The following is a 56,616-nucleotide window of genomic DNA, read 5'->3' as shown; positions in this document are numbered from 1 at the left end:
GCTGAGATGGGTCTGCATCAGGCACTCCGGGTATTCGGCCCAGAGTGCACCCATCGCGTCAAGTTGCTCCGGGGTCGATGTTGGCGAGAACCGGGGGGTGATGGCGTATGAAATGCGGTCAACCCCGTGCCAACGGTCCAGCAGCGCCTTGGATTGATCATAGGCACTCTTCGGGGTGTCTCGCAGCCCCTCGGGCGCGTTGCGGTCCATACAGGTCTTGCCTGCCACGACCCGTTGATTGCGCCGCTGCGCCTCGGCAAAGAACGCTTCCACACTTTCCGGGTGGATGGTTGCAAAGCTGCACATGGTCGTGGTGCCATGCGCGGTCGTCAGATCAAGATACCGCGCCGCGATCTCGGCGGCATAGGCGGCATCGGCAAACCGCATTTCCTCGGGGAACGTGTAGGTGTTGAGCCAATCGATCAACCGTTTGCCCCAGCTCGCAATCATCGCGGTTTGCGGGAAGTGCACATGCGCATCCACGAAACCCGCCATGATGACTTTCTCGCCGTGGTCGATCACCGTCGCCTCCGGCGCGTCGGCCTTGAGCCGGTCAAACGGGCCAACCGCGCTGATCCGACCGCTGCTCAGCGCCAGGGCATCATCAATGCGGGCGGAGTCGGTTGGTTCGCCTTCGAAAGGTGTACCGGAAAAGGATAACACCTGTCCCTTGAGGATTACGGTTCCGGCCATTGACAGCTCCCAATTCGCGACAGAATACGAGGATGCAGACTAGCGAGCGCAAATCTTTGCGTAAATCGCCGCATTGTCATTGTTTTCCAATAGCTGCTTCTTCTATTTTGACGCCAATTGCAGGGGGCTGAGAATGACAACCATCGATGATCAGACAGAGGCCGATTCCGGTCGCGAAGACGATGCCTATCTGCTGGATCGCAGGGCGGTCGCGGCGATTCTTGATGCCGTGGAAAAGGGTGATCAGGCGCAGCTGACCGAGTTGATGGAACCGCTGCACGCGGCGGATATTGCCGACCTTCTGGAACAGATCGGTCACGTGGACCGCGAGAGCCTGATTCGGCTCTACGACCACGAGTTTGACGGCGAGATCCTGTCCGAACTGGATGAGAGCATCCGCGAAGACGTGATCTCGATCCTTGCGCCGCAGGTTCTGGCGGACGCGGTGCGGGAACTCGAGAGCGATGATGTCGTCGACCTGATCGAGGATCTGGAGGAACCGCAGCAAGAGACCATTCTGGGCGCGCTTGCCGAAACCGACCGGCTCGCGGTCGAGCAGGCGATGTCCTATCCTGAAGGGTCGGCCGGTCGCCTGATGCAGCGGGAGGTGGTGATGGCGCCTGCGCATTGGAACGTCGGGCAGGCCATCGACTACATGCGCAGCAACGAACACATGCCGGACCAGTTCTATCATGTCATCCTGGTCGACCCGCGCATGCATCCGGTCGGGAACGTGACGCTGGGCAAGTTGATGGGCGCGCGACGCACGGTGCCGCTTCTCGATCTCACGGAAGAAATGTTTCACGTCATCCCGGCGACGCAGGACGAGGAAGACGTGGCCTATGCGTTCAACCAGTACCACCTGATCTCGACGCCGGTTGTCGATGACGAGGGGCGCCTGGCCGGGATGATCACCATCGACGATGCGATGGCGGTGCTGGACGAGGAACACGAAGAAGACATCATGCGTCTTGCCGGGGTCGGCGATGAAAGCTCGCTCTCTGACAGCGTTGCGGAAACGGTCAAGCGCCGGTTGCCGTGGTTGGCCGTGAACCTGCTGACCGCGATCCTGGCGTCGCTCGTGATCGCCTTGTTCGAGGATACGCTGTCCAGGTTCGTGGCGCTGGCGGTTCTCATGCCCATCGTCGCATCGATGGGCGGCAACGCCGGCACTCAATCGCTCACCGTCGCCGTACGGTCGCTGGCGACCCGCGACCTCACGGGGGCAAACGTTTGGCGTGTGATCCGACGCGAGGTGCTGGTCGGCCTGCTAAACGGGGTGGTCTTTGCCGTCACGATGGGCGTCGTGGGCGTGATCTGGTTCGGATCTCCGCAGATCGGGTATGTGATTGCCGTCGCGATGGTGATCAATCTCGCCGTGGCCGGGCTGGCCGGCACGGTTATCCCGGTGATGATGGACAAGATGGGCGTCGACCCGGCGCTGGCCTCGGGCACCTTCGTGACGACGGTTACCGATGTCGTAGGCTTTTTCGTGTTTCTCGGGCTGGCTGGAATGGTGCTGCTATGAGCGATCTGGCAGAGATCAAGGGCGCCGCCCGCAAGGCCGCGTTCGCGCGGCGCAAGGCGGCCCGTGATGCAGCTGGCGGGGCAGGGGCCGGGCTGTTGTCAGAGCTGCTTGCAGGGTACAGAGGCGTTCCGCTGGCAGGCTACCTGCCGATCCGCACCGAGATTGACCCACTCCCCGCGATGGCCGAGGCGGCGGCCCATGGCCCTGTCGGGCTTCCGGTCATCACGGGCGCTGGCCTGCCGCTGCGTTTCAGCAAATGGGAGCCTGACATGCCGCTGCGGGAGAGCACCTTTGGAACGCGGGTTCCGCAGCAGGATGATTTCTTCGAACCGGAAATGCTCATTGTTCCATTGGTCGCCTTCGACGCCACAGGGGGGCGGCTGGGATATGGCGGGGGGTTCTATGACCGAACCCTGGAACTGCTGCGCGCCCGGCGGGCCACGCTCGCCATCGGTTTCGCTTTTGATGCACAAGAAGCAGAAAGCCTGCCTTTGGAAGCGACCGATCAGCCGCTGGATTTCCTCGTGACCGAGAGCCGCGTGCTGTCATTTGCACGTTGATCCCCGAGATTCCGGGGTCAGATCAAATTTCTCACACAAATGGCGTGATACTTTGGCTGCATATCGCAGAGAGGAAAACGTCATGACGCTAACACAGACCGAACTGGATATGGTGTGCACCAGCCTGGAGCGCCTGCGCAGTGATTTCACCGATCATCCACAGTATTTCTACAAATCCCTGTTCGAACGCGCGCCCGAGTTGCGCGAGATGTTCCGCGAGGATCTGGAAGGACAGGGGATGAAATTCATGACCACGCTCGGGGTCATCGTTTCACGTCTGAACGATGACGCGAGCAGTGCGGAACAATACCTCGGATTGGGCAAACTGCACGCGTCGCTTGGCGTGGAAACCGCGCATTTCGCACCGATGGGGGATGCGTTGATGGATACATTGCGTGCGGGTCTCGGAGATGGTTTTACGCCGGAGCTCGAGACGGCGTGGCGCAGGGCATACAATCACGTGTCCGAGATGATGATCCGCAGGGGGGCCATTGGCGGATAATCCGGATCAATCAGGCTGATTGCCCAATGATACCTGCCGGCACCATATGGTGTGGACAAGAGCAATAGCGCGTGCGCATCGCTATTGCTCTTGTCCCCCGACCGCCCTAGGACAACGCCATGAGAATCTTGTTTCTGGGCGATGTAATGGGCCGGTCTGGCCGGGCGGCGGTCACGGCGCATCTGGCGCGGCTGCGCGATGAATGGCGGCTGGATTTTGTCGTCGTCAACGGTGAAAACTCCACCAATGGCATGGGGCTGTCGGGCGATCATGCCAAGCTGTTGCTGGACGCAGGGGCCGATTGTGTGACGCTGGGCGATCATGCGTTCGATCAAAAGGACATGCTGCAATTCATTGAGAGTGAGCCACGCATCATCCGCCCGTTGAATTTTGCAAAGAACGCACCGGGCAAGGGGTTTCGTGTTTTTTCGGCCCCCGGTGGACGCAAGGTGCTGGTGCTTCAGGTGCTTGGGCAGGTGTTCATGAAACGCCCGTTTGACGATCCGTTCTCGGCGGTCGAGCCGATTCTGAAATCGCACCCGCGCGGCGGCCTCGCCCATGCGGTCATCGTCGACATGCATTGCGAAGCGACCTCTGAAAAGATGGCGATGGGTCACTATTGCGACGGGCGGGCGAGCCTTGTCGTCGGAACCCACACCCACGTGCCGACCGCGGATGCACAGGTGCTGCCCGGCGGAACCGGATATCTGAGTGATGCCGGGATGTGTGGCGACTACAATTCGGTGATCGGCATGGACAAGGAAGAACCGCTGCGCCGGTTCATCACCGGCATGCCCAAGGCCCGGTTCAGCCCGGCAGCGGGCGAGGCGACGCTGTCCGGTGTGTTTGTCGAGACCGATGACCGGACCGGCGCCGCCAAATCCCTGCGCATGATCCGGGTCGGAGGCCGACTGGAAGAGGCCACCCCGTGACCCGACGCGAGCAGATCATCCTCTTTTTGTTTCTGGTGCTTCTGGGGGCTGGATGGGGGATCACCCAGCCGCTCTCCAAGATCGCGGTCAGCACCGGCCACGGACATTTCGGCCTGATCTTCTGGCAACTGGTGATTGGCGCGTTGCTGATGGGCATCGTGATGATCCTGCGACGGGATCGCCTTCCACGATCCGCGGCGACGTTTCGCGTCTTTGTCATCATTGCCCTCGTTGGCACGATCATCCCCAACTCGGCATCCTACAAGGCCATCGCCTACATTCCGGCCGGGGTCATGTCGGTGCTGCTGTCACTGGTGCCACTTGCTGCCTTTCCCATGGCGCTTGGGCTGGGGCTCGAACGCTTTTCGTTGCGCCGCTTTGGCGGATTGCTGCTGGGATTGGCGGGCGTCGCCCTGCTGGTTCTGCCCGAGACCAGCCTGCCGGACCCCGGCATGCTGAAATGGGTCGCCGTGGCGATGATTGCGTCCGCTTGCTACGCCTTCGAGGGTAACTACGTTGCCCGTTGGGGCATTGCGGGAATGAACCCGATCCAGGTCATGTTCGGCGCGTCCCTTGTGGGGGCGATGCTCTGCCTGCCGCTGGCGCTGGCGAGTGGCCAGTTCATCGATCCGTTGCTGCCATGGGACGTGGCGGAATGGGCGCTGGTCGCCTCGTCGCTCGTTCATGTCATGACCTATACCGGCTATGTCTGGCTGGTCGGGCGCGCAGGGGCGGTCTTTGCGGTTCAGGTCAGCTACCTTGTCACCGGATTCGGGGTGTTCTGGGCCATGCTGCTGTTGGGAGAGAGCTATTCGCCCTATTTCTGGGCTGCGGCGGCGCTCATGCTGGCCGGCGTGTTCGTCGTGCAGCCGCGCAGGCAAGAGCCTCTTGCGCCCGACGCGGCAATGAAGGAAACTGTGCGCTAGCACAAATTGCAGTGTCGGGTCCCAACGCAAGCCATGCAGCTTTTCCAGCTTTCTGACACCGGCAGTGCCGTCCTGACTCTTGTCATCGTGGCGGCGATGTTTGTCCTGTTCCTGCGCGAAGCGTTTCCAACCGAGGTGGTCGCCATTGCCGGCGTCGCAACGATGCTTGTGACGGGTGTTCTGCCCTATCAGGCGGCACTTCCCGTGCTGGCAAACCCGGCACCCTGGACGATTGCCGCGATGTTCATCATCATGGGGGCGCTGGTGCGGACCGGAGCACTTGATGCGTTTACATCGGTCGCGCAACGTCAGGCCAGCGTGAATCCGCGCTTTGCCATCGGGTTGCTGATGGCGTTCGTGGTGCTGGCCTCGGCATTTGTCTCCAACACACCCGTGGTCGTTGTGATGATCCCGGTGTTTATCCAGCTCGCCCGAACGCTTGACCTTGCGGCCAGCAAATTGTTGATACCGCTCAGCTATGCGGCGGTCATGGGCGGTACGCTTACGCTGATCGGAACCTCGACGAACCTGCTGGTTGACGGTGTCGCGCGGGCACAGGGGCTTGAGCCGTTTACCATCTTCGAGGTCACGCCCCTTGGTCTGGCCGTCGTCGCGTGGGGCATGATCTATCTGCGCTTTGTCGGGGCCAAACTGCTGCCGGTGCGCGATAGCATGGCGATGATGCTGTCTGACCGGTCGCGGATGAAGTTCTTTACCGAAGCGGTAATTCCGCCCGACAGCAACCTCATCGGACGCGAGGTCACGGGCGTGCAATTGTTCAAGCGCGAGGGCGTGCGGCTGGTTGATGTCGTTCGTGGCGATGTCTCGCTGCGGCGCAATCTGAAAGGGGTCGAGTTGCAGGTCGGCGACCGCGTGGTGCTGCGGACCCAGATGACCGAACTCCTCAGCCTGCAAAACAACAAGGAGTTGAAACGGGTCGATCAGGTGTCGGCGGTGGAAACGTCGACGGTTGAAGTTCTGATTACCCCAGGCTGCAAGATGGTCGGGCGCACGCTCGGCACGCTGCGACTGCGCCGGCGTTACGGCGTTTATGTGCTGGCGGTCCACAGGAGAAATCAGAATATCGGCCGGCAACTGGATGATCTGATCGTTCGGGTGGGCGATACGCTTTTGCTCGAAGGTTCCCCCGGGGATATCCAGAGGCTGGCTTTGGACATGGAGATGGTCGACGTCTCGCAACCCTCGGCCCGCGCCTTTCGCCGCAACCACGCCCCGATTGTCATCATCTCGCTCTTGGGCATCGTATTGCTGGCGGCCCTTGGCGTGGCCCCGATCCTCTACCTGTCCATTGTCGCCGTCGCGATCGTTCTGATCACCGGCTGTATCGATGCGGATGAGGCATTTTCTTTCATTGACGGCCGATTGCTGGCCCTGATCTTTTCCATGCTCGCCATCGGTGCGGCGCTTGAGAATTCGGGCGCCGTGAGCTTGATCGTGAACGCAATTGCGCCAACGTTGAAAACGCTGCCGCCGTTCCTGGTGATCTGGGCGATCTACCTGCTGACCTCGGTGCTGACTGAGCTTGTGTCAAACAACGCTGTCGCGGTGGTGGTGACTCCGATTGCCATCGGACTGGCGAGCGCCATGGGCCTTGACCCAAGACCCCTGGTCGTGGCCGTGATGATCGCGGCCTCGGCCTCGTTTGCGACCCCGATCGGATATCAGACCAACATGCTGGTTTACGGTCCGGGCGGCTACAAGTTCACCGATTTCATGAAGGTCGGCATCCCGCTGAACCTGTCGATCGGAGTGTTGTCCTCGGCCTTGATCCCGCTGATCTGGCCGCTTTAGGTGATCCGGCGGCATGTGCCCCACGCCTCATGAATGCATCAGGCGACTGAGTTTGACCGCCCGGCATTGCGTCCGGAATAGATGCACCCCCCCAGGAACGTCCCTTCCAGCGCATTGTAGCCATGATAGCCGCCGCCGCCAAAGCCCGCGACTTCTCCGGCAGCAAAGAGGCCGGGCACGACCGTGCCATCGGCGCCAACAACGCGACTGTCCAGATCGGTTTGCAGGCCACCCAGCGTCTTGCGGGTGAGAACATGCAGGCGAACCGCGATCAGTGGCCCATTGGCCGGGTCGAGAAACCTGTGCGGCTTTGCCGTGCGGATCAGGCGGTCACCCCGGTAATTGCGCGCGGCATGGATCGCCATCAACTGGGCGTCCTTGCAAAAGGGATTGTCGACCTGCAAATCCCGCGCCGCAATCTGTGCGTGCAGCGCGGTCTCGTCAATCAGCGCAGACCCCGTGACGCGGTTCATCCCTGCCACCAGATCGGCCAGCGTATCGGCGACAACAAAGTCTTCACCATGCGTCTTGAACGCCTCTACCGGGCCGGTCGCCCTGGACCCGGCCAGAATCCGCTGGCGGATCACCTCGGACCATTTCCCCGAGGTGAAATCGGGGTTTTGCTCTGACCCCGAAAGCGCGAATTCCTTCTTGATCACCTTTTGCGTCAGAACGAACCAGCTATAGTCATATCCGGTCTTCAGAATCTCGCGCAGCGTGGCCAAGGTGTCAAAGCCCGGCAGGCACGGGACGGGAAGCCGGTTGCCGCAGGCATCAAACCACATCGACGATGGTCCCGGAAGGATACGAATGCCATGATCGGGCCAGATCGGATCCCAGTTCCTGACGCCCTCGGTATAGTGCCACATGCGGTCGCCATTGATGACATGGCCACCGGCGGCCTCGGTAATTGCGATCATTCGGCCATCAACATGGGCCGGCACGCCCTTGATCATGGTTTCGGGTGGCTCGCCCAGCCGATCACGTGGCCAGGCCTTGCGCACCAAATCAAAGTTACCACCGATCCCGCCGGATGTGACGATCACCGATGGCGCATGCAGTTCAAAATCGCCCGCCACATCGCGATTGGTTTTCTTGCCCCGATCCGCGCTGTCATCTGCGAGTATCTCGCCAGTGACGCCCTTTGCGGCACCGTTTTCCATGAGGATGCGGCTGACCTGATGTCGGAACTTCATCTCGATGAGGCCATTTGCAACATGCGCGCGAACGCGCCGCTCGAATTGTGCCATTACGCCGGGGCCAGTGCCCCAGGTGATGTGAAAACGCGGAACGGAATTGCCGTGACCGGTGGCAAACCCGCCGCCGCGTTCGGCCCAGCCAACGACGGGAAACCATCTGAGACCCATGTCATGCAACCACGGTCGCATTTCTCCGGCGGCGAAATCGACATAGGCCTCTGCCCATTTGCGCGGCCATGCATCTTCAACGCGGTCAAACCCGGCGCTGCCCATCCAGTCGCCGAGGGCGAGCTCGCGGCTGTCCCTGATCCCCATGCGGCGTTGTTCCGGTGTGTCGATCATGAACAGTCCGCCAAGAGACCAGAACGCCTGACCGCCCAGAAAGCGCTCCGGTTCCTGATCCAGAAGGATCACGGTCCTGCCGCGATCTCCCAATTCAGCGGCAGCCGCCAAACCGGCCAGCCCGCCCCCGACGATGATTGCATCCGCCATGCCGGACCTCTCCCTTTTCTGAACAGCCTAGGGGCGCATAAGGGGGCACGCAATGGTGGGCTCAACCGTATCGTTTGGCAAATCTGCGCAGGATCTCACCGGGAACCGTCACCTGCGCGGCATGGCAGGTGTTGACCAGTTCTTCGGCCTGTTCTGGCGGAAAATACCCGTGATTTCGATAGATATGGATGCGGCGTTCAAAGTCCTGCGCGTCGGCTTCGGGATGAAACTGCGTGGCATAGACGTTGGTGCCATAGCGGATCATCTGGATCGGGCAGGGGGCCGATTGAATCAGGTGGGTACAACCCGGAGGCAGTGTCTGTACCGCTTCCTTGTGGCCGACAAGGGCCTGGAACTGGTCCGGCAGGCCAGTTGTCAGCGGATCGTCCGCCGCCTCTGCCGTCAGGCTGCAGTCAGATGGGCCGACGGGTTCGCCATACCGGGCCTTGCTCACGACCCCGCCCAGATGATGTGTCAGAATGCCAAGGCCGTAGCAGCAGCCCATGAACGGGTGATCACGCTCGGTGATCTGTGGCATCAGGGCCATGATCTGTGCCTCGATCTGCGCATCCATTTCGGATTTCACCTCCGGTGCATCGCTGACACATCCCGGTCCGCCACCGACAATGATCCCGGCATAGTCGGTCACGTCCAGATCGGAGGGCAGCGGCTGACAGTCCAGCCGGACCCGATGCGCGCGATCCGGTGTCAGGTTGCACTTGTCCAGGATGGCGGCAAACTCGTCATCGGCGGCGTCGGTTTCCGGACGCAGTTGCAGGATCAGAAAACGTTTCATCACAGCCGCCTAGATCGCAAGTGGCCAGAAGACAAGGATCGCAGGGATGGAGACCGCGATGATGATGATCTCCAATGGTAACCCCATGCGCCAATAGTCGCCAAACTGATAGCCACCGGGGCCAAGGATCAGCGTGTTGTTCTTGTGCCCGATCGGGGTCAGAAACGCCGCCGAGGCCGCCACGGCGACCGCCATCAGGAACGGGTCAGGCGACACGCCGAGGGTCTGCGCCATCTGGATGCCCACCGGAGCCGCGACAATGGTTGTGGCGGTGTTGTTCAGCACGTCCGACAAGGTCATCGTCACGACCATCAACACCGTCAGCACCATCCAGGTTGGCAGGCCCGCGGTGAGATCGGTCAGCGTTCCGGCGATGAGTTCTGTTCCGCCCGAGGTTTCCAGTGCGGAGCCAAGCGGGATCATGGATCCCAGCAACACCACCACAGGCCATTCAATATGGTCATAGATCTCGCGGATCGGCAAGATGCGGGTCAGAACATAGGAAATGACGACAAGGCCAAGGGCGATCGGCAGATAGAGCAGTCCGAAACTGGCCGCGGCAACCGCGGCGGCGAACAATCCGATTGCCAACCAGACCTTTTCGTTCGCCGTCACGTTCAGCCCCCGCGTCGCGAGGGGAAGACAGCCCAGCCATTCCGTCACGTCAGCACCGCGGTCCCGTGGGCAAAGCAGCAACAGGATGTCGCCAGGCAGAATCTCGGTCTGGCGCACGTGTTTGGTGAGCCGCGATCCCTGACGCGAAACGCCCATCAGGATCGTGCTCTGCCGCCAGGAGAGGCCGATTCCCTGCGCTGTCTTGCCGGTGATCCGGGCGCTTTCCGGCACCACGACTTCGATGACCTCCAGACCTTCACCATCGGCGGTGAGGAGCTCTTGCCGCTTGCTGTCGGAGAAATCGAGTTTCAAGGCCGAGCGAAACTCATCAATTGCTTCCGGTCGTGCCTCCAGCACCAAGGTGTCTTCTGCCGCAATCAGGGCATTGGCGGCGCGGCCATAGCGCCTCTTGCCGTCGCGGATCAGCCCGATGATGGCCACATCCGACTTTTCCGCTGTCTCGTAGAGCTCCGCCAGGCGTTTGCCGATTTGTTCAGATTCCTGCGGAACGGTGAGCTCTGCGACGTAATCCGCCAGGTTTTCGGCACCACCGGTATCACTGTCCCGGTTCGGGATAAGACGCCAGCCAAATAGCGCGACAAAGGCAAGGCCCGCAATCGCGGCGACACCGCCAACGGGGGCAAAATCGAACATCCGGAACGGCTCACCAAGCGATTCCTGCCGGATCGCCGCGATGATGATGTTAGGCGGCGTGCCGATCAGGGTGACCATCCCACCCAGGATGGTGGCAAAGGCCAGCGGCATCAACGACAGGCCCGGATTGCGCCCGGCCTTGCGCGCGGTCTGGATATCGACCGGCATCAACAGGGCGAGGGCGGCGACATTGTTCATGAAGGCCGACAGGACCGCACCGATCCCCCCCATCAAGGCGATATGCCCGCCAAGCGCGCGGCTGCTGTCAACCAGCGTCCTGGTGATCAGGAACACCGCACCGGACCGCACCAAACCCGCCGACACGATGAGAACAAGCGCCACGACAAGCGTGGCAGGATGGCCGAAGCCGGAGAACGCATCTTCGGTCGGGACAACACCCAACACCACGCCCACCATGAGGGCGCTGAACGCGACGAGATCATAGCGAAATCTGCCCCAAAGCAGGAGTCCGAAGACGGCGGCGAAGAGACAGAAGAGGATAATTTGATCGGTTGTCATGAGGTGACACTAGTTGCTTTTTGAACGGGTTTCGATTCAGAAAACGTCGGCCTGCCTGATCGGAGAGTCCGCGATGCGTAGGGTGCTATCGACCAGAACGGCCCCGGCCGAGTGATCGTCGGGGATTGAACCCCGGCCATGCCTTCGCCTATAGAGCCTGAAACTGGGAACATCGTCAGGAGGCACCCGATGGCCGGCCATTCCAAATGGGCAAATATTCAGCATCGCAAGGGGCGTCAGGACGCCGCGCGGTCCAAGCTGTTTTCCAAGCTCAGCAAGGAAATCACCGTCGCGGCCAAGATGGGTGATCCCGATCCCGACAAGAACCCGAGACTGAGGCTTGCCGTAAAGGAGGCCAAGACGAGCTCGGTCCCCAAGGATGTGATCGACCGCGCGATCAAGAAATCGCAGGCGGGCGACGGCGATGACTATGAAGAGATTCGCTACGAAGGCTATGGCCCCAACGGGGTCGCGGTGATTGTCGAGGCAATGACCGACAACCGCAATCGCACCGCGTCCACTGTCCGCTCGACGTTTTCCAAGAATGGCGGAAACCTGGGCGAGACCGGCAGCGTCGGTTTCATGTTCGACCGCAAGGGCGAGGTGACCTATCCCGCCGAGGTTGGCGATGCCGATACGGTGATGATGGCCGCGATTGAGGCGGGTGCCGAAGATGTCGAGAGTTCGGAGGACGGGCATGTCATCTGGTGCGCGGATACCGATCTGAACGACGTGTCAGGCGCGCTCGAAGCCGAACTGGGCGAATCCGAGAGCACCAAGCTGGTCTGGCGTCCGACGACCACGACCGAAATGGATCTGGAGGGGATGCAGAAGCTGATGAAGCTGATTGATGCCCTTGAAGATGACGATGACGTCCAGCGCGTCACCAGCAATTTCGAGGCCAGCGACGAGGTGATGGATCAACTCTGAAAGAGTCGATTCTCAACCGCTGACATAGGGCGCCTTTTTGACTTTGGCGGGGCGATAGAAGATCTTCTGGTTGTGCAGCCGCCCCAACAGGTCATGGATGGCGGAGAGCTCCGCGTTGATCTGCTCGGTGCGCTCGGTGTCAGAGGCGGCGCTGGAGGTTTCCAGCAATTCCAGACGTTCAAGCGAGACGGACCGCTTTTGGAGTCTCAGGGCGGACTCGATGCGCTCGATGTCGTCCACGGTCAGTTCGAAGTTCTTGTTGTATCCGGCCATTTTTGATCCTTTCGCTTGGCGAAGTGACACACTCTGCAAGCGGCGTATAGAGCGCGTTTTGCGACATGACTAGCGTTGAATTGCATGTGCGCGAAAGAATACTTTCGCATACCGGACATTTGCGACATTTTGTTGCGCCTGCCTTGAGTTGATCCTGATGGCTGCGCGTGTTGCGCGGACACCGGGAATCGCTTGCAAGAACCACAGGGTTTTGACCCGGCCGATGCATCCGCGCTCAGGTTTGAACGAGACCTTCGGTCGCGGCGGCGCGAATGGCTCGGACCAGCGGTGCAAGCGTTGGCGCCATGATCCGACTCGCCTGTAGGGAGAGCGGCACATCAAGTGGCGCGTCGGCGATCAGAGGCACCAGTGTTCCATCCACCAAATGGCCGGTGACAAGCTGTTCAGGGTTCATGCCCCATCCCAATCCAAGACGCGCAGCATCGACAAACGCATGGGTGGAAGGCAGGTAATGCGCGGGCGGGGACAGTTTTGCGCCGAACATCTGATCGATCCACCGGCGTTGCAGCATGTCCCTCGCGTCGAAAGTCAGGCAGGGCGCGCGGAGAAGAGTTTCCGCGTCGACACTGTCGTGAAACCACCGGTCCACAAACAGAGGGCTGGCCGTCGGAATGTAGCGGAGCGCGCCCAATGACCAGGCGTCGCATCCCGCAGCGGGTTTTTCCAGGGCTGTGATGGCCATACTCACCTCGCCGCGCCGAAGCCATTGGGCGCTGTGATCCTGATCGTCGATGACAAGGTCAAACAGCACGTCCTGCGCGTTTGGCAGCGCATGGATGAGCCAGGTGGCAAGGCTGTCCGCGTTGACGGCGATCTTGATCCGGGCCGGACCAGTCGTGTTTTCCAGCGCCAGTTCCCGGCTCAACTGCGCCTCAAGCAGGGTCACATCCTCGGCATGTTTGGCCAGCCGCGTTCCGGCAGGGGTGCCGGTACAGGGCGCCCCGCGCAAGACAAGGGCGCCGCCGATCCGGTCCTCCAGCGCTCTGATCCTCTGCGAAACCGCCGACGGGGTGACACCCAGATCGGAGGCCGCGGCTTCAAAGCTGCCGTTGCGCAAAACCGCTGTGAGGGCGGCAAGTTGATGGGGATCGAACTGCATTAGAGTTTCTTAATTTGCGACATATTCTTTAACTGGATAAAGGGCGCACCCCGCTTTAGTCAAATCCGGTCACGTCTCAGGAGGCCATATGACCCCCACTTTCCTCGAAGGTTTTGCATTGGGCTTCAGCCTGATCCTCGCGATTGGCGCGCAGAACGCCTTTGTCTTGCGCCAGGGTATTCGGCGCGAGCATGTATTCTGGATCTGTCTGACATGCGCCGTGTCAGATGCGCTCCTCATCACCGCAGGCGTTGCGGGGTTTGGGTCGCTGGCCACGTATCTGCCGTGGTTCGAGCCGGTGATGCGGTATGGCGGGGCCGCCTTCCTGATCGCCTACGGCGCGATGAGCCTGCGCAACGCATGGCGTGGTGGTTCTGCGCTTGTCACCTCAAATGGATCATCGAGCAGCCTCGGGGCAAGCGTGCTGACGGTGCTGGCCTTTACCTGGCTCAATCCGCATGTCTATCTCGACACGGTCGTGCTGATCGGATCGATTTCGGCGCAATATCCCGACCAAATGCAATTCGGCCTCGGCGCCGTCGCGTCGAGCTTTGTCTTCTTTTTCTCGCTCGGCTATGGCGCACGCCTGCTCGCCCCGCTGTTTGCCCGCGCAAGGGCCTGGCAGGTGCTGGATGTCCTGATCGCCTTCGTCATGTGGGCCATCGCAGTCAAGTTGCTTATCATGTGAAGGGTTGTGCCTGAGGCGGATCGGGTGTTGAACGTCAGGTATGGACAACGGACAGACAACGCGCCCTCTGGTTGGTATCTTGTGGATGCTGGTGACGGGGCTGTGTTTCGTCGCCGTTACGGCCATCGTCAAGTATCTCGGTCCCCGAATTCCACCAGAGGAACAGGCGTTCCTGCGCTATTTCCTGGGGCTGGTATTCCTGATTCCGATGCTGCCCGCCCTGTTGAGCACGCGGCTGAACGGCAAGCTGGTCCTGCAGTTCGGTGCGCGCGGGGCGTTGCACGCGGTTGGTGTGATGTTGTGGTTCTATGCCATGACGCGAATCCCGCTGGCCGAGGTGACGGCGATCAACTATCTGGCGCCGGTCTATGTGACGCTTGGGGCGGCATTGTTCCTGGGTGAAACGCTTGCCATGCGCCGCATTGCGGCCGTGATCACCGCCCTGATCGGTGCGATCATCATCCTGCGCCCCGGCTTTCGGGAAGTCGAATCCGGTCATATGGCGATGCTGCTGGCGGCGGTGCTGTTCGGTGGCTCCTACCTGCTCGCCAAGGTTACAGTGGCCAAAGTTCCCGCCGCCGTTGTTGTCGGGATGCTGTCGATCGTCGTGACGATGGCGCTCGCCCCGTTTGCCTATGCGGTGTGGGTAACACCGACCTGGGCCGAAATCGGTATCCTGTTCGGGGTCGCCTGTTTTGCCACGGCGGGCCATTATACGATGACGCTGGCGTTCGCGGCGGCGCCGGTTGCCGTGACGCAACCGGTGACTTTTCTTCAACTGGTCTGGGCGACAGCTCTCGGCGCGCTTGCGTTCGGTGAACCGGTCGATTTCTGGGTTGTGCTGGGTGGAGCGATTGTTCTGGCCTCTGTCACTTTCATCACCTGGCGCGAAACCATGCTGAACCGTCGCCAGATCACGCCGGCGACGCCCGCCACCAAGGTTTGAAGCCGTTTGTCGGCGTGCGGCTAACGGGAATGTTTGTGCAAAGCAGGTGATCAAGAGTTGATCTGTCCTGCCAACTCCGAAATACCCTTGGTTCCAGTGCAAGGAGAACGATCATGATCAGATCGACACCCACATCATTGTTCCTGGCGATGGCGCTCGGGGGACCGACGGCTGCATTCGCAGGGCTGGAGGTGTGCAATGATACCGGCGTGCTTCAGGCGGTCGCGATCGGATACCAGCGCGGCGATGACAGCGTGTCAGAAGGGTGGTGGACGATTGAGCCGGATACCTGCCAAACGCCGCTCGCACGGGATCTCGCGGGCGGGCCGATCTACCTGCACGCCAAGTCACCCGACCCCTTGCCTGCGCGCACGGGGGCAGAGTTCTGTACAAGCGATTCGCGGTTCACGATCGTGAACAGCAATGACTGTATCGCCATGGGGCATCAAATCGCGCTCTTCCATGCGATCCCGATTGAAGAGGGCGAAACACATGTCAGCGTCCAATTGTCCCGGCTGAGCGAATCCGAAGCCGAGGCGGAGCTCATTCGCAATGACGCGGTGTTTCAGTCCTGTCAGCCCACCGAAGACGGCGAAGCCCTCACTTGCGCATTCCATGCCGGCGGTATCAGATATGAGGTCGGAGAAGACACGCCGGCATCGGTTCTCAGCTTTCTGGGTGACCTTGCACCGACTGCGCCCCTGGCCGTCAGGGGACACATCGTTGCAGAGGACGACCTGATTGCAACCGTGAGGCTGAGCAGTGCGCAAACCCGCCCTGAAACGCCAAGCGACAATATGCTCCTGCTCTTGCAGGGGGAATGGGTGTCATCGGATGATCCAAACGAACGACTGACGATCGTGGGGTCTGAAAGAACGGGGCACTATGAAGGGGCAGACACCGGGACCGACTACCTGTCGATCCAGGACAGCTGTAGCGAGGAAGCCGGCGCCGGTCCTTACCTGCAGGCCACAGACAGTGCTCACGGCGATGTATACTGCTACGCGATCGAGTCGCTCGAAAAAACCGATCTGTCCTTGTTCTACTTGCCGCGAGGCAATCTGCTTGAATACCACCGGCCGGAGTAAGGGCCGTTCGGCTTTTATTGATTGACGAGTCAATAAACTGTTTCTAGCGTCATCCGAACACCAGTTCGGAGCAGAACCATGCCCAAAATCGGAATGGAGCCAATCCGCCGCGAAGCTCTGGTCAAGGCCACTATCGCCGAGATCGGTTTGGCCGGGTCGCTCGACGTGACCGTGAGCCAGATCGCACGGCGCGCGGGTATGTCCAGCGCGTTGGCGCATCATTACTTTGGCGGCAAGGATCAAATCTATCTCGCCGCGATGCGCCGCATACTCGCTGACTTTGGCGCAGAAGTGCGTAACGAGCTTGGTTGCACACGGCCGGATGGCCGCGCCGAGGCCGTGATCAGAGCCTGTTTCGCCCCCTCCTGTTTCACACCGCAGACGATCAGCGCCTGGATGACGTTCTATGTGCTGGCGCAAACCAATGTGCAGGCATTGCGCCTCTGGCGGATCTACCAGGGTCGCATGCGCTCAAATCTCACTCACGCAATGAGGCCGCTGAGCAGGAACCCGAAATTTGCGGCAAAGACGCTGACCGCATTGATCGACGGTCTCTATATCCGCGCCGCCCTGAATGACCCGGACACGCCGGAGATGGCGACTGCCCACGCGCTTTCGGTGCTGGAGAGTCTAAAGGAACCCCGTCTATGACCCAGCCAAACATTCTGATCCTCATGGTTGATCAGCTGAACGGAACCTTGTTTCCCGACGGGCCGGCAGACTGGTTGCATACCCCCAATCTCAAACGTCTGGCCGAACGTTCCGCGCGCTTTGCGAATGCCTATACCGCCAGCCCGCTCTGTGCGCCGGGGCGGGCGAGTTTCATGTCGGGGCAATTGCCGCAGCGGACAGGTGTCTATGACAATGCCGCCGAGTTTCGCAGCGACATCCCGACCTATGCGCACCATTTGCGCCGCGCGCGATATTACACCTGCCTTTCGGGCAAGATGCATTTTGTCGGCCCTGATCAACTGCACGGGTTCGAGGAGCGGTTGACCACGGATATCTACCCGGCGGATTTCGGATGGACACCGGATTATCGCAAGCCGGGAGGGCGCATCGACTGGTGGTATCACAACATGGGGTCGGTCACGGGCGCCGGCGTTGCCGAGATCAGCAACCAGATGGAATATGATGACGAGGTGGCACACCATGCACGCGCCAAGCTGTATGATCTCGCGCGGGGCAAGGATGAACGCCCCTGGGCGCTGACCGTCAGCTTCACGCATCCGCATGATCCCTACGTTGCGCGGCGGAAATACTGGGATCTTTACGAGGATTGCGAACATCTGCTGCCCGAGATCCCGGCGCTGGACTATGAAGACCACGACGACCATTCCAGGCGGATCTTTGACGCCAACGATTGGCGCAGCTTTGACATCACCGACGATCACATCAAGCGCGCACGCCGTGCCTATTTCGCCAACATTTCCTATCTGGACGACAAGATTGGCGAGATCCTGCAGGTGCTGGAGGATACCCGGCAAGAGGCGATCGTGATCTTTGTCTCTGACCACGGTGACATGCTGGGCGAACGCGGGCTGTGGTTCAAGATGTCGTTCTTTGAAGGCTCGTCGCGCGTTCCGTTGATGATCTCGGCAGCCGGATTGCCTGCCGGGCGGATCGACGCCCCGGTGTCCACGCTCGACGTCACTCCGACGCTGGGCGCACTGGCGGGCATAGACATGGCTGAAATTGCGCCCTGGACCGACGGAGAGGACCTGACGCCGCTGACTAGCGGGGCAGAGCGCAGCAGCCCGGTCGCCATCGAATACGCCGCCGAGGCCAGCGATGCGCCGCTGGTGTCCCTGCGCTATGGCAAGTGGAAGTACAACCGGTGCGCACTGGACCCGGATCAGCTCTTCGATCTTGCGTCCGACCCGCAGGAGTTGATCAACCTGGCCGATGACCCGGCGCATCAGGGCACGCTGGCCAGCCTGCGGGCCAAGTCGCGCGCCCGGTGGGATCTCGACGCCTATGATGCCGCCGTACGCGCCAGCCAGGCGCGGCGATGGGTGGTGTACGAGGCGTTGCGGCAGGGGGGGTATTATCCCTGGGATTACCAGCCGCTGCAAAAGGCGTCCGAGCGCTACATGCGCAATCACATGGACCTGAACACTCTGGAGGAAAGCCAGCGGTTTCCGAGGGGGGAATGAGGCAATGCTGACGGTCTATGGTCGCGCCACGTCGTCCAATGTGCAGATTGTCATGTGGGTGCTCGCGGAACTTGGGCTCGCTCATAAACGGCTTGACTACGGTCACGCCCACGGAGGGCTGGATACTCCTGAATTTGGCGAGATGAACCCGCACCGGCTGGTGCCGACACTGCGCGACGACGATCTGGTGATCTGGGAAAGCTGTGCAATCCTGCGATATCTGGCCGCGCGCTATGGCGATGGCGGCGCATTCTGGCCCGTCGACCCCGCGGCCCGCGCCCGCGTCGACATGTGGGCAGAGTGGGGCAAGAACGAATTGGCGCAATCCTTTACCGTGCCCATCTTCTGGTCCCGCGTCCGCACCGCCGCAGCCAGGCGGGACGAAGCAGCGTTGACGGCGGCAGTGACCCGGTTCAATGGTCTGCTTGCCCGGCTCGCACCGCAGCTGGCAGGCAAGCGTTATGTCTGTGGCGACACACTGAGTGCTGCGGATATCACCATCGGCCACCTGCTGTTTCGCTGGTTCACCATTGATGTCACGCGTGATGCGAACCCGCGTGTCGAGGACTATTATGATCGACTGACCCGACTGGAAACCTACCGCGAGCATGTCATGGTCGACTATTCGGTCCTGCGGGATCCGGAGGCATGATGGAGGCGGATTTCGTCATCGTCGGAGCCGGGAGCGCAGGATGCGCCATGGCCTATCGGCTCTCCGAGTCCGGGGCATCGGTCATCGTGATCGAATTCGGCGGCACGGATGCCGGCCCGTTCATCCAGATGCCCGCTGCGCTCAGCTATCCCATGAACATGTCGCGCTATGATTGGGGGTATCAATCCGAACCGGAGCCGCATCTGAACAACCGGCGCCTGGCCTGTCCGCGTGGCAAGGTGATCGGCGGCTCGTCCAGCATCAACGGCATGGTCTATGTGCGTGGCCATGCGATGGACTTCGATCACTGGTCCGAGGCGGGCGCCGATGGCTGGAGCTTTGCCGATGTGTTGCCCTATTTCAAACGCATGGAATCCTGGCACGATGGCGGCCACGGCGGCGACCCTGCGTGGCGTGGCACAGATGGCCCGCTGCATGTCACTCGGGGGCCGCGCGACAACCCGTTGCATGCTGCGTTCGTGACGGCCGGCGAACAAGCCGGGTATCAGCTGACCGATGACTATAACGGGCGCAAGCAGGAGGGGTTCGGCCCGATGGAGCAGACCGTCTGGAACGGTCGACGCTGGTCTGCGGCCAATGCCTATCTGCGCCCGGCCTTGAGGCGGGACAACTGCACGCTGGTGCGGGCCCTGGCCTGCAAGGTGGTGATCGAAGATGGCCGCGCCAGAGGTGTCGAAGTCGACCGGGGTGGCCAAAAAGAGTTGATCCGGGCGCGGCGGGACGTGGTTCTGGCGGCCTCGGCGATCAACTCGCCAAAGCTGTTGATGCTGTCCGGCATCGGCCCTGCCGACCATCTGGCTGAACACGGGATCACGCCCATTGTCGACCGGCCCGGTGTCGGTGGGAACCTTCAGGACCATCTGGAGATGTATATCCAGATGGCCGCCAGCCAGCCGATCACGCTCTTCAAGCACTGGAACCTTGTCAGCAAGGCGATGATCGGTGCGCAATGGCTGTTTTCCAAGACCGGGCTGGGCGCGTCGAACCAGTTCGAGAGCGCGGCCTTCATTCGAAGCCGGGCAGGGGTCCCCTATCCGGATATCCAGTATCACTTCCTGCCGATGGCCGTGCGCTATGATGGCAAGGCGGCGGCAGAAGGGCATGGCTTTCAGGCCCATGTCGGCCCGATGCGCTCGACCAGCCGGGGCGCGGTGACCCTGCGCAGCGACGATCCCGCCGATGCACCGGTGATCCGGTTCAACTACATGTCCACCGATCAGGATTGGGGGGAGTTCCGGACCTGCATCCGCCTGACCCGCGAGATCTTTGCCCAGCCGGCCTTTTCGGAGTTTGTCCGCCATGAAATCCAGCCGGGTGAACATCTAAAGAGCGACGAAGAACTTGACGCGGCCATCGCCGAACATGCCGAAAGCGCCTATCATCCGTGCGGAACCTGCCGCATGGGCCGTGCCGATGACCCGAACGCGGTTGTGGACCCAACCGGGCAGGTGATCGGGGTTGACGGGCTGCGCGTCGCCGACAGCAGTATCTTTCCGCGCATCACCAATGGCAATCTGAACGCGCCCTCGATCATGGTGGGCGAAAAGATGTCCGATCACCTCTTGGGCCAGCCGCCGCTGGCCCCGTCCAATGACGAGCCCTGGCAGAATCCCACCTGGGAGGTCGCGCAACGCTGACTGGGTCGAAACGGTCGATTTCCGGATTGTAGCGGCGCGCGCGCGCCCCTATGAAAACCGGATGTTAAGAATTTGTGCCATGTTTGTTCTGTGTTTGCTCCCCCAACTCGTGGGGGCGGACCCCAATGGGCGCATTCGCGTGATTGACGGCGATACCTGGGACGTCGGCGGCGACCGGGTGCGGCTCTTTGGTATTGATGCCCCCGAGGCGGATCAGACCTGCAAGCGCCCGAACGGCGATGCCTGGCCCTGTGGTCAGTGGGTCTCGCAACAGATCGCGGCACGGTTCGCGGGCAAGGTTGCGCGCTGCACAGCCATGGACACGGATCGCTATGGCCGAATCGTGGCGCGTTGCCATGTCGGTTCCCGGGATGCGGGGCGGATGATGGTGTCCGAAGGGCTGGCCTTTGCCTATCGAAAATACTCCATGGACTACGATCTGGATGAAAAGGCTGCGGCGGTGAACGGGCGTGGCCTGCATGCCAATCAGGTCCAGAGACCGGCGCAGTTTCGCGCCGCCAAGCGCAGTGTTGCGCAGCCGTCGCGACAGGATTGTCCGATCAAGGGCAACATATCGTCCAAGGGCACGCGAATTTATCACATGCCGGGGCAGGAGCACTACGATAAAACACGGATCAACACCGCCAAGGGCGAGCGCTGGTTCTGTGCGGAAGCCGAAGCGAAACAGGCGGGATGGCGGCGCGCACGCCGATAATTTTGGACGATATCGCACAATTGCCGTGACGCTTGATCCGCATCAAAGTGGCCCCGCATCAACCCGCGATAGCCTGTGGTGGAACAGAAGGAAACGGAGCGAGTACATGTCTCATACCCCACACGAACTGCACGAAGAATTCCCGGACAAGGTCGACCGGATGCAGGAGCTGAAGCAGTCAGATGCACATTTTTCCCGGCTGGCGGATGAATATCACGAGGTGAACCGCGCCGTTCACCGCGCGGAAACCAATGTCGAGCCGATCGAAGAACTGGCCGAGGTCGAGCTGCGCAAGCAGCGCGCGTTGCTCAAGGATCAGATTTGGGGGTTGCTGTCAGCCTGACGGTGATGTTGGGGCGTCAACTGACCTGATAGGGGAGGACGCCCCGTTCATTCTCGTTGATTGTCAGCTGCCGTTCCAGTGGCGGAACGGACCGCTGATGACAATTCTTGCGCTCGCAGATGCGGCAAGAGATGCCGATGGGCTCAAAGCTGCCGGAATCCGATACATCCAGACCGTCCGCATAGACCAGCGATCCGGCGTGCCGGACCTCGCATCCAAGTGCGATTGCGTACCGCCGGATCGGGGCGCCGAAGGACCCGCCCGGTTTCGACACGTCCCGCGCGAGCAGGATGTATCCGACGCCGTCGGGCGTTTTGGCCAGTTGTCTCAGGAACCGACCGGGCGTCTCAAAGGCCTGATGCACGTTCCACAAGGGGCACGCGCCGCCGAAACGCGCAAATTGCAGCCGCGTGGCGCTGTGACGCTTGGTGATCGTGCCGGCCTGATCGACACGCACGAAGAAGAACGGCAGCCCTTTGGTACCGGGGCGCTGCAAGGTTGATAGCCGGTGCGCCACCTGTTCTATGGACGCGCCGAATTGCAGGCTGAGCCGCTCCAGATCGTGACGACAGTCCTGCGCCGCCGCCAGAAACGTGCGATAGGGCATCAATGCCGCACCGGCAAAATAGTTCGCCAGACCGATCTTGGCGATGGACCGGGCCGCGTCGGTGTGAAACCGCGCAAGGTCCAGCGTCGCCTCAAGGAGCTTGTCCTGCGTCAGCAACGCAAGCTGCAGCAGCATCTGGAACACCTGTGTCTGCGGTGTCACGCGTGACGACAGGCGCAGGATCTTGCGGTTGGTGTCGAACTCGCGCAGCAGTTCCATGTCGACAAAGGCGACAACGACGCCGCGGGCCGTCAACTGGGCGGTGGCCGCCGACCGGATATCTTGTGGTGCAGCCACCGTGCCGGCGAAGTGCTCGGCGGTCCGATCGACGGCATCAATGTAGTTGTCGCAGTAGTGAAAGAAGTCGCGCACCTCGTCCCAGGGGCTGGTCTGGGTCAGCGCGTCCTGGCGGCCAAGGGCCTCGTCAAGCGAGGCGAGGCGTTCGTGTGTCTGCCGATAGCTGCGGTGAAGATCGATGAACGCACGGGCAAGGGCAGGGGCGTTGGAGGCCGCCAGCCGCAGGTCCGCCATCGGCGGCATTGCGTCGGCGAACACCGGGTCTGCGAGCGCTTCGCGCATGTCGCTGACCAGCCGTTCGCTGTCACCGGTGGACAATTCGGTCACATCCATTCCGAATTCCTGCGCGAGCGCGAGAACGACGGTGGTGCTGACCGGCCGGTTGTTGTTTTCCATCTGGTTCAGGTACGGCAGCGAGACGCCGAGCTTTGCGGCAAAGTCCTTTTGCGTCAGGCCAAGACGGGTGCGCATTTCGCGCAGCTTGGCCCCGGCGTAGAGTTTTTGGGTCGCCATGTCATGCCTTTGCAAAGTTCGAACAGACGCATGCTAACTTTGCAAATTGCAGGGTGCAAGGCTCAGAGGCCGAGTTGCCTTTGCCGCAGGATCACCAGGATGATCGAGAGGATGCTGAGAATCGCCGTGATCAGCATCATCCAGAGCAGGGGGAAAGCCCCTGTTTGCGGGGTCAGCAAGGCGCCGGCCAGCGCGCTGAGGGCCGCACCACCGCCCAGCATGATGGAGCCCCCAAGGCCCGACGCGGTTCCGGCCAGATGCGGTCGTACAGAGAGCATCCCGGCAGTGGCGTTGGGCATCGAAAGCCCGTTGCCGAGGCCGACAAAGGTCATCAGACCGAAAAACGTGAAATGGGAGTCGGCACCGGCGTAGGTGATGGCGAGGGACGCCGCAATGCCAACAAGGCACAGGATACACCCCCAGAGGATCATGATGTTGATGCCCAGTCGGGTGGAAAACCTGCCCGTCAGGAAATTGCCGAGAAAGTACCCCAGGGCCGGTGCGCCGAAATAGAAGCCCAACGCGGAGGGCTCCAGTCCATAGAGGTCGGTGCCGATGAAAGGGGCCCCACCAAGATAGGCAAAAAACGCACCCGACGACAGCGCCATTGCCAGCGAGTAGCCCCAGAACCGGGGGCTGCGCAGAAGTTCGGGATACTCGCCGAACTGTTGTGCCAGGGTCAGCCCGCTCTTGCCGCCAGTCTCGCCCATATCGAAATGGATCAAAAATAACATCATCGCTCCGAGTGCAAACAGCAGCCAGAAATTGGCCTGCCAGCCCAAGATCTCGTCCACGACTCCACCGATCACCGGGCCAATCATCGGCACGACGGCCATGCCCATGGTGACATAACCGATCATGCTGGCGGCTTTGTCCTGTGGGAACATATCCCGGACCACGGCGCGACCCAGCACCATGCATACCGCGATGACCGCCTGGCACATTCTGAAGATCAGAAAGATCTCGGCAGTCGGCGCAAGAATACAGCCAAGCGTGGCCAGCAGAAACAGGACTATCCCATAGAGCGTGACCGGGCGCCGGCCCAGCTTGTCCGCCAAGGGGCCGATGAAGAGCTGCAACACCGCGCTGGCGCCCAGATACAGCGCCACCGAGAGTTGAAGCACCCGGTAGTCCGCCTGGAAATAGACAGTCATGTTTGGCAAGCTGGGCAGAAAGATGTTCATCGCCAGCGCCGAAAGCCCGGTCATCAGGATCAGCGTACCGATATGCGGCGGTGTACGCCGGTCCAGAAATCGTATGTTGGGTGTGTCGGGCATGGTGAGACTCTGTCCTATACGCCCAAGATCGGGCATCGGCCACAACTTCAAGTGTTAATTACCAATTTTGCATTTTGCAATCATGACTCGGTAAATGGTTTGCAAATATTCCGAAAAACACTTTGGCTGCGCCCCGCAATTCTGTAGGGTCCGGCAAAATCTTCAAAAGGACATGCCATGAAAGACATCCTTTCCGAGTTGGAGGACCGCCGCAAGGACGCCAGTCTGGGTGGTGGCCAAAAGCGGATTGACGCTCAACATGCGCGTGGCAAGCTGACGGCCCGTGAGCGGATCGACTTGCTGCTGGATGAAGGCAGCTTCGAAGAGTTCGACACCTTTGTGGCGCATCGGTGTACTGATTTCGGAATGGAGAAACAACGCCCTGCCGGCGACGGTGTGGTAACAGGCTGGGGCACGATCAACGGCCGAATGGTTTACGTGTTCTCGCAGGATTTCACGGTGTTTGGCGGCTCGCTGTCTGAAACGCACGCCCAGAAAATCTGCAAGATCATGGATATGGCAATGCAGAACGGGGCGCCGGTCATTGGCATCAACGATTCCGGCGGCGCGCGTATCCAGGAAGGCGTGGCGAGCCTTGCCGGCTATGCAGAGGTCTTTCAACGCAACATCATGGCCAGCGGCGTCGTGCCCCAGATCAGCGTGATCATGGGCCCCTGCGCGGGTGGTGCGGTGTATTCGCCGGCGATGACCGATTTCATCTTCATGGTGAAAGACACCTCCTACATGTTCGTGACCGGGCCTGACGTGGTGAAGACAGTCACCAACGAAGTCGTCACAGCCGAAGAACTGGGCGGCGCAGGCACGCATACCCGCAAATCCAGCGTCGCGGATGGTGCGTTCGAGAACGATGTCGAGGCCATGGCCGAAGTGCGCCGGCTGGTCGATTTCCTGCCCCTGAATAACCGCGACAAGGCGCCGGTACGTCCGTTCTTTGATGAACCGGGCCGGGTAGAGATGAGCCTGGATACGCTGATCCCCGAAAACGCCAACACGCCGTATGACATGAAAGAGTTGATCCTGAAGGTTGCGGACGAGTCCGATTTCTATGAAATCCAGGAAGAGTTTGCCAAGAACATCATTGCCGGGTTCATCCGGCTCGAAGGCAGCCCGGTCGGCGTGGTCGCCAACCAGCCGATGGTGCTGGCCGGATGCCTGGATATCGACAGTTCACGCAAGGCAGCGCGGTTCGTCCGGTTCTGTGACGCGTTCGAAATTCCGATCCTGACCTTTGTCGATGTGCCGGGGTTCCTGCCGGGGACATCGCAGGAATATGGCGGCGTGATCAAGCATGGGGCAAAGCTGCTCTTTGCCTATGGCGAAGCGACGGTGCCCAAGGTCACGGTGATCACCCGCAAGGCGTACGGCGGTGCCTATGACGTGATGGCATCCAAGCACCTGCGCGGCGATGTCAACTATGCCTGGCCGACCGCCGAAATCGCCGTGATGGGCGCCAAGGGCGCAACAGAGATCATTCACCGCGCCGACCTGGGCGACGCCGACAAGATCGCGGCGCACACCAAGGATTATGAGGATCGGTTCGCAAACCCCTTTGCTGCTGCCGAAAAAGGCTTTGTGGACGAGGTGATCATGCCGCATTCCACCCGGATGCGAGTCAGCAGAGCATTTGCATCCTTGCGGAACAAGTCGCTGCAGAACCCGTGGAAAAAGCACGACAATATTCCGCTCTGAGCAATTGCGCAAACCAGTCCCATTTGACCTGCAAGGAGGTCACGTTGATCCAGCTTTGCAAAAACCAGGCGTTGAAGATCGCACATGCTGCAGATGTCACTTGCGTGAGTCAGGCCCTGCGCGCTTTGGCCAGGTATCGTGAACACGTTGGCCGGAAAAGAGATACGTGCCCGCAAGATACCGCGCCAGCAGCTTTGGGGGAAGGAGCCCGGTATCTGTGCCGCCGAGGCTGTGGACTCACGCTCGCGTTGTCGCTGTTGGCGACGACTGCGGTAGCGCAGCAGGCGGTTTCGGTCCCTTCGGGCCAGGATGTCTCGCTCAACGAGGTGCTCGTTGATGATGCAACCGGCCAGACCTGGGTACGGTTTCGGTTTGTCGCGCCAGCCATCGCACGAGATGGCGGGTCGGTTGCATATGACGTTGCCGCGGAGGACATGGCGCACCTGTGTCGCGATCTGGTGATTCCCTACATGTCCGAATTTGCGCTGGCGTCCACGCATATTGTGATCTCGATGTCGGATCGCGATGTTCCGTTCGGAGAGGCGAATCCGCAGGCGACCCAGTATTTCGAGGCCTATCGGCTTGAAGATGCCGACTGTATCTGGGAGGCGTATTGATGCGGACCCAAGATGTTGCGGCTTTCTATGCGATCCGGGGCGAGCACTTAGGCGCGGCCCCTTTCGCCGGTTCGTCAACAAACCAACGATTCCAATCTGACTGTTTCTACGCTACCTGTTCCGCAGATCGCACCAAAGCGATTTTTGCCTCCAACGAGGGGCGGACCGGGGTCGCTGATCCCGGCAAAGCGAAGAGAGCAGTCAGGAGACAATCATGTCTACCAGCATCAGACTTGTTGCGGCGATCGGTCTGGTCGTCGCTGTCGCAGCCTGTGATACCTCACCAAGGGAAGAGTTCGTTGTGGCAGAACCGCAAGCTGTCAGCATCGAACCGACCTACACGGGAAAATACAACTAATCAGGATGCAGGAATGGCCAAAGGGCTGGTCCTGCACCCTATCGTTCCTGCGCCGCATGCGGAGGGAACCCCATGCTGAAGCATCGCGGCTTTCCCGGACGCTTGGCCGGAACGGATTTCCAGTTCACGATTCGCCGCCCCAATCCAAAAGGGGTGACCCCGCTCAAGCCGCGCGAACGCTTTGCGGATCGCAGACCCGCTGACCGGCGCGCGGATGCAGGGTTCATCGCGGCGATTTGGGAGCATTTCGGGGATCAGCCGTTCGAACGCGGCAACCTTGATGCGGGCCGGTTGAATTGGCTCTTTGGGCGCGAAGTCGTTGCGGCAGAAGATCCTTTTGATCCAGAGAGCTACGAGGCACTCCTGAAGCTGGATGTCGCGGTTGCCCGGGCCAGTTTCCCTGACGTGTTTCGCGGACGCTCGGCATGATCACGCAATCAAGCACTTCGGATCGGCGAGAAACGGCTCAAATCGGCGATTCAAAAAACTCCCTCTTGGCGAACGAAAATAAATGTACCACCGTAGAAGTTGTAAGCGGCGTATGTATTCCCGCGCTGTTTACTGACTACCTATTCCGTACCCCTTCCCTGAGCGGGCAGGCTTTCGTCGATGACGTTTGCCTGCCCGTTTCTTTTTGTGCGTCTCGCGGCGCGGTGGTTCGGCATCGATCTGCCGATTCCCGCACTGAATTTGCTTTCGTGTTGCATCGGAAAGACGCGAGTGGCCAATTTGGCGCACAAGTCACCAGACCGGCAGAAGGAGGGGCGAGATGCGAGCAACAAACCTATGGATTGCGCTGTCGATATGCGCGGGCCTTGCCGCCTGCGGCGATACGATGGGCGAACAGGCATTGTACGGAGCCGGTGCGGGCGCTGTCGGAGCGGCTGTTCTGGACGGTAACGTCCTTGGCGGCGCAGCCGTCGGCGCGGCGGGCAATGTCCTGTACTGCCAGCAAAAGCCGGGCGCCTGTAGCTAGGCAGCTTCGCCTCTGTCCGGACAGACATGTCCGCAGATCCCAGCAGACATTAACTTCGGCTGCAACCGCGCCTTATTCGTGCATGCAAGGGCGGACGTGCCCTTTTGCGGCGAGCAGCACAGCTTGCAAACCCCGAAAACACGATGGCGGATTGCGCCCGCTTTTCCGGTATCAAGTGCCTGACGAGACACGTTTGTTGCACGGCTCACCGCAGCGATACGCCGATTGCGGGCCCTGCAAACCTGCCAAATTCACACAGTCAAAGGACAACCCATGCTCAACAAGATCCTGATTGCCAATCGGGGCGAAATCGCTTGCCGGGTCATCAAGTCCGCGCGCAAGATGGGGATATCCACAGTCGCGATCTATTCCGACGTGGACAAGGATGCATTGCATGTTCAGATGGCCGACGAGGCAGTGTACATTGGCCCGTCACCGGCAAACCAGTCTTACATCGTGATCGACAAGGTGATGGAAGCGATCCGGAAAACCGGCGCGCAGGCGGTGCATCCGGGATATGGGTTTCTCTCTGAAAACAGCAAGTTCGCTGAGGCCCTTAAAGCGGAAGGCGTGACCTTTGTCGGCCCTCCGGTCGGCGCGATCAAGGCCATGGGCGACAAGATCACCTCCAAAAAGATCGCGCAGGAGGCCGGGGTTTCAACCGTACCCGGATATATGGGGATCATTGCCGACGCGGACGAAGCCGTGAAAATTTCGGGCGAGGTTGGCTATCCGGTGATGATCAAGGCCTCTGCCGGCGGCGGTGGCAAGGGAATGCGGATCGCGTGGAACGATGAAGAGACCCGCGAGGGCTTTCAGAGTTCCAAGAACGAGGCGGCCAGTTCGTTTGGCGACGATCGGATCTTTATCGAGAAATTCGTCACGCAGCCGCGTCATATCGAGATCCAAGTGCTTTGCGACAGCCATGGGAACGGCGTGTACCTGGGCGAACGGGAATGTTCGATCCAGCGGCGCAACCAGAAGGTCGTGGAAGAGGCCCCCAGCCCGTTTCTGGACGAAGCGACGCGCCAGGCCATGGGCGAACAGGCTGTCGCGCTGGCGCAGGCGGTCGGCTACACCAGTGCGGGTACCGTCGAGTTCATCGTCGATGGCGACAAGAACTTCTATTTCCTCGAAATGAACACCCGTTTGCAGGTCGAGCACCCGGTGACAGAGCTGATTACCGGCGTTGATCTGGTGGAGCAGATGATCCGCGTCGCCAACGGGGAAAAGCTGCCTTTTGCGCAGGGTGACATCAAACTGACCGGGTGGGCGATCGAAAACCGGTTGTATGCCGAAGATCCGTATCGCGGGTTTTTGCCATCCATCGGCCGTCTGACCCGCTATCGACCGCCTGCCGAAGTTGCCGAAGCCAGCCATGCCGTGCGCAATGATACCGGCGTTTACGAAGGCGGCGAAATCAGCATGTTTTATGACCCGATGATCGCAAAGCTCTGCACCTGGGCGCCGACGCGGCACGAGGCGATTGAACGGATGCGCGTGGCCCTCGACAGTTTCGAGGTCGAAGGGATCGGTCACAATCTGCCATTCCTGTCAGCCGTGATGGATCATCCGAAATTCATCTCTGGTGACATGACCACGGCGTTTATCGCCGAAGAGTATCCGGATGGGTTTGAAGGCGTCAGCCTCCCCGAGGCCGATCTGAAGCGTATCGCCGCGGCCTGCGCCGCGATGCACCGCGTCGCAGAGATACGTCGCACCCGCGTGTCGGGGCGGATGGACAACCATGAACGCAAGGTGGGCACAGACTGGGTGGTCAGCCTGCAGGATCATCGATTCGACACCACGGTAGACGCGGATCCCGAGGGATCGACCGTGAAGTTCTCCGATGGTTGCAAGATGCGGGTGAGCAGTGACTGGACGCCCGGAGACCACCTTGCAATGGTCAGGGTTGATGGGGCGCAACTAGTCCTGAAGGTGGGCAAGATCAGCGGTGGCTTCCGCATCCGCTCGCGCGGGGCCGATCTGCGGGTGCATGTCAGAACGCCCAGGCAGGCGGAACTGGCAGCACTGATGCCTGAAAAGGTGGCGCCCGATACGTCCAAGCTGCTGCTTTGCCCGATGCCCGGACTGGTCGTGAAGATCGACGTCGAGGTCGGGGACGAGGTTCAGGAAGGCCAGGCGTTGTGTTCGATCGAAGCGATGAAGATGGAGAACATCCTGCGCGCCGAGAAAAAGGGCGTGGTGTCCAGGATCAACGCCGGCGCAGGCGACAGCCTCGCGGTCGACGAAGTGATCATGGAGTTTGAATGATTCGGTGCTGCTGACAGCCGCATATCAAGCGATCCGGCGTTGCGGGGGTCAAAGCCCGCGCTTCTGGTCCACTTCGCGTTGCCGTTCGGGCGTCTTGTCGATGGACCGGGTGATTTCCCGCACCGTCCAGGGCAAAGGCTTGCGCAGCTTGACACCGCCATCCTTGCCGACCAGCACCAGCATGAACCCGCGCGGTCGCAGTTTCTGGCGCAACGGTGAGGCAGCGGCCGGATCGGTGTCGGTCAGAACGACGACATCGCGATCGATCAGCATGCCCATGCCTTCGCTCAGGCGTTCAATCTGTTCGGCATATCGCGGATCCGCAGGAGAGTCGGCAAACACCACCACCGGGCGCTTGGTCCAGAGAAAATCACTCAGATCACTTTCACCCGCAGGCTGTATCATCGCCGTATCCGGCGTTTCGGAACCCTCCTGCGCCCAAACTGGCGCGACCAATAACGTTGCGAAAACAAGTGCTAAGCTGAGTTTCATTTTTTCTCCCGTTACTGAACATATAAGCACGCCAGCGACAAATGCGATGCTAGTTTTTTGCGCCGTGGCACAAAAAGTTGGCCGCCGGGCCAGGTCCCGCACCGGTCGGCGCCACGACGACGTTCGGCGCATCAGAGCAGCTTGCCGTACGATTGCAACACCCAGCCTAGAAAACTTGGCGGGCAGAGCCCCGCCTCGGACAGAGATGACAAGAGGACGATCAAATGGATTCTGAGAAAACCACCTGGAAGGCCCTGGCCGAGCAGGAATTGCGCGGTCGCCCGCTCGATGATCTGAACTGGAAAACCATCGAAGGGATCGAGGTTCAGCCCTTGTACACGCCGGAAGACCTGGCGGATGTGGATCATCTGGGCACGACACCGGGAACGGCGCCCTTCACGCGCGGCGTCAAGGCGACGATGTATGCCGGGCGCCCATGGACGATCCGCCAATACGCCGGGTTTTCGACAGCCGAGGAATCCAACGCTTTTTATCGTCGCGGGCTGGCGGCTGGGCAACAAGGCGTCAGCGTCGCCTTTGATCTCGCGACGCACCGGGGCTATGACAGCGACCACCCGCGCGTGGTTGGCGATGTCGGCAAGGCGGGCGTGGCAATCGATTCCGTCGAGGACATGAAGATCCTGTTCGATGGCATCCCGCTCGACAAGGTCAGCGTGTCGATGACGATGAACGGGGCGGTGATCCCGATCCTGGCCAACTTCATCGTCACCGGCGAAGAACAGGGCCACGACAAATCGGTTCTGGCGGGCACCATCCAGAACGACATTCTGAAGGAATTCATGGTGCGCAACACCTATGTCTATCCGCCGGAACCGTCGATGCGGATCATCGCGGATATCATCGAATACACCTCGTCCGAAATGCCGAAATTCAACTCGATCTCGATCTCGGGCTACCACATGCAGGAAGCAGGCGCGAACCTCGTGCAGGAACTGGCCTATACGCTGGCCGACGGGCGCGAATATGTGCGCACCGCGATTGCGCGCGGCATGGATGTCGACGCGTTCGCCGGTCGGCTGTCGTTCTTCTTTGCGATCGGCATGAATTTTTTCATGGAAGCGGCCAAGCTGCGCGCGGCGCGGCTGTTGTGGCACCGCATAATGAGCGAATTTGAACCCAGGAATCCCAAGTCCATGATGCTGCGGACCCATTGCCAGACCTCTGGTGTCAGCCTTCAGGAACAGGATCCCTATAACAACGTGATCCGGACCGCCTACGAAGCGATGAGCGCGGTTCTTGGCGGAACGCAGTCGTTGCATACCAACGCGCTTGACGAGGCGATTGCGCTGCCCACTGACTTCAGCGCGCGGATCGCGCGGAATACCCAGTTGATCCTGCAGGAAGAAACCGGGGTGACCAATGTGGTCGATCCGCTTGCAGGGTCCTACTATGTGGAAAAGCTGACCCATGATCTGGCGGCCGAGGCGTGGAAGCTGATCGAGGAAGTCGAAGAGATGGGCGGCATGACCAAGGCGGTTGCCAGTGGGCTGCCCAAACTGCGGATCGAGGAATCGGCGGCCACCCGTCAGGCGCTGATCGACCGGGGCGACGAGGTGATCGTCGGCGTCAACAAGTACCGCAAGGACAAGGAAGACCCGATCGACATTCTTCAGATCGACAATGAAAAGGTCCGCGAGAGCCAGATCGTGCGATTGAACAAGATGCGTGCCGAACGGGACGAGGATATGTGCACGGCAGCGCTGGACAATCTGACACGCTGTGCAGGGGAGAGCGGCAACCTGTTGCAGGCGGCTGTCGAGGCCGCCCGGGCCCGGGCAACTGTTGGAGAAATCAGCATGGCGATGGAAAAGGAGTTCGGTCGTCACCGCGCCGAGGTCAAGACGCTTGCCGGGGTGTATGGCGCCGCCTACGAAGGTGACGCGGAATTTGCCGCAATCCAGAAAACCGTCGAGGACTTTGCCGAGGTCGAGGGGCGCCGACCGCGTATGCTGGTGGTCAAGATGGGCCAGGATGGTCACGACAGGGGGGCCAAGGTGATTGCCACCGCCTTTGCCGATATCGGGTTTGACGTCGATGTGGGGCCATTGTTCCAGACGCCCGAAGAGGCCGCGCAGGATGCCGTGGACAACGATGTGCACATCGTCGGGATCTCCAGCCAGGCGGCCGGGCACAAGACTTTGGCGCCGCAATTGGTGCAGGCGCTGAAGGATGCCGGTGCGGATGACGTCATCGTGATCTGCGGTGGTGTGATCCCTCAGCAGGATTACCAGTTTTTGTATGACAAAGGGGTCAAGGCGATCTTTGGGCCGGGGACCAACATCCCGAACGCGGCCAAGGATATCCTGCGTCTCGTGCGCGGCGACCGCACCTGATGAATAAGCGCCCCACAATCGTGATCGGCATGATCGCCGGCGCGCTGTGGTCGCTGGCGGTTGTCTGGGCACCTCAAATGCCCGGATTGCCGTTCCTGCCGCCGCAACTGGCCTTGCCCGGCGCCTTGTTCGCGCCGGGGCTGGTGATGATCGCCATGATCGGCAGGTTGGCACAGCGCCGGTTCTTTGATGACACGATCATTGACGGCGAGGATTTCGAACCGCAAAGCCGGGCATGGATCGATCAGCGGGTTCTGTCCAATACGACAGAACAGCTGATCCTGGCGTTGGTGATCTGGCCCTTCGTGGCACTGACGCTGGGCGGCGTGGTGGTCGTGGTCATGGGGTTTGCATTTGCCATTGCGCGCCTGGCGTTCTGGATCGGCTATCATGTATCGGCCCCGCTGCGCGGGTTCGGATTTGCGGCCACGTTCTATCCGACGGTTCTCGCCGCGGTCTGGTCGCTCGTGGTGTGGCTGTTCTGACACCCGAGGGCCGGCAGTTTTCTCCAGAGCCGCGGCTTTTGTCCTTTTTCGTACGCCGGTGACGCGCCAATATGGCCGGATGATGCGACTCGATCATATTGCGGTATCCGGTGCCACGCTGACAGAGGCGAGCGCCGAAGTTGACGACGTGCTCGGCCTGCGCGTTCTGCAATGATCGTGCGTCAGGCGAAGGAAGAGGACGCCGCGGCGATCTGCAATATCCTCAATCCGATCATTCGCCATTCGTCCATCACGTTCACCACCGTTGAACGCACGCTGGAATCGGTTTCGCAAAACATCCGCACGCGCGGGCCGGCATTTCAGGTGATGGAAGCGCATGACGAGGTCGCCGGCTTTGCCACCTACGGTCCATTTCGGCCCGGGCCGGGATACGCGCGGACCGCTGAGCACTCAATCCATCTGGCGCCGGATAGGCAGGGCGTCGGACTGGGGCGAATGCTGATGGAGCGGTTGGAGCAGGTGGCGGCTGCGGAGGGCGTTCATGTCCTGATTGCTGCGATCAGCAGTAGCAACCCGGCTGCCGTCGCTTTTCACGAGGCCATCGGGTTTCACGCCGTCGGGCGTCTTCCCGAGGTCGGGTTCAAGGCCGGGGCCTATCTCGATCTGGTTCTGATGCAAAAAATCCTGACGCCGAGACCAGATAGCGCACCTGACACTTCCCTGCAGCCGGGCTAAGCTGGTCTTATGTCGATCTGGACCCGAATAACCGACGCGCTGGCTGCGCTGACAAGTGGCGAAAGCCTGTCAGCCGTGTTTGACCGTCTGCGCACGAGACCCGAGCGCAGCGTTGCCTTTGCCATCGCGGTGATGGCACTGGGCGCCAAGATGGCCAAGGCGGATGGTCATGTCACGCGCGACGAAGTAACCGCGTTTCGCGAGGTCTTTCAGATCGGGGAGGAAGACGAGGCCGGGGCCGCGCGGGTGTTCAACCTGGCGCGCACCGATGTTGCGGGATACCAGGAATACGCGCAGCGGATTGGGCGCATGTTTTCCGACGATCCCGAAACCCTGAGCGACCTGATGGAAGGGCTCTTTCATATCGCGATGGCCGACGGGTTCTATCACCCCGGCGAGAACGAGTTTCTTGAGGACGTCGCCGGGATCTTCAATGTCCCCGACGCCCAGTTCAAAGCGATGCGCGCGCGCTTCGTTCCGGACGCAGAGGCCGATGCATACACTGTGCTGGGGGTCACGCCCGATATGCCGATGACAGAGATCCGAAAGGCGTGGCGGCAGTTGATACGCGAGAATCATCCCGACCGGATGGTGGCGCGCGGGGTGCCGGAAGAGGCGATCAAACTTGCGGAAAAGCGGATGATCGACATCAATCGCGCCTGGGAAGATATCAAGGGCGCAGCCGCCTGATGCGTCTGGCAACCTATAATGTCGAATGGTTCGCCAATCTGTTCGACAGCCACGATCAACTGATTGTCGATGATGACTGGTCGGGCCGTCGTGATGTGACACGCGCACAGCAGGCCGAAGCGCTTGGCAATGTGTTTTCGGCGGTTGATGCGGATGCGGTGATGATTATCGAGGCCCCCAATACCGGGCGGACTCAAAGCACTGTGCGGGCCTTGGAAAATTTTGCCGCCGCTTTCGATCTGAGAACCAGTACCGCCGTCTTGGGGTTCGCGAATGACACCCATCAGGAAATCGCTCTGCTCTATGATCCCGAGGTATTGACCGCACGGCATGATCCGGTTGGCCACAGCATCGGAGATCCCCGGGCGCCACGGTTTGACAGCAGCTTTCGCATCGATCTGGATATCGACGCAACCGAGGACCTGGTGCGATTCTCGAAACCGCCCCTGGAACTGGAGGTCCAAACCAAACAGGGCAATGTGCTGCGCATGATCGGGGCGCATCTGAAATCCAAGGCACCGCACGGCGCGCGAAACCGGGATGCCGCGATGCGCCTGTCGATCGCGAACCGGCGCAAGCAACTTGCGCAGGCCATCTGGCTGCGGCGGCGGATCGATCAGCATATCGTGGATGGGGCCGCAGTGGTTCTGATGGGGGATCTGAATGATGGTCCCGGTCTGGACGAATACGAGCACTTGTTTGGCAGATCATCGGTCGAAATCCTGCTGGGCGAAGACCTGTACGACCCGCACGCACGCCGGGCACTGGAGCGTCGTCTTGGCGCGCACCCGACAACCGCACGTTTCAAGATGCACAAGGGGGATCGCTACCTTCAGGCGTTGCTGGATTACATCATGGTTTCACCCGATCTCATGTCGCACCGACCGGCCTGGCGCATTTGGCATCCGTTTGATGATGCGCATTGCTGGGAAGTGACAGAACTGCGTCAGGCGCTTCTGCTTGCCTCCGATCATTTCCCGGTCACTCTGGAAATTGACATCTGACCTTTGAACGCGCGTGGGCGCAGTCTATATTGATCCTATGAAACATCTTATCTCGCTTGCTTTTGCCGGTGCCCTGTCCGCCACGTCTCTTGCCGCACAGACTGAGGAAGAAGAGGGCAAAGACCTGATGGAACGCGGCATGGAACTGCTGTTTGAAGGGCTGCGAGAGGAAATGTCTCCGGCACTGAAGCAGATGCGCGAGATGGCGGAAGAATATGGTCCGGCTCTCTTCAGCTTTGTGGATGAGATGGGTCCGGCATTCGGCGAGATGCTGAACGATGTAAAGGATTGGGCCGCCTACCATCCGCCGGAAGTTCTGCCGAATGGCGATATTATCATTCGAAAGAAAATCAGGCCGGAACCGGAACCCGAGGCCACGCCAGTACCGGTTCCCGAGATAAGAATGCCTCCGCAGGGACAGACTGATCTCTGAACCCCGAGTGTCAGGAAATGCCGATGATCTTCAACTCGGCCGAAAGCGATGCGACCAGTGATTGCAGGCGTGCGTCTGCGACCTCGCCGAACAGATCGCGGGTATCGTTGGACAGGCGAAACTCCAGAACACGCCGTTTGGGATACCACTTCAGGCTGCTCATCGACTCGCCCTCTTGCATCAAGAGCATCGCGCCAAAGCGCATGGCCTTGCCCAGAATCTCTGCCTGAAGCTGTGCACTTTCGTCCAAGAGGCCGAACAGGTCCTCAAACCGTGTGCCTTCGCGTTTGTTGCGATAGCGGTGCATCAGGGCGAGACCCAGAAACACCCGCTCGGAATGCTTGAGACCGCCGAGATTGGCACGGGTTGCGTTGTCAAAACAGATTTCAGCACGGTAATCCGGATGCGCGCGCCAACTGACATCGTGCAAGAGACAGGCCGCCTTGACGAGACGCTTGCGTGAGGTGGTTGCCGATTTGAACAGCGGCATGATGAAATTGAACAGGGTATCGCCAAAGCCCGGAAACCGTGCATCCTTGGCTTCGGCAAAATGGCAGGCCTCAATCAGCGGATCCCGGTCGCGCAGGCGTTGTGGCATCTGCTCATAGAGCAGGCCCTCGCGAATGCCATAGCTCGAGACCGCGATGTCCTTGGGTTTGAATTTGTTCACCAGCCGTGCCAGCACATCCGCCGCCATGGGCACAAGCGCCATCCGGGTCGCGGACACGTTGGCGTTGCTCCGCAGCCAGTCCGGATCGTTCTTTTCAATGAACTTGACGGTGGCGCGCACGTCCTTTGGCCGCATCCGGTATTCATGGAGAACACGGAGGGGATAGTCGCGGCGCAGCATGTCGATCCGGGCGATGGCACGCCAGCTGCCGCCAACCAGGAACAGCCGATCAGGTTGTGGCCCCATCTTTTCGGTGAGCTGCGCCATGACCTCCTTGATGTGGGCCTTGCGCCCGGATCGCCCGCCCGGGACGCTCGCAAGCTTGAGTGGACCAAGAGCAGATGTGACCCGCTTTCCCACGCGTCCGCCAGCGATTTCGGCAAGCTCCATGCTGGAGCCACCGATGTCACAGACCAGCCCGTATGATCCGGGCCACCCCAAAAGCACGCCCTGCGCGGACAGGCGCGCTTCTTCTTCGCCATCGATCACCCATATCTTCAGGCCGGTATCACGCAGCACCTGGTCACAGAATTCGGGTCCGTCGTCCGCGTCGCGCACGGCGGCGGTCGCGACGGCGGTGAGAGGCGGAAGGTTCATGCCTCGCGCAAGATGCTGAAACCGCTGTATGGCGTCCAGGGCGCGTGCGCGGCCCTCCGGGTTCAGGCGCCCCGATTGCGAAAGGCCCGCGCCCAGGCCGCACATGATCTTTTCATTATAGAAATAGGCCGGGCTGCGGGCGGCACCGTCAAACACCACGAGGCGCACAGAATTCGATCCGACATCGACAACGCCCACCCGCGACAAGGCCCGCGCACTGGGGCTGTCAAACAATGGGCGGCCGAAGGGGTCCCATTCGGGGCTGACTGCAGCGCTTTCGGTGTTCATGCGTCCCCCGGCTGATCCGCGGTCAGGATGGGGGAACCGATGAGGGGCGTCAATTCCCCGTTGGTTCATCTGTATGCGTCAATTTGGGCACATCGGAAGCGCCGGCAGAGCCTCGCCCGGACAGTGACGGGTTTTCCATGAAGAACCGGTGGCAATTAAAGGCAAACTCACCCTCGGTGAGCGTGGCCCGGGTCGATCCGCCATCCGGACCCATGATCCAGGATTGTGCCACATCCGCGAGGTTGGCTGCCATGACCTGGCTGACGATCTGGGCCTTCACCGTCGGATTCAGGATCTCGATGAGCGTTTCAACCCGACGGTTGAGATTGCGCCCCATCCAGTCGGCGGACGAGATGAAAACCCGGGCCTTCTTGCTGGGCAACCCGTGGCCATTCCCGAAACAGACGATGCGCGAATGTTCCAGAAAACGGCCGATGATCGATTTTACCCGAATGTTCTCCGACAGCCCCTTGATGCCGGGGCGCACGCCGCAGATACCGCGGATGACAAGGCTGATCTTCACCCCCGCCTGGCTGGCACGATACAGGGCATCGATGACTTCGCTGTCGATGAGCGAGTTCATCTTGGCCCATATCTCTGCTGGCCGTCCGGCGGCGGCATGTTCGATTTCGGCCGCGATCATTTCGAGAAGGCGCTGTTTCAGCGAGAGTGGTGAAATCGCGAGGTTTTCGAGCTGATCGGGCGGGGCGTAGCCGGACAGAAAATTGAAGACCTTGGTCGCGTCCCGTCCCAGGGCCGTGTCACAGGTGAATAGCGACAGGTCGGTGTAGATGCGCGCGGTGATCGGATGATAGTTGCCGGTGCCATAATGCGTGTAGGTGACGAGGTTGTCGCCTTCGCGGCGCACCACCGTGCTGATCTTGGCATGGGTCTTGAGATCCAGAAATCCGTACACCACATGGGCGCCCGCCCGTTCCAGACGCCGAGATTGGCGAATATTGGCCGCCTCGTCGAACCGCGCCTTGAGTTCGACCAGAGCCGTAACCGACTTCCCGTCTTCGGCAGCCTCGCACAGGGCTTCGACAATCGGCGAGTTCTTTGACGTGCGATACAGCGTCTGCTTGATGGCGACCACGTCAGGATCGCGCGCCGCCTGCACCAGGAACCGCACCACCATGTCGAATGTTTCGTAGGGATGCTGAAGCAGCATGTCCTTTTGCCGGATTGCCGCGAACATGTCACCTTCGTGGTCCGTGACCCGCTCGGGAACCCGTGGATTGAAGGAGGGCCAGAGCAGGTCGGGCCGGCTGTCAAGGACGAGCTTGTCCAGATCCGAGATGCCGATCATACCGTCGATTTCAACAACTTCGGCCGTTTCAACGCCAAGCTCACTCATGACTGTTGATTTGAGTTGCTCGGGCGCGCCGGCCGAATGGGTCATCCGCACGACCTCACCCCGGCGGCGCCGTTTCAGAGCGACCTCGAATTCGCGCACGAGGTCTTCGGCCTCTTCCTCGACTTCGAGATCGCTGTCCCGCAGCACCCGGAACTCGAAATGCGTCTTCAGCTTGTAGCCTGGAAACAGGCTGCCGATATGTTCGAGCAGCAACTCTTCGAGCAGCAGAAATCTCTGCTGACCCGCCTCTGATGGCAGTGCCATGAACCGATCGATCTGATGCGGGATCGGCAACAACGCCTGCAAGGTACGCTTGTCCCGAATTCGCTCCAGTTGCAGTGCGAGGCAAAACCCGGTGTTCGGGATGAAAGGAAAGGGATGCGCAGGGTCGATCGCAAGCGGGGACAGAACCGGAAAGACCCGGTTCAGAAAGACATCGGCCAGGAATTTCTTGTCGTTCCTGGTGAGCTCTTCGCGGGGCACGATATTGATCCCTGCCTCTTCCATGGCGGGTTCCAACTGCGTCAGCACCCGTTGCTGCGATTGCATGAGCTTGCGCGCATCCTCGTTGATCAGGACCAACTGCTCGGCCGGCGTCAGCCCATCGGCAGCCGGCGTCGTGTTTCCGGCATGGGCCAGTTCACGAAGACCCGCAACGCGGACCGTGTAGAATTCTTCGAGGTTCTTGGCAGAGATCGACAGGAATCGCAGCCGTTCCAGCAGCGGAACACGCGGGTTTTCGGCCTCTTCCAGAACCCGCCAATTGAAGGCGAGCCAACTCAGTTCGCGATTGTGAAACCGTTCCGGCCCGGTGATGTCGAAATCCGCCAGCTCAATGGCTTTGGGAAAGGGCGAGTCGAGGAAGTTGGCATTTGTCATGTGTCTGTCGCCATGCATGTTGAGTGACAAATAGGTGTCCATTCTAGTCATACCGCACCTGACCCGCCAAGCAACTCGGACGCCAGCCGCCGCGACAGCGTGTGATGTCGGGACAGCGCGGCCTTGTCGAGGCGGCTGACAATATCTTCCGCCGCGCGAAACGAGCGATCCATTCGCGACAGCAGAAACGGAATGACGTCTGGTTTCGGCGTGATCTGTCTGTCCGCAAAGAGCTTGGCCAGAACGGCTGCCAGCAAGGTGTCATCAGGTGCCAGCAACGCGATATGGGTGGTGCCGTCGATCCTGCTTTGCAAATCCGGCAGGCTGAGCGACCAGTGATTTGGTGCGCCTTGGCCTGTCATCAGCAGTTGGTGGCCCTGTGACAAGATCAGGTTGTGCAGGTGAAACAGCGCTTGCTGAGCGTCTGCATCGGCGGAGATTTCCGGAACGTCCTCGACGGCGATAGGGTGCTGTGCCAGCGCCGGAATTTCGAGCGACGGCAGATCCGCAGCCGATACGATTCGGGCGTCGTTCGTCGCAGCCCAGACATGGGTCAGGTGGGTCTTGCCCGCGCCGGAGGGGCCCGACAGGATCAGCTTGCCGTTGGGCCACCGGTCGGCGGCGTCGATCATCGCGACCGCCATCGCGTTTTCCGGTGAAACGAAAAAGTCGTCTCGTCCCAGAACCGGCTTGGCGGGCAAATCGAAGCTCAATTGTTCGGGCATACTACTGCGTGTCCTGATCCGACAAACCGCGATAGAGTCGGCTCTGTAGATATTGCTCGACACCGAACCGGGTAATCACCCCAAGTGCGGCGGCGACGGGCACGGCGACCAACATGCCGACAAAGCCGAAGAGTGCACCGAACACCGACAGCGCGAGGAGCAGCCAGACCGGGTGCAGCCCGATCGAGCTGCCAACCAGTTTCGGAGTCAGAAAGTTGCCTTCAATCACCTGTCCGATTGCAAAGATCGCAGCCACAAGCCCGATCGAGGTCCAGTCACCCCAGAACTGGAACAGCGCCAGACCGATTGCAAGCGAACCGCCGATCAATGCGCCCAGATAGGGGATGAACGTGACCAGACCCGCAACCACACCGACGACGAGGCCAAAATTCAGTCCGACGAGCATCAGGGCGATGGCGTAATAGGTGCCCAGAATCAGGCTGACCGTTCCCATACCGCGAATGAACGACGCGAGTGTCCGGTCGATATCGCCCGCCAGCGTGCGAATGACGGGGGCGTGGTCACGCGGAAGCAGTTCGTCGATCCGGGCAATCATGCGGTCCCAGTCCAGCAACATGTAGACCGACACCACCGGAACAACGATCAGCAGGATCACGATGTTTAGAACAGACAGGGCCGACCCAAGCACGGACTCGATCAGCGCGGGCCCACGCTCCTTGATGGCCTGGCCAATGCTGTTCAGTGTTTCGCGGGCGCTGGACCCTTCGACCAGCAGCGACGGGAAATGCGTGGCGATGAACGCCTGAAGGTCCTGAAAAAGCTGCGGCATGATGTTGATCAGGTCGATCGTCTGGGAAATCAGCGTCGGAATGACCAGCAAGCCGATGAGCACCGCAAGCAGAATGGCAACGATGGTGATCACCGCGGTAGCGGCGATTCTCGATAAACCGGCGCGCTCCAGACGGTCCGCGACCGGATCGATGAAATATGCGATGGCACTTCCGATCACGAAGGGCAGCAGGACCGGGCCCAGAAACCACAGCACAACGGCAAACACCGCCGTGGCGATGCCCCAGTATTTCAGTTGATCCCTTACTGGCAATGTCATCTGTGTCTCTTGTTGCTGTTAGCGTATCACATCGCCCATAGTCCGCGCGGTTTCAAGGGGCGGCATGCCCGACGGCGCGGAAACGACAATTCGGGCGGCTTGGTCGAAGGCCCGTTTGATCGGGCGCGTGCATTGGTCGATTGCCTGAGGCCGCGCTTTCGCATAGACCGCTGAAAACCTCGTTTCATAAAGAGACCGTTCATGCGCCTGTCCCGTTATTTTCTGCCCGTTCTCAAGGAAAACCCTGCCGAAGCGCAAATCGTCAGCCATCGGCTGATGTTGCGCGCTGGAATGATCAAGCAGGCCCAGGCCGGTATTTATTCGTGGCTGCCGTTGGGTTTCAAGGTGTTGAAGAACATCGAAAATATCGTCCACGAGGAACAGGTGCGCGCCGGCCATATCCCGATGCTGATGCCGACGCTGCAATCTGCCGATCTCTGGCGTGAAAGCGGGCGCTATGATGTGTATGGCGAGGAAATGCTCCGCGTCACCGACCGGCACGGGCGGGATATGCTCTATGGGCCGACCAACGAAGAGCTGATCACCGACATCTTCCGCAGCCATGTAAGCAGCTACAAAGACCTGCCGATGACGCTCTATCACATCCAATGGAAATTCCGTGACGAAATCCGCCCACGGTTCGGGGTGATGCGCGGTCGCGAATTCCTGATGAAGGACGGCTATAACTTCGACGTCGACAAGGCCAGCGCGCTGCACGCCTACAATCGGCACATGGTCAGCTATCTGCGCACCTACGAGCGGATGGGGCTGCACGCGATCCCGATGCGCGCCGACAGTGGACCGATCGGGGGCGACAACACGCATGAATTCCTGGTTCTGGCCGATACCGGCGAGTCCGAGGTGTTTTATGACAGTGCCATTCTTGACCTGAAATTCGGCGACCGCGTCGTGAATTTCGGCGATTGGGACGAATGCGCGGCCATCGTCAAGGAATGGACAACGCCCTATGCGCGCACTGACGAGACCCATGATCCGGCGCTTTTCGAGGCAATCCCCGAAGCGCGGCGCAAGTCAAGCCGGGGGATCGAAGTTGGCCAGATCTTCTATTTCGGCACCAAGTATTCCGAGCCTTTGGGCGCGACTGTGCAGAACGCCGAGGGCAAGCCGGTGCCCGTCCACATGGGCAGCCACGGTATCGGTGTCTCGCGCCTGTTGGGTGCCATCATCGAGGCCAGCCATGACGACAACGGCATCATCTGGCCGGAAGGCGTGACCCCGTTCCATTGTGGTATCGTGAACCTGAAGCAGGGAGACGACGAGGCGGATGCGGCCTGCGAGGCATTGTATGCCGCTCTGACCGCCATCGGGCTTGAGCCGCTGTATGACGACCGCAAGGAACGCGCAGGCGGCAAATTCGCGACGATGGACCTGATCGGTCTGCCGTGGCGCATAACGGTAGGGCCGCGAGGATTGAAAAACGGCGTGGTCGAGCTGACCAGCCGCCGCACGGGCGAAAGCGAAGAACTGTCGCCGGAGGCCGCCATCGAGAAGATCGCGGCGATCTACGGCAAGATCGTCGGATGACATGGCCAACGCGCCGCTCCTCTCGGTCATCACCGTTACCCGCAACCTGATCGAGGCCGGGCGTCGCGAGCTGTTTCGCGAGGCAATGGATTGCGTTCAGGCGCAATCCTATGGCCAGGTGGAGCACGTGATATTTGACGGTCTGTCGGATGACGGAACCGTCGCGATGATCGATGAGGCCCGGAATCGGCTGTCTGGTGCGGGTCACCCCATCGTCTTTGAAACTGCGCAGGATGCCGGGCTCTATGATGCGATGAACAAGGCCGTGGCGCTGGCGTCGGGCGAATATGTTCTGTTTCTGAATTCGGACGACTCGCTGGCCAGCGAGACGGTGCTGGCCGATCTTGTCGCCGCCCTTGGGCAGGATCGACCGGGCTTTGCCTTTGGCGGAACGCTGCAAACACTGGCGGACGGATCAACCAGAGAATTTGCGCGCACCAATCTGAAGTCCTTTCTGCAGCGCATGCCGTTCTGTCACAACTCGATGCTTGTTCGCAAACAGGTGTTTGAGTCTCTCGGCGGGCATGACCTATCGTTCCGCGTGGCGTCCGATTATGATTTTGTATTTCGCATGCTGCAATCCGGTGTCACAGGCCGCGACGCGCGTTTGCCTGCCTCGAAATACGCTGACCGGGGGGTATCTGGCGATGTCTTGGCCGTTGCGCGTGATTATGCACGGGTCTGGAGCCGGTACTTCGGCGCGCTGACCGGACAGGGCGAGATTGATCCCGAAACCTGTCTGGACTGGTATCGCACAGGGCAGCTTCCGGTTTCCATGTGCTATGCAGCCTACCGGAGTGCGGGCAACAATGACTTGGTCCGGCAGGCGGCTTTGCATAGTCTCAAGATCACGTTGCGGCGAAAACTACAGCCATGGCGTCATTGGGACAACCTGAAGGGTTAGGGCCGTGCGCATTCATGTCATCAATCTGGATCGGGATCCGGGGCGGTTCGCCGAGACACTGGAACAGTTTGATGCCGCCGGTCTGAAAGACAGCGTCGTGCGCGTACCCGCGATTGACGCACAAGCCACCGATTTCGCGTCTCCGGGCTATGCACCGCATCGTTGGCTTGATCGCTGGGAACTGAAACTGTCCGAGCGCGCCGTGTTTGAAAGCCACCGATCTGTCTGGCAGCGTATCGCGGACGGCGAGGATGTGTTCGGCATCGTGTGTGAAGACGACATTCTGGTGTCAGAGACCTTTCCCGAAGTTCTCGTCGAGCTCGATTTCGGCGCGCAGGGAGTCGTCAAGCTTGACGGGTTTTCTGCAGATCGCCGGTATGGCGACGCGCAGAGCATGGGCGGGCGTGCCCTTTGGGATATCGTCGAACCGGTGCCAAGCGCGGCATGTTACGCGGTGTCCAAGGGGGCTGCACACATCCTGTTGCGCGCCAGCGAGCAATACTGCGCGACGCTGGATGATTTTGTATTCGCGCCCCGCGCGGGCCTGCACCCGGTTCAGCTTGTTCCCGCAATCGCGGTGCAGCGCATGTGTTGCATCGTACAGGAGGGGACAGCTGACACGATGGACAGTACGCGGGAAAGCCGGGATCAGAGCAGCCGTGCACGCGGGCCAATCGCCTATCGGCTGCGCAAGGAGATCAGGCGCGGATTGCAAAGTCTAAAAAACAGATCACGGCCCAAATTGCGTCCGACACTCGCAAATGACCTTCCGGGCTATGGCCGGTAGCGGGATGCTGAGCTTTGCAACCATCGTTTATAGCAAAGACTATCCGCTGCTCGAGCTACAGGCGCGCTCGATGGCGCGGTTTCTTGATCCGGCCGAGGTGGCATCCATCTCCATAATCATGAACGAGGTGGACGAGCCTGCGTTGCGCCGGAACCTGTCGGATATCTTGCCCTACTACGGCCCACTGGCATCGCATGTCCGCATTGTCGGTGGCGACGACATCTTGCTCCCCGCCAACATTCGAACCTCACCGCGGGCATTGGAACGTGCCTATGTGGATTATCGGTATCGTATCCCTGCCGTGCGTCGGCAAGGTTGGCGCGGGAACAATGGGTATCGGATGCAACAGGCGCTCAAACTCGCCTCTGCCAGATGTGCAGGGTCTGACAGGATCGTTTTGCTGGATGCAAAGAACGTGTTCTTACGGCCGCTGAGCGAGTCAGATTTTTTTTCCAGCGACGGCAAGGGGCGGATTCAATTCCTGAAACCGGAGTTGGTGTTCCATCGAAACTGGCTGTCGCAAAGCCTGCTGGCCTTCGTGGTCGGCTGTGACGTTGACGATGTTTCCGAAACCACGACATTCGTGACACCTTACCCGGTAAAACGCGAGGTTCTGCTGGGCGTACTTGATGAAATCGACAACCGCTTCGGTTCGGTACAGGCCTTGTTTGCGTCCAAGCGCCGCCCGTCGGAGTTCATGTTGATCAATGCCTGCTGCATCAAACATCATGGTGGGCCAGAAGCGGATTTCGAGAAGGCACACCCGGTCAACATCGGCCTTTGGCCGGAATATGACGAAGCCAAGGTACGCGCCGAACTGAACCGGTTGAAAGATCCGGAGGCGCTGAGTTTAGGGGTGCACAATCGGGTGGTTTCGCAGCTCGGGGCCGCGCACCTGGATCATCTGCTTGAGGCGCTGGAAGATCGCGGCATCTGTACCAAGAGCCAGGCCCGGGACGTATTTCAGCGGATCGGGGCCGTGGCTCGCCGTCAATAGGCTGGGCAAGAGATCGCCTGTTTCGGTCCGAAAACCGGCTTGACCCGCTACGCGCCAGACATCAGGTATCTGGGCAATTGATAAGGAGCCGACATGGCCAGGAATCCCGCCCCCTTTGCCCCGTTCGAATGGATGATCGCGTGGCGATACCTGCGTGCCCGCCGGGCCGAAGGCGGGGTCAGCGTCATGACATGGATCAGCCTGATCGGTATCACGCTTGCGGTTTTTGCACTGATCGCGACGCTCTCGGTGCGGTCCGGGTTTCGGTCCGAATTTGTCAGCACCATTCTGGGCGCGAATGCCCATGTCACGGTCTATGACGTGGGTCGCGTGGGGCAGCAGGGTCAGCTTGATCGTGCGATAGCCGACTACGAAGGCTGGGCCCAACGCGTTGCCGAGGTGCCCGGCGTCACCCGGGTTGCGCCGCTGATCAAGGGGCAGGTTCTGATCAGCCTGCGTGACAGCAGTTCGGGTGCCGAGGTCTATGGTATCGCCCGCGACGATCTCAAATCGCTTCCGGGGATCGCGCAATCGGACCAGGCGGCAGGAGATCTGACACGCCTTGACGAGGGCATTGCCATCGGGTCGGGCATTGCACGTGCCATTGGTGCGGGTGTGGGCGACACGGTGAAACTGACGTCTCCCAACGGGGTCAAGACTGCCTTTGGCACCAGCCCGCGGGTGAATGCCTATGAAGTCGTCTATGTGTTCTCGGCAGGGCGCTATGACATCGACCGGACCCGCGTCTACATGCCGTTCGCCGAGGCGCAGGCTTTTTTCAACCGCGAGGGCGTTGCGGATGAACTGGAGGTGATGGTCGAGGAGCCGGAAGCGGTGAATGCCCTGACCATCGATATCCTGCGCGCCGCCGGAGATCGGGCCCAGGTCTGGACATGGCGCGACTCGGCGGGGGGCTTTCTGCGGGCGCTCGAGGTCGAGGACAACGTGATGTTCATCATCCTGTCGATCCTGGTCCTGATCGCGGCGATGAACATCGTGTCGGGGCTGATCATGCTGGTCAAGAACAAGGGGCGCGATATCGGCATCTTGCGCACGATCGGGCTGAGCGAAGGGTCGATCATGCGTGTGTTTTTTATCTGCGGCGCGTTTACGGGCCTGATCGGGACGGCGATGGGTGTGGTATTGGGATGCCTGTTCGCGATCTACATCGACCCGTTGTTTTCCTTTGTGAACTACGTGATGGGCGGCGGCGTCTGGGACCCGTCGATCCGGGGCATCTACCGGTTGCCTGCCGAACTGAACCTGAGCGACGTATTGTCGGCGGTTGGCCTGTCCCTTGGCCTGTCATTCTTTGTCACATTGTTCCCGGCGCGCCGGGCAGCACGAATGAACCCGGTCGAGGCGCTGCGCTATGAATGATGCGGTTTTGCAATTAGAAGGTCTGGTCAAGACCTATGGCACTGACTCGCCTGCCGAAATCCGGGTGCTGCAAGGGCTTGATCTGATCGTGAACAAGGGAGAAACCGTCGCGCTGGTTGCGCCATCGGGAGCAGGCAAATCGACACTTCTGCATATTGCGGGGTTGTTGGACGTGGCGGATAGAGGCGTCGTGCGGATTGGCGGGGCCGATCTGGCAAACAAGTCGGATCGCGCGCGCACGGCAGCGCGGCGTCAGGATATCGGTTTTGTCTACCAGTTTCACCATCTGCTCCCCGAATTCTCTGCGCTAGAGAACATCGTGCTGCCGCAACTGGCGAATGGGGTCGCTGACGTCAGGGCAAAGGATCGCGCGCTGACTCTGCTGGATCGTGTCGGGATTGCAGCCCGCGCAGGGCACCGTCCGGCGGCCCTGTCCGGGGGGGAACAGCAACGCGTCGCGTTCTGCCGAGCGCTGGCCAATGAACCGCGCCTGTTGCTGGCTGACGAGCCGACGGGCAACCTTGACCCGGCGACTGCCGATCAGGTGTTTGATGCGATGATGCAACTGGTGGCCGATACCGGCCTGGCCGCTGTTATCGCCACGCACAACATGGAACTGGCAGCGCGTATGGACAGGGTTCTCAGGCTCGAGAACGGCAAGCTGATCAGCGCCTGAGATCAGCCCCGTTCCGGCGATCTCTTGCACAGTGATGGACCCCTTGATCTGGATCATTGAGCATGGAGCGCGCATGCGCAAACCTGAGGCGCGACCAGGAAGCTGGCGTGATGACGACCCTGACAAGAAAACCGGGAGATTGAGCAATGCGTATCGTTCAGACAATCGTAACTTCGGCGCTGCTCTGCCTTGGTGCACAAGTCTTCGCGCAGGATGTGAAAAACGGGGCAGACCTATACCGCCTGCATTGCGCCACCTGTCATGGGATCGAGGCGACCGGGCAGGGGCCCATGGCGGGCGTGCTCTTGACCAAGCCTGCGGATCTGGCCGCGCTTGAGGTGGAGAATGGCGGAGTCTTTCCAACCGAGCGTGTCATTCGCCGTATTGACGGCCGGGACCCCCTGATCAGCCATGGCAGCCCGATGCCGGTCTACGGGTTCTTTTTTGAAGGCGAGGATACGCCGCTCAAGACACCGAGCGGCCAGCCGATCCTGACGAGCAAGCCGATAGTTGACCTCTTGGGATATTTGCAGTCCATTCAGGTCAATTGAATGGAGACGACCGAATGCGGATTTTTCCCTGGTGCATTGCCCCAGTCGTGGCAATGTTTGCCGCCTGCGCCCCCGACATCATGCCACAACCCGACGAGGGGGCCGCGTTGTTCGCAACGAATTGCAGCACCTGTCACGGTCCGCGCGGAGAAGGCGGCAAGCAACTGGCCCGCGGCAAGGTCGCGCCCGATCTGACGCGCATTGCATTCAGAAACGGTGGCATCTTTCCCGCGGCGCAGGTTCTTTCGCAGATCGACGGCTATGGACGGGGCAAGGCGAAAGACGTGATGCCCGCGTTTGGATCGCTCCTGGAAGGCGAGACGGTGCCCGTGGATATCGATGGCACGCTCACGCCGACACCGCGCCCGCTGGCTGCATTACTCGCCTATCTGGAGAGCATCCAGGTCCCATGATGCGCGTCCGGGGTATGGTGATCCGATGGTCCGTGTGACGGGCTAGGAACAGATCCCCTCAAGCTCAGCCCCGCGCCAGGGAAGAAAGACGTCGCTTTCCCGCGCCGGGGGCAGATCGGACACCGGAAAGGCACCGCTGAGCATCGTGTGCAGGCGCTTGGTACGCGATGCATCCGGAGCAAGCGCCCGGCAGCACACATACTCCTCGACAATCGCTCCCTGCTGCTCAAAGCCATAGTTCAGGAAATCAGGCTCTCCATCCAGATCAAAGAGATAGGGGTCATCTACACTGCCATGCTCTGCCGCCGCGCGCATTGGCGTATATCCCGTACGGGCGCGGTTCTGCCATTGCCAGACATGGGTCATTTCATGCGCGAGCAGCATCGATTCAACCAGGTACAGGCGTTCGGGGTAGTCGCGCAGATAGTCATCCAGATACCAGTTTTTCACGAAATAGACGCGATTGAACAAAGTGACGGCAGCGGGCTTGCTGGTCACCACTTCCTCCTTGACCGGAGGCATGATCCGCTCGCGGCAGGCGACGCGGGGTCGGGCCTTTCGGCGAAACGTGACGGCGGCAACCGGAGCGCCTTTGACAAGACGAATGCGGGAGGTGTCGAGCTGGTCCCCCTGCAATCCACGAATAAACGCCGTTTCGGTTTCGGTGAGTGGCCGACCGCAGGAAGAGAGCAGGAGGAAAATGACAAACAAGCGCAGGATCATGCGCGGACGTTAGCTTGCCGGTCACCGCTGCGGTAGAGGTGAGATGCACGGTGTCAGTGGTTTTTTCAGAGGCTCATGGCCAGAACCCGGCTGACCTCGGTCAGAGAGCGCCCCGATTGCTCCATCCAAGTGTTGAAAGCCTGCTGCACTGCACGCATCGCCGTCTTTGAGGTGGCTGGCTTGTCGATGACACTCTCCGCGATCAGGCGTGCCGTCACATCGCGCGACAGGATGAAGCCGTCGCGCCCGGCAAACCGCATCGCATATTGGCCGGTCATGCCACCCAGACGTGCGCCACGTGTTTTCATCAGGTCAAGCAGGCCGATATAGTCGGCTGAGGGCCAGTCGCCGAACACCGTGCCGGGTCCACCCTGGTCGCGCAGTTCCATCAGGAACACGGCATTGTCGCGCACGGTCATGATCTTGGGTCCGTTCCTGACGATGTCACGATTGGCCAGCAGGGCATCCAGCTTGTCGTCATCCATGAAGGCGCATTTGCCAACATCGAACCCGTCAAAGGCAGCTTCGAAGCCGTCCCACTTGTTCTCGACAACCTTCCAGTTGAACCCGGCCTGAAAGACGCATTTGGTGAAGGTGGACAGCCAGCGATCTTCCGTGATTGCCGCAAGTTGCTCGGGCGTTCGGGGTTTGGTCAGGTGCCTGTTCAGGGCGTCCGCGCCACCGTGACGATCGGCTGCGATGGCGTGGATTTCGTCATAGTGGCGCATGGTTCATCCCCCGAAACGATCGGATCATCGCAGATCGCAACCGGCAATATCAAGCGGGGATGTCGCCGTCACGGCGCATAGAAGGCCGCGGTCGCCGTCGAGACGAGCTTGCCGCTGCTTTCTTCGGTCATCTCCGCCTCGGCAAACACCAGCGCGCGACCAGCGCGAATTACGCGCGCATCGCACAGGATAGCGGTGCCGAGGCCGGGGCGCAGGAACCGCGTGTGAAGGTCGGTCGTGGCAAAGGGCCTGAATATCTGGGCTTGTGCAATCGTGGCGAGGGCCATCGATGTATCGGCCAGCGCCGCAAGCGCCTGACCCGAAACAATGCCCCCGACACGCGAAAGGTGGTCGCCCAGGGGCATACGGACCTGTGTGCGCCCCTGATCGAACACCAGCACGGTCAGATCGAGCGCTTGGACCCAGGGCGCAAAGTTCTCGCGCAGGATGGTTTGTGCGTCTTCGGGTGTCATCGGTTCTGGCTCCTCATGCTCTTGTAGCGCGTGCGGGTCATGATTGGTGGCGTCATTCGGCGCAGGGCATCAGCGCCCCACGCGACTGGATGACCCGTCCGGCAAGGGCAGCGCCCTCGGCAACCGCCTGTTTGATCGGTTTGCCAGCAAGCTGCGCCGCGAGAAACCCTGCATTAAAGGAATCGCCCGCCGCCGTGGTATCCACGACCTTGGAGGCGGCAACGGGCGACACCCGGCTGATGGTTCCATTGTCCGAAATGAGGATCTCGCCCGGACCGTTCTTGACCACGACGGTTTGCGCGCCGGCCTCGATGTACCGCGCCATCGTCGCCTCGGGATCGGCATCGCCAAACCACGTGGCCTCGTCCTCGTGCGAGGGCAGGACCGTATTGCTGACCCGTGCCGCGGCCATGATGCTGGCCGTCATGATATCTGGCGTCTCCCAGAGCCGTGGTCGCAGGTTCGGGTCGAAGACGACCGTTCCGCCGCCGCCGCGAAAACTGCTCAGGGTTTCGAGCAGTTTCTTGCGGTCTGCCTCGGACAGGATCGCAAGGGTGATCCCCGAAAAGAATGCGATCTGTGCCCCGTTCAGTGCCCGACCAATGTGCGTCGTGTCGCTGGCGAGGTGTCGGGCAGCACTTTGACCGCGCCAATAGCTGAAGCTGCGCTCACCGTCCTGCAATTGGATCATGTAGAGGCCGACCGTCAGTCCGGGCAGCCGCAGGATCGGATCTGTGCCAATTCCGGCATCCTCGAGAAACCCCAGCATCTGATCCGAGATGGCGTCCTGCCCGACGGCACTCAGATAGTCGACCTGATGATCCTCGCCAAGCAGTTGGCGCAGATACCAGGCGGTGTTCATGGTGTCCCCGGCAAAGCCGATCTGAAACGACCCTTCGATGCTGGACGGTGCAAGCTCTACCATGCACTCGCCGATGGAAACGATTCGGGTCATCTCAAATTCTCCTTGAACCACTCATGCCTGTTGGCCTGCACCTCTTCTATAAGGATCAGGATGCGTGACAAGTGCGCGGCCCCGAGATGCAATCGGAACCGATAGCAATCGGATGCGACTCACCTGCGCCTCAAATGCTGCCGTTCTACAAGCACGCGGGTCATGGCAAACCCCACATCTACCAACAGTCGGCTTGTGACGCGTTGGCCGGACCGGCAACATGTTGCAGCACAACAGCATGACGCCAGCCAGCAGGCGAGTTGAGCAGGGGCATCGGATCGCCTACGGTGCAAACATCTTCTGGCATCGGAACATCAACATATGCCGTTGGAACCAAGGGAAAACATGGCGCTTCTGGATGAGAACAGACTTTTCCCGACGGACCCGGCGGTGCGCGGGCTTGCTCGCGACCTTTATGATGGAGTCCGGAACCTGCCCATCATCAGCCCGCACGGACACACGGATCCACGCTGGTTTGCAGAGAACGCCGCCTTTTCCGACCCGGCCAGCCTGTTCGTGACTCCCGATCATTATGTCTTCCGGATGTTGCACAGCCAGGGGATCGACCTGGACTCGCTGGGGGTTGCGCGCGTGGATGGCGGCCCGACAGAGCAGGACCCGCGCAAGATCTGGCGTCTCTTTGCCGAGAACTATTTCCTTTTTCGGGGAACGCCGTCGCGCATCTGGATCGATCATGCGCTGCAAGAGGTGTTCGGTGTGACCGAGCGGCTGTCCGCCGCCAGCGCGGATGCGATCTATGATCATGTGGCGGCCTGTCTGACGCAGGACGCATTCCGCCCGCGGGCGCTGTTCGAGCGTTTCAATATCGAAACCATTTCCACCACCGAGAGCGCCCTGGACAATCTGAAGTGGCACGGGATGATCCGTGACAGCGGATGGGGCGGCAAGGTAATTACCGCCTATCGGCCGGATGCCGTTGTCGATCCCGAATTCGAGGGCTTTGCTGCCAATGTCGCTCTGCTGGGCGAAATGACCGACGAAGACACGACAACATGGGATGGATATCTGGCGGCGCATCGCAACCGGCGGGCCGTCTTCAAGGCCTTTGGGGCGACGTCGTCTGACCATGGCCATGCGACCGCCCGGACCGAAAACCTGTCGACCGGCGACGCCACACGTCTCTTTGACAAGGCGCTGCAGGGTGCGTGCAGTGCCGAGGAAGCAGATGCCTTTCGCGGGCACATGCTGACGGAAATGGCGCGGATGAGCCTTGAGGACGGATTGGTCCTGCAGATCCACCCCGGGTCCTGTCGCAATCACTCCGCCGATATTTTTCAGCGGTTCGGTCGGGACAAAGGTTATGATATTCCGACCCGCACCGATTATGTCCGCGCGCTGAAACCTATGCTGGATGCGGTAGGCGGCGAGCGTGACCTGACGATCATCGTCTTTTCCCTCGACGAGACCAGCTATGGCCGCGAACTTGCACCGCTTGCGGGCGTCTATCCGGCGCTGAAGCTGGGGCCGCCCTGGTGGTTCCATGACAGCTACGAGGGCATGTGGCGGTTCCGCGAGATGACGACGGAAACCGCAGGCTTTTACAACACGGTCGGTTTCAACGATGATACAAGGGCGTTTTGTTCGATTCCGGCCCGCCATGATGTCGCGCGCAGGGTGGATTGCGGTTTCCTCGCCACGCTTGTCGCCACCGGGCGGCTGGACATGGACGAGGCATCCGACGTCGCGCATGATCTCGCGTACGGACTTGCCAGGAGAGCCTACCGGCTTTGAGGTGCGCCGGTACGCTCGGGCGTGTCATATGGTTTATCGCATCGTACCCACCGAGCCCGGAGTAGTTCGTCAGGTTGTCGCCGGAAACAGTGACATGATGGCGTTGCCCTTCGTTTTGACACCGCTGCCGAAGGCAAGTTGCACAACCACCTTCATGTTCAGGCGACATATGTCGAAAGAGGCCGCTTCTCTGTTTTTTCAGCAAGGCCGAGTTTGATCCTGGCCCCGGCGACGGCCTCGCCGTTCCGTCCGATGCGAGTCACGGCAGCCGCTGCGACGCGGCTGGAACGCTGATCGACGCCTTTGCGCCGCGCTGATTTTCGCTGAACAAGGTCGATTTCTCCTGCTCAAACCGGGCGAGATCACGCTGGTTTGGGCCACGATCCCTTTTTCCTGGCTGATGTCGGGCGACAATGTCGAATTCACCGGCATCGACCAGGTCGAACTGGGAGAACTGCAATGATGCTGCCGGATTCGGTGGTAATATGTATGGGCAGGCTGGCGCAGGGCGGGGCAAACGCTGTATGCGCAAGTCGCAACACGCATGAATTGACATGCACCGTTTATGGAGATCAGCGTGACCACTGAAGCACGATTATCCCGGCCTGCGACAGGGATCGTTCATCTGGGCCTTGGTGCCTTCTTTCGCGCCTTTGGCTGCGTCTATGTTGCGGATGCCATGGCGGCATCGGGCGGTGACTGGGGTATTGTCGGCGTTTCCCTGCGCAGTCCTGGCACCCGCGATGCGCTGCGCGGGCAGGGCTGGGCCTATACCTCGGTCACCCTGGGCCCAAACGGTGAAGAAACCCGGAGCATCGATGTGTTGAATGGTGTTCTGGTGGCCCCGGAGGATCCCTCGGCCGTGCTGGCGGCGATGGCGGAGCCAGGGGTGCGGATCGTGACTTTGACGGTGACGGAAAAGGGATATTGCCATAACCCGGCCAGCGGTGATTTGAACACGGAACATCCTGATATCATCCACGATCTGGCGCATGAACTGCCGGTTTCGGCACCGGGCTTTCTGGTGCGCGCGTTGCAGATGCGCCGCAGTGCCGGCCTTGCTCCGTTTACGGTTCTGACCTGTGACAACCTGCCGGAAAACGGCAAGCTGGTGCGAGGTGTGGTGCTGGAACTCGCGGGCCTGATCGATTCCGAGCTTGCGACTTGGATCGACCGGGAGGGCCGCTTTCCATCAACCATGGTTGACCGGATCACCCCGGCCACGACACAGGCAGATATCGCGCGCGTCGCGGAGTTGACCGGAAGGCCAGACGCGGCACCGGTCATGCACGAGCCGTTTGCCCAATGGGCCGTCGAAGATGACTTTGTCGACGATGCGCGCCCGGATCTGGCCGCTGCCGGGGCGGAAATGGTGGCCGATGTCACCGCCCATGAACATATGAAGCTCAGGATGCTGAACGGCACGCATTCCGCGCTGGCCTATATCGGGTATCTGGCCGGTCATGAAACCATCGCCGACACCGTCGCTGACCCTGTGTTTGCCGCATATGTCCGTATGCTCTGGTCCGAGATTACGCCGACGGTCACGGCCCCTCCGGGGGTCAGCCTGTCGGCTTATGCGGATGCGTTGTTTGAGCGTTTTGCGAACCCGTCCATCCGGCACAGGACCTGGCAGATCGCGATGGATGGCAGTCAGAAGTTGCCCCAGAGGATCCTCGGTACACTGCGTGAAAACCTCGATGCGGGACGCGACTCTCCGGCGCTGTTTCTCGCCGTCGCGGCGTGGATGCGCTATGTCGGCGGTGCGGATGAAACCGGAAACCTGATCGATGTGCGCGATCCTCTGGCCGACAGGTTTCGCGCGGTGTCTGAAGGTGCAGAAACGCCCGCAGAGCGGGTCGAGGCATTGCTTGCGACGCGCGACGTGTTTTCCGCCGATCTCGCCAACCGCCTGCGCGCGCCCTTGACCAAGGCGGCAGAGCATCTTTGGTCGGTGGGGGTCCGCACGGCGATCCGGGATCTGACCGGCTGACCGCAGGGCGCTCCCGACTGCCTGCCATTACGCGACCAAGGGCTCATAGGCGCGTGTAAGCCCGCCCGCGTCACCCAGATCGGCCATTGCCAGGTAAACCGCGCCAAGCTGCCGGTTCACGGCAATAAAGGTCAACGTATCGCCGTCGATCACAGGCGTCTTGATCGCGCTGAAATCGGGGGCATCGTAATTTGACAACCGGAAGGTGCCCTCGATCCAGTCTGCATCCCGATCTTCGGATGCGAGACGCTGCTTGTACCAGTCCGCAAACGCCGCAGGGTCTTCTATCACCGAATAGATCTGTTCCTGCGCGAGATGGTTCAGGGCCTGCACACATTGAAGAACTCTGGCGGAGGCTTTCAGACCGGGCGCCAATTCCCGCATCGACTTCGGGTCGCCTGTTTCGGTCCCGTCCACGGGCTTTGTTGCGCAAAGGATGTGAAACCCATACTGCCCCTTTCCCCGGAGGCACTTATCCCACGGGCTCTGTGACAGGTATGGCAAGCGCGGTGTAGCCGTTCAGCACGGCGGCTCGGACTTGGAGTTCGGCAACCTGGCGGTCGAAGTCGCGTGC

At 60.6% G+C, this 56,616-nt stretch carries 56 protein-coding genes and 1 pseudogene (1 of these 57 only partly in view); 38 read left to right on the top strand and 19 right to left on the bottom strand.

The window, feature by feature from the left end; all coding sequences use genetic code 11:
• Positions 1-693, bottom strand: partial view of a guanine deaminase gene (guaD, locus tag QO231_RS21080; RefSeq protein ID WP_316781241.1) — the 5' portion only. 591 nt of this gene lie to the left of the window's left edge; the window shows 693 of its 1,284 coding nt (coding positions 1-693); it begins with the start codon at positions 691-693; the stop codon falls past the left edge of the window.
• Between the two features lie 133 nt (positions 694-826).
• Between guaD and mgtE the strand changes: the two genes are divergently transcribed.
• From mgtE to QO231_RS21050, 6 genes are all read left to right on the top strand, one after another.
• Positions 827-2,221 carry a magnesium transporter gene (gene mgtE, locus QO231_RS21075; protein WP_316781240.1) on the top strand — a complete coding sequence of 465 codons (1,395 nt, stop codon included), beginning with the start codon at positions 827-829 and terminating at the stop codon, positions 2,219-2,221.
• A complete protein-coding gene (locus QO231_RS21070; RefSeq protein WP_316781238.1) occupies positions 2,218-2,781 on the top strand; it encodes a 5-formyltetrahydrofolate cyclo-ligase in 564 nt (187 codons plus the stop codon). Before mgtE ends, QO231_RS21070 begins: the two co-directional genes overlap by 4 nt.
• A gap of 82 nt (positions 2,782-2,863) precedes the next feature.
• On the top strand, positions 2,864-3,283 hold the full coding sequence (locus QO231_RS21065) for a globin domain-containing protein (protein WP_316781236.1): 420 nt from the start codon (positions 2,864-2,866) through the stop codon (positions 3,281-3,283).
• A 119-nt stretch (positions 3,284-3,402) separates the two neighbouring features.
• The gene (locus tag QO231_RS21060) at positions 3,403-4,215 is read left to right on the top strand and encodes a TIGR00282 family metallophosphoesterase (protein ID WP_316781233.1); all 813 of its coding nucleotides are present in this window, start codon (positions 3,403-3,405) and stop codon (positions 4,213-4,215) included.
• Positions 4,212-5,141 (top strand): DMT family transporter, encoded by a 930-nt coding sequence (locus tag QO231_RS21055; protein WP_316781231.1) that lies wholly within the window; start codon positions 4,212-4,214, stop codon positions 5,139-5,141. Before QO231_RS21060 ends, QO231_RS21055 begins: the two co-directional genes overlap by 4 nt.
• Before the next feature lie 33 nt (positions 5,142-5,174).
• Positions 5,175-6,953, top strand: a complete 1,779-nt coding sequence (locus tag QO231_RS21050; RefSeq protein WP_316781229.1) for an SLC13 family permease — start codon at positions 5,175-5,177, stop codon at positions 6,951-6,953.
• A gap of 38 nt (positions 6,954-6,991) precedes the next feature.
• Here the strand turns inward: QO231_RS21050 and QO231_RS21045 are convergent, their stop codons facing one another.
• The 3 genes from QO231_RS21045 to QO231_RS21035 all read right to left on the bottom strand — a co-directional run bounded on the left by QO231_RS21045 (position 6,992) and on the right by QO231_RS21035 (position 11,228).
• Entirely contained in the window at positions 6,992-8,644 is a 1,653-nt protein-coding gene (locus QO231_RS21045; RefSeq protein WP_316781225.1) for an FAD-binding dehydrogenase, read from the bottom strand.
• A 61-nt stretch (positions 8,645-8,705) separates the two neighbouring features.
• Positions 8,706-9,440, bottom strand: coding sequence for a glutamine amidotransferase (locus tag QO231_RS21040; protein ID WP_316781223.1), 735 nt, complete (start codon positions 9,438-9,440; stop codon positions 8,706-8,708).
• A 9-nt stretch (positions 9,441-9,449) separates the two neighbouring features.
• Positions 9,450-11,228, bottom strand: coding sequence for an SLC13 family permease (locus QO231_RS21035; RefSeq protein WP_316781220.1), 1,779 nt, complete (start codon positions 11,226-11,228; stop codon positions 9,450-9,452).
• A 189-nt stretch (positions 11,229-11,417) separates the two neighbouring features.
• On the opposite strand from QO231_RS21035, the gene QO231_RS21030 reads away from it, so the two are divergent.
• Positions 11,418-12,158 (top strand): YebC/PmpR family DNA-binding transcriptional regulator, encoded by a 741-nt coding sequence (locus tag QO231_RS21030; protein WP_316781217.1) that lies wholly within the window; start codon positions 11,418-11,420, stop codon positions 12,156-12,158.
• A gap of 12 nt (positions 12,159-12,170) precedes the next feature.
• On the opposite strand, the gene QO231_RS21025 is transcribed toward QO231_RS21030, so the two are convergent.
• Together QO231_RS21025 and QO231_RS21020 are read right to left on the bottom strand one after the other, a co-directional pair.
• Entirely contained in the window at positions 12,171-12,431 is a 261-nt protein-coding gene (locus QO231_RS21025; protein ID WP_316781213.1) for a hypothetical protein, read from the bottom strand.
• Positions 12,432-12,666: 235 nt separating this feature from the next.
• On the bottom strand, positions 12,667-13,551 hold the full coding sequence (locus QO231_RS21020; protein ID WP_316781210.1) for a LysR family transcriptional regulator ArgP: 885 nt from the start codon (positions 13,549-13,551) through the stop codon (positions 12,667-12,669).
• A gap of 88 nt (positions 13,552-13,639) precedes the next feature.
• Here QO231_RS21020 and QO231_RS21015 point away from each other — a divergent pair, with 88 nt between their 5' ends.
• The 9 genes from QO231_RS21015 (at position 13,640) to QO231_RS20975 (ending at position 21,797) form a co-directional block, all read left to right on the top strand.
• Positions 13,640-14,239, top strand: coding sequence for a LysE/ArgO family amino acid transporter (locus QO231_RS21015; protein ID WP_316781208.1), 600 nt, complete (start codon positions 13,640-13,642; stop codon positions 14,237-14,239).
• A 40-nt stretch (positions 14,240-14,279) separates the two neighbouring features.
• Positions 14,280-15,185: a DMT family transporter gene (locus QO231_RS21010; protein WP_316781205.1), complete on the top strand. Its 906-nt coding sequence runs from the start codon at positions 14,280-14,282 to the stop codon at positions 15,183-15,185.
• Between the two features lie 113 nt (positions 15,186-15,298).
• Positions 15,299-16,273 carry a DUF1036 domain-containing protein gene (locus tag QO231_RS21005; RefSeq protein WP_316781202.1) on the top strand — a complete coding sequence of 325 codons (975 nt, stop codon included), beginning with the start codon at positions 15,299-15,301 and terminating at the stop codon, positions 16,271-16,273.
• Positions 16,274-16,351: 78 nt separating this feature from the next.
• On the top strand, positions 16,352-16,924 hold the full coding sequence (gene betI, locus QO231_RS21000) for a choline-binding transcriptional repressor BetI (protein ID WP_316781198.1): 573 nt from the start codon (positions 16,352-16,354) through the stop codon (positions 16,922-16,924).
• Positions 16,921-18,429: a choline-sulfatase gene (gene betC / locus QO231_RS20995; protein WP_316781195.1), complete on the top strand. Its 1,509-nt coding sequence runs from the start codon at positions 16,921-16,923 to the stop codon at positions 18,427-18,429. The genes betI and betC overlap by 4 nt, the downstream gene beginning before the upstream one ends.
• Before the next feature lie 4 nt (positions 18,430-18,433).
• The gene (locus QO231_RS20990) at positions 18,434-19,081 is read left to right on the top strand and encodes a glutathione S-transferase family protein (RefSeq protein ID WP_316781192.1); all 648 of its coding nucleotides are present in this window, start codon (positions 18,434-18,436) and stop codon (positions 19,079-19,081) included.
• The gene (gene betA / locus QO231_RS20985) at positions 19,081-20,739 is read left to right on the top strand and encodes a choline dehydrogenase (protein WP_316781340.1); all 1,659 of its coding nucleotides are present in this window, start codon (positions 19,081-19,083) and stop codon (positions 20,737-20,739) included. Before QO231_RS20990 ends, betA begins: the two co-directional genes overlap by 1 nt.
• A 61-nt stretch (positions 20,740-20,800) precedes the next feature.
• Positions 20,801-21,454: a thermonuclease family protein gene (locus QO231_RS20980; RefSeq protein ID WP_394356667.1), complete on the top strand. Its 654-nt coding sequence runs from the start codon at positions 20,801-20,803 to the stop codon at positions 21,452-21,454.
• A gap of 106 nt (positions 21,455-21,560) precedes the next feature.
• Positions 21,561-21,797 (top strand): YdcH family protein, encoded by a 237-nt coding sequence (locus QO231_RS20975; protein WP_316781186.1) that lies wholly within the window; start codon positions 21,561-21,563, stop codon positions 21,795-21,797.
• A gap of 16 nt (positions 21,798-21,813) precedes the next feature.
• On the opposite strand, the gene QO231_RS20970 is transcribed toward QO231_RS20975, so the two are convergent.
• Positions 21,814-23,214: a helix-turn-helix domain-containing protein gene (locus tag QO231_RS20970; protein ID WP_316781183.1), complete on the bottom strand. Its 1,401-nt coding sequence runs from the start codon at positions 23,212-23,214 to the stop codon at positions 21,814-21,816.
• 62 nt (positions 23,215-23,276) lie between these two features.
• Positions 23,277-24,491 carry a multidrug effflux MFS transporter gene (locus tag QO231_RS20965; protein WP_316781180.1) on the bottom strand — a complete coding sequence of 405 codons (1,215 nt, stop codon included), beginning with the start codon at positions 24,489-24,491 and terminating at the stop codon, positions 23,277-23,279.
• A gap of 177 nt (positions 24,492-24,668) precedes the next feature.
• Here QO231_RS20965 and QO231_RS20960 point away from each other — a divergent pair, with 177 nt between their 5' ends.
• The 6 genes from QO231_RS20960 to QO231_RS20935 all read left to right on the top strand — a co-directional run bounded on the left by QO231_RS20960 (position 24,669) and on the right by QO231_RS20935 (position 30,426).
• On the top strand, positions 24,669-26,201 hold the full coding sequence (locus tag QO231_RS20960) for an acyl-CoA carboxylase subunit beta (protein WP_316781177.1): 1,533 nt from the start codon (positions 24,669-24,671) through the stop codon (positions 26,199-26,201).
• Positions 26,202-26,449: 248 nt separating this feature from the next.
• Positions 26,450-26,818 (top strand): DUF6497 family protein, encoded by a 369-nt coding sequence (locus QO231_RS20955; protein ID WP_316781175.1) that lies wholly within the window; start codon positions 26,450-26,452, stop codon positions 26,816-26,818.
• 214 nt (positions 26,819-27,032) lie between these two features.
• Positions 27,033-27,176, top strand: a complete 144-nt coding sequence (locus QO231_RS20950; protein ID WP_316781173.1) for a hypothetical protein — start codon at positions 27,033-27,035, stop codon at positions 27,174-27,176.
• 72 nt (positions 27,177-27,248) lie between these two features.
• Entirely contained in the window at positions 27,249-27,605 is a 357-nt protein-coding gene (locus QO231_RS20945) for a hypothetical protein (protein WP_316781170.1), read from the top strand.
• A gap of 340 nt (positions 27,606-27,945) precedes the next feature.
• On the top strand, positions 27,946-28,152 hold the full coding sequence (locus QO231_RS20940) for a hypothetical protein (protein WP_316781167.1): 207 nt from the start codon (positions 27,946-27,948) through the stop codon (positions 28,150-28,152).
• A 273-nt stretch (positions 28,153-28,425) separates the two neighbouring features.
• Positions 28,426-30,426 (top strand): acetyl/propionyl/methylcrotonyl-CoA carboxylase subunit alpha, encoded by a 2,001-nt coding sequence (locus QO231_RS20935; protein WP_316781165.1) that lies wholly within the window; start codon positions 28,426-28,428, stop codon positions 30,424-30,426.
• Positions 30,427-30,474: 48 nt separating this feature from the next.
• On the opposite strand, the gene QO231_RS20930 is transcribed toward QO231_RS20935, so the two are convergent.
• Positions 30,475-30,918 carry a DUF4174 domain-containing protein gene (locus QO231_RS20930; RefSeq protein WP_316781162.1) on the bottom strand — a complete coding sequence of 148 codons (444 nt, stop codon included), beginning with the start codon at positions 30,916-30,918 and terminating at the stop codon, positions 30,475-30,477.
• A 224-nt stretch (positions 30,919-31,142) separates the two neighbouring features.
• Here QO231_RS20930 and scpA point away from each other — a divergent pair, with 224 nt between their 5' ends.
• From scpA to QO231_RS20900, 6 genes are all read left to right on the top strand, one after another.
• Positions 31,143-33,272, top strand: a complete 2,130-nt coding sequence (gene scpA / locus QO231_RS20925; RefSeq protein ID WP_316781160.1) for a methylmalonyl-CoA mutase — start codon at positions 31,143-31,145, stop codon at positions 33,270-33,272.
• Positions 33,272-33,757 (top strand): MAPEG family protein, encoded by a 486-nt coding sequence (locus QO231_RS20920; protein ID WP_316781157.1) that lies wholly within the window; start codon positions 33,272-33,274, stop codon positions 33,755-33,757. Before scpA ends, QO231_RS20920 begins: the two co-directional genes overlap by 1 nt.
• A 171-nt stretch (positions 33,758-33,928) precedes the next feature.
• Positions 33,929-34,453: a GNAT family N-acetyltransferase gene (locus QO231_RS20915; RefSeq protein WP_316781155.1), complete on the top strand. Its 525-nt coding sequence runs from the start codon at positions 33,929-33,931 to the stop codon at positions 34,451-34,453.
• 9 nt (positions 34,454-34,462) lie between these two features.
• Positions 34,463-35,143, top strand: coding sequence for a molecular chaperone DjiA (locus QO231_RS20910; protein ID WP_316781153.1), 681 nt, complete (start codon positions 34,463-34,465; stop codon positions 35,141-35,143).
• Positions 35,143-36,147 carry an endonuclease/exonuclease/phosphatase family protein gene (locus QO231_RS20905; RefSeq protein ID WP_316781150.1) on the top strand — a complete coding sequence of 335 codons (1,005 nt, stop codon included), beginning with the start codon at positions 35,143-35,145 and terminating at the stop codon, positions 36,145-36,147. Before QO231_RS20910 ends, QO231_RS20905 begins: the two co-directional genes overlap by 1 nt.
• A 37-nt stretch (positions 36,148-36,184) precedes the next feature.
• The gene (locus QO231_RS20900) at positions 36,185-36,580 is read left to right on the top strand and encodes a hypothetical protein (RefSeq protein ID WP_316781148.1); all 396 of its coding nucleotides are present in this window, start codon (positions 36,185-36,187) and stop codon (positions 36,578-36,580) included.
• 10 nt (positions 36,581-36,590) lie between these two features.
• Here QO231_RS20900 and QO231_RS20895 read toward each other — a convergent pair whose 3' ends face one another.
• Genes QO231_RS20895 through QO231_RS20880 form a run of 4 tightly spaced genes read right to left on the bottom strand, consistent with a single transcriptional unit; the run spans position 36,591 to position 42,165 of the window.
• Complete coding sequence (locus tag QO231_RS20895) at positions 36,591-38,135, bottom strand: Ppx/GppA family phosphatase (protein WP_316781145.1); 1,545 nt, start codon at positions 38,133-38,135, stop codon at positions 36,591-36,593.
• A 49-nt stretch (positions 38,136-38,184) separates the two neighbouring features.
• A complete protein-coding gene (locus QO231_RS20890; protein WP_316781142.1) occupies positions 38,185-40,371 on the bottom strand; it encodes an RNA degradosome polyphosphate kinase in 2,187 nt (728 codons plus the stop codon).
• A 47-nt stretch (positions 40,372-40,418) separates the two neighbouring features.
• Positions 40,419-41,096, bottom strand: coding sequence for a P-loop NTPase family protein (locus tag QO231_RS20885; RefSeq protein ID WP_316781139.1), 678 nt, complete (start codon positions 41,094-41,096; stop codon positions 40,419-40,421).
• Position 41,097: 1 nt separating this feature from the next.
• A complete protein-coding gene (locus QO231_RS20880; RefSeq protein ID WP_316781136.1) occupies positions 41,098-42,165 on the bottom strand; it encodes an AI-2E family transporter in 1,068 nt (355 codons plus the stop codon).
• 201 nt (positions 42,166-42,366) lie between these two features.
• Between QO231_RS20880 and proS the strand changes: the two genes are divergently transcribed.
• The 8 genes from proS (at position 42,367) to QO231_RS20840 (ending at position 49,418) form a co-directional block, all read left to right on the top strand.
• A complete protein-coding gene (gene proS, locus QO231_RS20875) occupies positions 42,367-43,710 on the top strand; it encodes a proline--tRNA ligase (RefSeq protein WP_316781132.1) in 1,344 nt (447 codons plus the stop codon).
• A 1-nt stretch (position 43,711) separates the two neighbouring features.
• On the top strand, positions 43,712-44,614 hold the full coding sequence (locus QO231_RS20870; RefSeq protein ID WP_316781129.1) for a glycosyltransferase: 903 nt from the start codon (positions 43,712-43,714) through the stop codon (positions 44,612-44,614).
• 4 nt (positions 44,615-44,618) lie between these two features.
• On the top strand, positions 44,619-45,401 hold the full coding sequence (locus QO231_RS20865) for a glycosyltransferase family 25 protein (protein ID WP_316781125.1): 783 nt from the start codon (positions 44,619-44,621) through the stop codon (positions 45,399-45,401).
• Positions 45,376-46,398, top strand: coding sequence for a hypothetical protein (locus tag QO231_RS20860; RefSeq protein ID WP_316781123.1), 1,023 nt, complete (start codon positions 45,376-45,378; stop codon positions 46,396-46,398). Before QO231_RS20865 ends, QO231_RS20860 begins: the two co-directional genes overlap by 26 nt.
• 93 nt (positions 46,399-46,491) lie before the next feature.
• Positions 46,492-47,778 (top strand): lipoprotein-releasing ABC transporter permease subunit, encoded by a 1,287-nt coding sequence (locus tag QO231_RS20855; protein WP_316781121.1) that lies wholly within the window; start codon positions 46,492-46,494, stop codon positions 47,776-47,778.
• Positions 47,771-48,454, top strand: a complete 684-nt coding sequence (locus QO231_RS20850; protein ID WP_316781118.1) for an ABC transporter ATP-binding protein — start codon at positions 47,771-47,773, stop codon at positions 48,452-48,454. The genes QO231_RS20855 and QO231_RS20850 overlap by 8 nt, the downstream gene beginning before the upstream one ends.
• A gap of 146 nt (positions 48,455-48,600) precedes the next feature.
• Entirely contained in the window at positions 48,601-49,005 is a 405-nt protein-coding gene (locus tag QO231_RS20845) for a cytochrome c (protein WP_316781115.1), read from the top strand.
• A gap of 14 nt (positions 49,006-49,019) precedes the next feature.
• On the top strand, positions 49,020-49,418 hold the full coding sequence (locus QO231_RS20840) for a c-type cytochrome (protein ID WP_316781113.1): 399 nt from the start codon (positions 49,020-49,022) through the stop codon (positions 49,416-49,418).
• Between the two features lie 42 nt (positions 49,419-49,460).
• Here the strand turns inward: QO231_RS20840 and QO231_RS20835 are convergent, their stop codons facing one another.
• The 4 genes from QO231_RS20835 to QO231_RS20820 form a co-directional block, all read right to left on the bottom strand.
• Positions 49,461-50,141 (bottom strand): hypothetical protein, encoded by a 681-nt coding sequence (locus tag QO231_RS20835; protein ID WP_316781108.1) that lies wholly within the window; start codon positions 50,139-50,141, stop codon positions 49,461-49,463.
• 65 nt (positions 50,142-50,206) lie between these two features.
• On the bottom strand, positions 50,207-50,869 hold the full coding sequence (locus QO231_RS20830; protein ID WP_316781105.1) for a DNA-3-methyladenine glycosylase I: 663 nt from the start codon (positions 50,867-50,869) through the stop codon (positions 50,207-50,209).
• 68 nt (positions 50,870-50,937) lie between these two features.
• On the bottom strand, positions 50,938-51,342 hold the full coding sequence (locus QO231_RS20825; RefSeq protein ID WP_316781102.1) for a PaaI family thioesterase: 405 nt from the start codon (positions 51,340-51,342) through the stop codon (positions 50,938-50,940).
• 52 nt (positions 51,343-51,394) lie between these two features.
• Positions 51,395-52,297 carry a sugar kinase gene (locus QO231_RS20820; RefSeq protein ID WP_316781099.1) on the bottom strand — a complete coding sequence of 301 codons (903 nt, stop codon included), beginning with the start codon at positions 52,295-52,297 and terminating at the stop codon, positions 51,395-51,397.
• A 345-nt stretch (positions 52,298-52,642) separates the two neighbouring features.
• Between QO231_RS20820 and uxaC the strand changes: the two genes are divergently transcribed.
• Together uxaC and QO231_RS20810 are read left to right on the top strand one after the other, a co-directional pair.
• Positions 52,643-54,049: a glucuronate isomerase gene (gene uxaC, locus QO231_RS20815; RefSeq protein WP_316781096.1), complete on the top strand. Its 1,407-nt coding sequence runs from the start codon at positions 52,643-52,645 to the stop codon at positions 54,047-54,049.
• Positions 54,050-54,614: 565 nt separating this feature from the next.
• Complete coding sequence (locus QO231_RS20810) at positions 54,615-56,042, top strand: mannitol dehydrogenase family protein (RefSeq protein ID WP_316781093.1); 1,428 nt, start codon at positions 54,615-54,617, stop codon at positions 56,040-56,042.
• Between the two features lie 27 nt (positions 56,043-56,069).
• On the opposite strand, the gene QO231_RS20805 is transcribed toward QO231_RS20810, so the two are convergent.
• Positions 56,070-56,459 (bottom strand): hypothetical protein, encoded by a 390-nt coding sequence (locus QO231_RS20805; RefSeq protein WP_316781090.1) that lies wholly within the window; start codon positions 56,457-56,459, stop codon positions 56,070-56,072.
• A 55-nt stretch (positions 56,460-56,514) separates the two neighbouring features.
• Positions 56,515-56,616: pseudogene (locus QO231_RS20800) on the bottom strand (IS5/IS1182 family transposase); the annotation flags it as partial.

The sequence above is a fragment of the Sedimentitalea todarodis genome (assembly GCF_032595355.1).
Classification (GTDB): Bacteria; Pseudomonadota; Alphaproteobacteria; order Rhodobacterales; family Rhodobacteraceae; genus Sedimentitalea; species Sedimentitalea todarodis.
Note: the sequence above shows the minus strand (reverse complement) of the source record. Positions and strands in the feature narration are given on the sequence as shown.

Excerpts from the sequence above, each read along its gene's own strand:
- betI (WP_316781198.1), top strand. The coding sequence starts at position 16,352 with ATGCCCAAAATCGGAATGGAGCCAATCCGCCGCGAAGCTCTGGTCAAG.
- QO231_RS21040 (WP_316781223.1), bottom strand. The coding sequence starts at position 9,440 with ATGAAACGTTTTCTGATCCTGCAACTGCGTCCGGAAACCGACGCCGCC.
- QO231_RS21050 (WP_316781229.1), top strand. The coding sequence starts at position 5,175 with ATGCAGCTTTTCCAGCTTTCTGACACCGGCAGTGCCGTCCTGACTCTT.
- betA (WP_316781340.1), top strand. The coding sequence starts at position 19,081 with ATGGAGGCGGATTTCGTCATCGTCGGAGCCGGGAGCGCAGGATGCGCC.
- QO231_RS20905 (WP_316781150.1), top strand. The coding sequence starts at position 35,143 with ATGCGTCTGGCAACCTATAATGTCGAATGGTTCGCCAATCTGTTCGAC.
- QO231_RS20960 (WP_316781177.1), top strand. The coding sequence starts at position 24,669 with ATGAAAGACATCCTTTCCGAGTTGGAGGACCGCCGCAAGGACGCCAGT.
- QO231_RS20980 (WP_394356667.1), top strand. The coding sequence starts at position 20,801 with ATGTTAAGAATTTGTGCCATGTTTGTTCTGTGTTTGCTCCCCCAACTC.
- QO231_RS20910 (WP_316781153.1), top strand. The coding sequence starts at position 34,463 with ATGTCGATCTGGACCCGAATAACCGACGCGCTGGCTGCGCTGACAAGT.
- QO231_RS20810 (WP_316781093.1), top strand. The coding sequence starts at position 54,615 with ATGGAGATCAGCGTGACCACTGAAGCACGATTATCCCGGCCTGCGACA.
- QO231_RS20855 (WP_316781121.1), top strand. The coding sequence starts at position 46,492 with ATGGCCAGGAATCCCGCCCCCTTTGCCCCGTTCGAATGGATGATCGCG.
- QO231_RS20965 (WP_316781180.1), bottom strand. The coding sequence starts at position 24,491 with ATGCCCGACACACCCAACATACGATTTCTGGACCGGCGTACACCGCCG.
- QO231_RS21030 (WP_316781217.1), top strand. The coding sequence starts at position 11,418 with ATGGCCGGCCATTCCAAATGGGCAAATATTCAGCATCGCAAGGGGCGT.
- QO231_RS20880 (WP_316781136.1), bottom strand. The coding sequence starts at position 42,165 with ATGACATTGCCAGTAAGGGATCAACTGAAATACTGGGGCATCGCCACG.
- QO231_RS20830 (WP_316781105.1), bottom strand. The coding sequence starts at position 50,869 with ATGCGCCACTATGACGAAATCCACGCCATCGCAGCCGATCGTCACGGT.
- QO231_RS20845 (WP_316781115.1), top strand. The coding sequence starts at position 48,601 with ATGCGTATCGTTCAGACAATCGTAACTTCGGCGCTGCTCTGCCTTGGT.
- QO231_RS20885 (WP_316781139.1), bottom strand. The coding sequence starts at position 41,096 with ATGCCCGAACAATTGAGCTTCGATTTGCCCGCCAAGCCGGTTCTGGGA.
- QO231_RS20825 (WP_316781102.1), bottom strand. The coding sequence starts at position 51,342 with ATGACACCCGAAGACGCACAAACCATCCTGCGCGAGAACTTTGCGCCC.
- QO231_RS21065 (WP_316781236.1), top strand. The coding sequence starts at position 2,864 with ATGACGCTAACACAGACCGAACTGGATATGGTGTGCACCAGCCTGGAG.
- QO231_RS21005 (WP_316781202.1), top strand. The coding sequence starts at position 15,299 with ATGATCAGATCGACACCCACATCATTGTTCCTGGCGATGGCGCTCGGG.
- QO231_RS20940 (WP_316781167.1), top strand. The coding sequence starts at position 27,946 with ATGCGAGCAACAAACCTATGGATTGCGCTGTCGATATGCGCGGGCCTT.
- QO231_RS21045 (WP_316781225.1), bottom strand. The coding sequence starts at position 8,644 with ATGGCGGATGCAATCATCGTCGGGGGCGGGCTGGCCGGTTTGGCGGCT.
- QO231_RS20840 (WP_316781113.1), top strand. The coding sequence starts at position 49,020 with ATGCGGATTTTTCCCTGGTGCATTGCCCCAGTCGTGGCAATGTTTGCC.
- QO231_RS21020 (WP_316781210.1), bottom strand. The coding sequence starts at position 13,551 with ATGCAGTTCGATCCCCATCAACTTGCCGCCCTCACAGCGGTTTTGCGC.
- QO231_RS20900 (WP_316781148.1), top strand. The coding sequence starts at position 36,185 with ATGAAACATCTTATCTCGCTTGCTTTTGCCGGTGCCCTGTCCGCCACG.
- QO231_RS20850 (WP_316781118.1), top strand. The coding sequence starts at position 47,771 with ATGAATGATGCGGTTTTGCAATTAGAAGGTCTGGTCAAGACCTATGGC.
- QO231_RS21060 (WP_316781233.1), top strand. The coding sequence starts at position 3,403 with ATGAGAATCTTGTTTCTGGGCGATGTAATGGGCCGGTCTGGCCGGGCG.
- QO231_RS20860 (WP_316781123.1), top strand. The coding sequence starts at position 45,376 with ATGACCTTCCGGGCTATGGCCGGTAGCGGGATGCTGAGCTTTGCAACC.
- QO231_RS21035 (WP_316781220.1), bottom strand. The coding sequence starts at position 11,228 with ATGACAACCGATCAAATTATCCTCTTCTGTCTCTTCGCCGCCGTCTTC.
- QO231_RS20870 (WP_316781129.1), top strand. The coding sequence starts at position 43,712 with ATGGCCAACGCGCCGCTCCTCTCGGTCATCACCGTTACCCGCAACCTG.
- QO231_RS20945 (WP_316781170.1), top strand. The coding sequence starts at position 27,249 with ATGCTGAAGCATCGCGGCTTTCCCGGACGCTTGGCCGGAACGGATTTC.
- QO231_RS20895 (WP_316781145.1), bottom strand. The coding sequence starts at position 38,135 with ATGAACACCGAAAGCGCTGCAGTCAGCCCCGAATGGGACCCCTTCGGC.
- scpA (WP_316781160.1), top strand. The coding sequence starts at position 31,143 with ATGGATTCTGAGAAAACCACCTGGAAGGCCCTGGCCGAGCAGGAATTG.
- QO231_RS20935 (WP_316781165.1), top strand. The coding sequence starts at position 28,426 with ATGCTCAACAAGATCCTGATTGCCAATCGGGGCGAAATCGCTTGCCGG.
- proS (WP_316781132.1), top strand. The coding sequence starts at position 42,367 with ATGCGCCTGTCCCGTTATTTTCTGCCCGTTCTCAAGGAAAACCCTGCC.
- QO231_RS20915 (WP_316781155.1), top strand. The coding sequence starts at position 33,929 with ATGATCGTGCGTCAGGCGAAGGAAGAGGACGCCGCGGCGATCTGCAAT.
- QO231_RS20990 (WP_316781192.1), top strand. The coding sequence starts at position 18,434 with ATGCTGACGGTCTATGGTCGCGCCACGTCGTCCAATGTGCAGATTGTC.
- QO231_RS21025 (WP_316781213.1), bottom strand. The coding sequence starts at position 12,431 with ATGGCCGGATACAACAAGAACTTCGAACTGACCGTGGACGACATCGAG.
- QO231_RS20890 (WP_316781142.1), bottom strand. The coding sequence starts at position 40,371 with ATGACAAATGCCAACTTCCTCGACTCGCCCTTTCCCAAAGCCATTGAG.
- QO231_RS20970 (WP_316781183.1), bottom strand. The coding sequence starts at position 23,214 with ATGGCGACCCAAAAACTCTACGCCGGGGCCAAGCTGCGCGAAATGCGC.
- QO231_RS20820 (WP_316781099.1), bottom strand. The coding sequence starts at position 52,297 with ATGACCCGAATCGTTTCCATCGGCGAGTGCATGGTAGAGCTTGCACCG.
- QO231_RS21070 (WP_316781238.1), top strand. The coding sequence starts at position 2,218 with ATGAGCGATCTGGCAGAGATCAAGGGCGCCGCCCGCAAGGCCGCGTTC.
- QO231_RS21015 (WP_316781208.1), top strand. The coding sequence starts at position 13,640 with ATGACCCCCACTTTCCTCGAAGGTTTTGCATTGGGCTTCAGCCTGATC.
- betC (WP_316781195.1), top strand. The coding sequence starts at position 16,921 with ATGACCCAGCCAAACATTCTGATCCTCATGGTTGATCAGCTGAACGGA.
- QO231_RS20950 (WP_316781173.1), top strand. The coding sequence starts at position 27,033 with ATGTCTACCAGCATCAGACTTGTTGCGGCGATCGGTCTGGTCGTCGCT.
- QO231_RS20835 (WP_316781108.1), bottom strand. The coding sequence starts at position 50,141 with ATGATCCTGCGCTTGTTTGTCATTTTCCTCCTGCTCTCTTCCTGCGGT.
- QO231_RS20920 (WP_316781157.1), top strand. The coding sequence starts at position 33,272 with ATGAATAAGCGCCCCACAATCGTGATCGGCATGATCGCCGGCGCGCTG.
- mgtE (WP_316781240.1), top strand. The coding sequence starts at position 827 with ATGACAACCATCGATGATCAGACAGAGGCCGATTCCGGTCGCGAAGAC.
- QO231_RS20930 (WP_316781162.1), bottom strand. The coding sequence starts at position 30,918 with ATGAAACTCAGCTTAGCACTTGTTTTCGCAACGTTATTGGTCGCGCCA.
- QO231_RS20975 (WP_316781186.1), top strand. The coding sequence starts at position 21,561 with ATGTCTCATACCCCACACGAACTGCACGAAGAATTCCCGGACAAGGTC.
- uxaC (WP_316781096.1), top strand. The coding sequence starts at position 52,643 with ATGGCGCTTCTGGATGAGAACAGACTTTTCCCGACGGACCCGGCGGTG.
- QO231_RS21010 (WP_316781205.1), top strand. The coding sequence starts at position 14,280 with ATGGACAACGGACAGACAACGCGCCCTCTGGTTGGTATCTTGTGGATG.